General features: G+C 37.8%; 57 protein-coding genes (1 of these 57 running past the window's edge). 46 read left to right on the forward strand and 11 right to left on the reverse strand.

Annotated elements, in window-relative coordinates:
* From ABH968_RS16165 to ABH968_RS16175, 3 genes are all read right to left on the reverse strand, one after another.
* Positions 1-283, reverse strand: a 283-nt coding sequence (locus tag ABH968_RS16165; RefSeq protein ID WP_370045526.1) for a hypothetical protein, incomplete at its 3' end; no start/stop codon positions are given.
* A 434-nt stretch (positions 284-717) separates the two neighbouring features.
* Positions 718-921, reverse strand: a complete 204-nt coding sequence (locus ABH968_RS16170; RefSeq protein ID WP_370045528.1) for a YlaI family protein — start codon at positions 919-921, stop codon at positions 718-720.
* A gap of 11 nt (positions 922-932) precedes the next feature.
* Entirely contained in the window at positions 933-1433 is a 501-nt protein-coding gene (locus ABH968_RS16175; RefSeq protein WP_370045530.1) for a peptidyl-prolyl cis-trans isomerase, read from the reverse strand.
* Between the two features lie 182 nt (positions 1434-1615).
* Between ABH968_RS16175 and ABH968_RS16180 the strand changes: the two genes are divergently transcribed.
* The 3 genes from ABH968_RS16180 to pyc are packed head-to-tail and all read left to right on the forward strand — an operon-like array spanning position 1616 to position 6589.
* Positions 1616-1897, forward strand: coding sequence for an Fpa/YlaN family protein (locus ABH968_RS16180; RefSeq protein ID WP_053483432.1), 282 nt, complete (start codon positions 1616-1618; stop codon positions 1895-1897).
* Between the two features lie 60 nt (positions 1898-1957).
* The gene (locus tag ABH968_RS16185) at positions 1958-3142 is read left to right on the forward strand and encodes an FtsW/RodA/SpoVE family cell cycle protein (RefSeq protein WP_370045532.1); all 1185 of its coding nucleotides are present in this window, start codon (positions 1958-1960) and stop codon (positions 3140-3142) included.
* Positions 3143-3154: 12 nt separating this feature from the next.
* Positions 3155-6589, forward strand: a complete 3435-nt coding sequence (gene pyc, locus ABH968_RS16190; RefSeq protein WP_370045534.1) for a pyruvate carboxylase — start codon at positions 3155-3157, stop codon at positions 6587-6589.
* Between the two features lie 357 nt (positions 6590-6946).
* Here the strand turns inward: pyc and ABH968_RS16195 are convergent, their stop codons facing one another.
* Positions 6947-7870, reverse strand: coding sequence for a COX15/CtaA family protein (locus tag ABH968_RS16195; RefSeq protein WP_370045536.1), 924 nt, complete (start codon positions 7868-7870; stop codon positions 6947-6949).
* A 336-nt stretch (positions 7871-8206) separates the two neighbouring features.
* Here ABH968_RS16195 and cyoE point away from each other — a divergent pair, with 336 nt between their 5' ends.
* The 7 genes from cyoE (at position 8207) to ABH968_RS16230 (ending at position 15563) form a co-directional block, all read left to right on the forward strand.
* On the forward strand, positions 8207-9124 hold the full coding sequence (cyoE, locus tag ABH968_RS16200; RefSeq protein WP_370045538.1) for a heme o synthase: 918 nt from the start codon (positions 8207-8209) through the stop codon (positions 9122-9124).
* Between the two features lie 99 nt (positions 9125-9223).
* Positions 9224-10312 carry a cytochrome c oxidase subunit II gene (coxB, locus tag ABH968_RS16205; protein WP_370045539.1) on the forward strand — a complete coding sequence of 363 codons (1089 nt, stop codon included), beginning with the start codon at positions 9224-9226 and terminating at the stop codon, positions 10310-10312.
* 41 nt (positions 10313-10353) lie between these two features.
* Positions 10354-12237, forward strand: a complete 1884-nt coding sequence (gene ctaD, locus ABH968_RS16210) for a cytochrome c oxidase subunit I (protein ID WP_370045540.1) — start codon at positions 10354-10356, stop codon at positions 12235-12237.
* On the forward strand, positions 12237-12863 hold the full coding sequence (locus ABH968_RS16215; protein WP_370045542.1) for a cytochrome c oxidase subunit 3: 627 nt from the start codon (positions 12237-12239) through the stop codon (positions 12861-12863). Before ctaD ends, ABH968_RS16215 begins: the two co-directional genes overlap by 1 nt.
* 1 nt (position 12864) lies before the next feature.
* The gene (locus ABH968_RS16220) at positions 12865-13209 is read left to right on the forward strand and encodes a cytochrome C oxidase subunit IV family protein (protein ID WP_053594672.1); all 345 of its coding nucleotides are present in this window, start codon (positions 12865-12867) and stop codon (positions 13207-13209) included.
* Positions 13210-14137: 928 nt separating this feature from the next.
* The gene (gene ctaG / locus ABH968_RS16225; RefSeq protein WP_370045544.1) at positions 14138-15067 is read left to right on the forward strand and encodes a cytochrome c oxidase assembly factor CtaG; all 930 of its coding nucleotides are present in this window, start codon (positions 14138-14140) and stop codon (positions 15065-15067) included.
* Positions 15068-15101: 34 nt separating this feature from the next.
* Positions 15102-15563 carry a DUF420 domain-containing protein gene (locus tag ABH968_RS16230; protein WP_370045546.1) on the forward strand — a complete coding sequence of 154 codons (462 nt, stop codon included), beginning with the start codon at positions 15102-15104 and terminating at the stop codon, positions 15561-15563.
* Between the two features lie 307 nt (positions 15564-15870).
* Here ABH968_RS16230 and ytvI read toward each other — a convergent pair whose 3' ends face one another.
* Both ytvI and ABH968_RS16240 read right to left on the reverse strand, forming a co-directional pair.
* Positions 15871-16935 (reverse strand): sporulation integral membrane protein YtvI, encoded by a 1065-nt coding sequence (ytvI, locus tag ABH968_RS16235; RefSeq protein ID WP_370045548.1) that lies wholly within the window; start codon positions 16933-16935, stop codon positions 15871-15873.
* A 203-nt stretch (positions 16936-17138) separates the two neighbouring features.
* A complete protein-coding gene (locus tag ABH968_RS16240) occupies positions 17139-17504 on the reverse strand; it encodes a YugN family protein (protein WP_370045550.1) in 366 nt (121 codons plus the stop codon).
* A 147-nt stretch (positions 17505-17651) separates the two neighbouring features.
* On the opposite strand from ABH968_RS16240, the gene ABH968_RS16245 reads away from it, so the two are divergent.
* Together ABH968_RS16245 and ABH968_RS16250 are read left to right on the forward strand one after the other, a co-directional pair.
* The gene (locus ABH968_RS16245) at positions 17652-18773 is read left to right on the forward strand and encodes a CAP domain-containing protein (protein ID WP_370045552.1); all 1122 of its coding nucleotides are present in this window, start codon (positions 17652-17654) and stop codon (positions 18771-18773) included.
* A gap of 170 nt (positions 18774-18943) precedes the next feature.
* The gene (locus ABH968_RS16250) at positions 18944-20419 is read left to right on the forward strand and encodes a UDP-N-acetylmuramoyl-L-alanyl-D-glutamate--2,6-diaminopimelate ligase (protein ID WP_370045553.1); all 1476 of its coding nucleotides are present in this window, start codon (positions 18944-18946) and stop codon (positions 20417-20419) included.
* Here the strand turns inward: ABH968_RS16250 and ABH968_RS16255 are convergent.
* Complete coding sequence (locus ABH968_RS16255) at positions 20394-20900, reverse strand: PaaI family thioesterase (protein WP_370045555.1); 507 nt, start codon at positions 20898-20900, stop codon at positions 20394-20396. The genes ABH968_RS16250 and ABH968_RS16255 overlap by 26 nt on opposite strands.
* Before the next feature lie 87 nt (positions 20901-20987).
* On the opposite strand from ABH968_RS16255, the gene ABH968_RS16260 reads away from it, so the two are divergent.
* The 3 genes from ABH968_RS16260 (at position 20988) to ABH968_RS16270 (ending at position 22963) form a co-directional block, all read left to right on the forward strand.
* Entirely contained in the window at positions 20988-21434 is a 447-nt protein-coding gene (locus ABH968_RS16260; protein ID WP_370045556.1) for a YlbF/YmcA family competence regulator, read from the forward strand.
* Positions 21435-21604: 170 nt separating this feature from the next.
* Positions 21605-22657 (forward strand): tartrate dehydrogenase, encoded by a 1053-nt coding sequence (locus tag ABH968_RS16265; RefSeq protein ID WP_370045558.1) that lies wholly within the window; start codon positions 21605-21607, stop codon positions 22655-22657.
* A 240-nt stretch (positions 22658-22897) separates the two neighbouring features.
* The gene (locus ABH968_RS16270; protein WP_370045681.1) at positions 22898-22963 is read left to right on the forward strand and encodes a hypothetical protein; all 66 of its coding nucleotides are present in this window, start codon (positions 22898-22900) and stop codon (positions 22961-22963) included.
* 154 nt (positions 22964-23117) lie between these two features.
* Here ABH968_RS16270 and ABH968_RS16275 read toward each other — a convergent pair whose 3' ends face one another.
* Positions 23118-24017, reverse strand: coding sequence for a glycerophosphodiester phosphodiesterase family protein (locus ABH968_RS16275; protein ID WP_370045560.1), 900 nt, complete (start codon positions 24015-24017; stop codon positions 23118-23120).
* A gap of 251 nt (positions 24018-24268) precedes the next feature.
* On the opposite strand from ABH968_RS16275, the gene ABH968_RS16280 reads away from it, so the two are divergent.
* On the forward strand, positions 24269-24541 hold the full coding sequence (locus ABH968_RS16280; RefSeq protein ID WP_370045562.1) for a YlbG family protein: 273 nt from the start codon (positions 24269-24271) through the stop codon (positions 24539-24541).
* A gap of 2 nt (positions 24542-24543) precedes the next feature.
* Here ABH968_RS16280 and ABH968_RS16285 read toward each other — a convergent pair whose 3' ends face one another.
* Positions 24544-24933 carry a DUF7147 family protein gene (locus tag ABH968_RS16285; RefSeq protein WP_370045564.1) on the reverse strand — a complete coding sequence of 130 codons (390 nt, stop codon included), beginning with the start codon at positions 24931-24933 and terminating at the stop codon, positions 24544-24546.
* Positions 24934-24989: 56 nt separating this feature from the next.
* Here ABH968_RS16285 and ABH968_RS16290 point away from each other — a divergent pair, with 56 nt between their 5' ends.
* The 3 genes from ABH968_RS16290 to coaD all read left to right on the forward strand — a co-directional run bounded on the left by ABH968_RS16290 (position 24990) and on the right by coaD (position 27712).
* Positions 24990-26423 (forward strand): RNA polymerase II, encoded by a 1434-nt coding sequence (locus ABH968_RS16290; RefSeq protein WP_370045566.1) that lies wholly within the window; start codon positions 24990-24992, stop codon positions 26421-26423.
* 170 nt (positions 26424-26593) lie between these two features.
* Positions 26594-27154: a 16S rRNA (guanine(966)-N(2))-methyltransferase RsmD gene (rsmD, locus tag ABH968_RS16295; protein ID WP_370045567.1), complete on the forward strand. Its 561-nt coding sequence runs from the start codon at positions 26594-26596 to the stop codon at positions 27152-27154.
* A 66-nt stretch (positions 27155-27220) separates the two neighbouring features.
* Positions 27221-27712: a pantetheine-phosphate adenylyltransferase gene (gene coaD / locus ABH968_RS16300; RefSeq protein WP_370045569.1), complete on the forward strand. Its 492-nt coding sequence runs from the start codon at positions 27221-27223 to the stop codon at positions 27710-27712.
* 221 nt (positions 27713-27933) lie between these two features.
* Here the strand turns inward: coaD and ABH968_RS16305 are convergent, their stop codons facing one another.
* A complete protein-coding gene (locus ABH968_RS16305) occupies positions 27934-28833 on the reverse strand; it encodes a hypothetical protein (RefSeq protein ID WP_370045570.1) in 900 nt (299 codons plus the stop codon).
* Positions 28834-28952: 119 nt separating this feature from the next.
* Between ABH968_RS16305 and ABH968_RS16310 the strand changes: the two genes are divergently transcribed.
* Complete coding sequence (locus ABH968_RS16310; protein ID WP_370045572.1) at positions 28953-29999, forward strand: SepM family pheromone-processing serine protease; 1047 nt, start codon at positions 28953-28955, stop codon at positions 29997-29999.
* Positions 30000-30752: 753 nt separating this feature from the next.
* On the opposite strand, the gene ABH968_RS16315 is transcribed toward ABH968_RS16310, so the two are convergent.
* Positions 30753-31964: a nucleotidyltransferase gene (locus tag ABH968_RS16315; protein ID WP_370045573.1), complete on the reverse strand. Its 1212-nt coding sequence runs from the start codon at positions 31962-31964 to the stop codon at positions 30753-30755.
* Positions 31965-32168: 204 nt separating this feature from the next.
* Here ABH968_RS16315 and ABH968_RS16320 point away from each other — a divergent pair, with 204 nt between their 5' ends.
* From ABH968_RS16320 to ABH968_RS16445, 26 genes are all read left to right on the forward strand, one after another.
* Positions 32169-32702, forward strand: a complete 534-nt coding sequence (locus ABH968_RS16320; protein WP_370045575.1) for a YceD family protein — start codon at positions 32169-32171, stop codon at positions 32700-32702.
* A 24-nt stretch (positions 32703-32726) separates the two neighbouring features.
* Positions 32727-32900, forward strand: a complete 174-nt coding sequence (gene rpmF / locus ABH968_RS16325; protein WP_010858320.1) for a 50S ribosomal protein L32 — start codon at positions 32727-32729, stop codon at positions 32898-32900.
* A gap of 163 nt (positions 32901-33063) precedes the next feature.
* Positions 33064-33831 (forward strand): enoyl-CoA hydratase/isomerase family protein, encoded by a 768-nt coding sequence (locus tag ABH968_RS16330; RefSeq protein WP_370045577.1) that lies wholly within the window; start codon positions 33064-33066, stop codon positions 33829-33831.
* 110 nt (positions 33832-33941) lie between these two features.
* Positions 33942-34319 (forward strand): transcriptional regulator, encoded by a 378-nt coding sequence (locus ABH968_RS16335; protein WP_370045579.1) that lies wholly within the window; start codon positions 33942-33944, stop codon positions 34317-34319.
* A 621-nt stretch (positions 34320-34940) separates the two neighbouring features.
* Complete coding sequence (locus ABH968_RS16340) at positions 34941-35843, forward strand: ketopantoate reductase family protein (RefSeq protein WP_370045580.1); 903 nt, start codon at positions 34941-34943, stop codon at positions 35841-35843.
* On the forward strand, positions 35840-36235 hold the full coding sequence (locus ABH968_RS16345) for a DUF3397 domain-containing protein (RefSeq protein WP_370045581.1): 396 nt from the start codon (positions 35840-35842) through the stop codon (positions 36233-36235). The genes ABH968_RS16340 and ABH968_RS16345 overlap by 4 nt, the downstream gene beginning before the upstream one ends.
* Positions 36236-36510: 275 nt before the next feature.
* Positions 36511-38127, forward strand: coding sequence for a bacillithiol biosynthesis cysteine-adding enzyme BshC (gene bshC / locus ABH968_RS16350; RefSeq protein ID WP_370045583.1), 1617 nt, complete (start codon positions 36511-36513; stop codon positions 38125-38127).
* Between the two features lie 253 nt (positions 38128-38380).
* Positions 38381-38812 (forward strand): division/cell wall cluster transcriptional repressor MraZ, encoded by a 432-nt coding sequence (gene mraZ / locus ABH968_RS16355; protein WP_053483400.1) that lies wholly within the window; start codon positions 38381-38383, stop codon positions 38810-38812.
* Between the two features lie 34 nt (positions 38813-38846).
* Entirely contained in the window at positions 38847-39797 is a 951-nt protein-coding gene (gene rsmH, locus ABH968_RS16360; RefSeq protein ID WP_370045585.1) for a 16S rRNA (cytosine(1402)-N(4))-methyltransferase RsmH, read from the forward strand.
* Positions 39798-40166: a cell division protein FtsL gene (gene ftsL2 / locus ABH968_RS16365; protein WP_370045587.1), complete on the forward strand. Its 369-nt coding sequence runs from the start codon at positions 39798-39800 to the stop codon at positions 40164-40166. It begins immediately after the preceding gene.
* A complete protein-coding gene (locus tag ABH968_RS16370; RefSeq protein ID WP_370045589.1) occupies positions 40163-42367 on the forward strand; it encodes a penicillin-binding protein in 2205 nt (734 codons plus the stop codon). The genes ftsL2 and ABH968_RS16370 overlap by 4 nt, the downstream gene beginning before the upstream one ends.
* 57 nt (positions 42368-42424) lie before the next feature.
* Positions 42425-44341, forward strand: coding sequence for a stage V sporulation protein D (locus ABH968_RS16375; RefSeq protein WP_370045591.1), 1917 nt, complete (start codon positions 42425-42427; stop codon positions 44339-44341).
* Between the two features lie 125 nt (positions 44342-44466).
* Positions 44467-45441, forward strand: a complete 975-nt coding sequence (mraY, locus tag ABH968_RS16380; RefSeq protein WP_370045592.1) for a phospho-N-acetylmuramoyl-pentapeptide-transferase — start codon at positions 44467-44469, stop codon at positions 45439-45441.
* Positions 45438-46787 (forward strand): UDP-N-acetylmuramoyl-L-alanine--D-glutamate ligase, encoded by a 1350-nt coding sequence (gene murD, locus ABH968_RS16385; RefSeq protein WP_370045594.1) that lies wholly within the window; start codon positions 45438-45440, stop codon positions 46785-46787. Before mraY ends, murD begins: the two co-directional genes overlap by 4 nt.
* A gap of 40 nt (positions 46788-46827) precedes the next feature.
* On the forward strand, positions 46828-47907 hold the full coding sequence (locus ABH968_RS16390) for an FtsW/RodA/SpoVE family cell cycle protein (protein WP_370045596.1): 1080 nt from the start codon (positions 46828-46830) through the stop codon (positions 47905-47907).
* A 21-nt stretch (positions 47908-47928) separates the two neighbouring features.
* Positions 47929-48750, forward strand: coding sequence for a cell division protein FtsQ/DivIB (locus ABH968_RS16395; protein WP_370045598.1), 822 nt, complete (start codon positions 47929-47931; stop codon positions 48748-48750).
* Positions 48728-49459, forward strand: coding sequence for a DUF881 domain-containing protein (locus tag ABH968_RS16400; RefSeq protein WP_370045599.1), 732 nt, complete (start codon positions 48728-48730; stop codon positions 49457-49459). Before ABH968_RS16395 ends, ABH968_RS16400 begins: the two co-directional genes overlap by 23 nt.
* Before the next feature lie 119 nt (positions 49460-49578).
* Entirely contained in the window at positions 49579-50298 is a 720-nt protein-coding gene (locus tag ABH968_RS16405; RefSeq protein ID WP_370045601.1) for a DUF881 domain-containing protein, read from the forward strand.
* A 3-nt stretch (positions 50299-50301) separates the two neighbouring features.
* Positions 50302-50673 carry a small basic family protein gene (locus ABH968_RS16410; protein ID WP_323645284.1) on the forward strand — a complete coding sequence of 124 codons (372 nt, stop codon included), beginning with the start codon at positions 50302-50304 and terminating at the stop codon, positions 50671-50673.
* Positions 50674-50769: 96 nt separating this feature from the next.
* Positions 50770-52053, forward strand: a complete 1284-nt coding sequence (ftsA, locus tag ABH968_RS16415; RefSeq protein WP_370045603.1) for a cell division protein FtsA — start codon at positions 50770-50772, stop codon at positions 52051-52053.
* A 53-nt stretch (positions 52054-52106) separates the two neighbouring features.
* Complete coding sequence (gene ftsZ, locus ABH968_RS16420; RefSeq protein WP_370045605.1) at positions 52107-53261, forward strand: cell division protein FtsZ; 1155 nt, start codon at positions 52107-52109, stop codon at positions 53259-53261.
* A gap of 425 nt (positions 53262-53686) precedes the next feature.
* Positions 53687-54520: a sigma-E processing peptidase SpoIIGA gene (locus ABH968_RS16425; protein WP_370045607.1), complete on the forward strand. Its 834-nt coding sequence runs from the start codon at positions 53687-53689 to the stop codon at positions 54518-54520.
* A 13-nt stretch (positions 54521-54533) separates the two neighbouring features.
* The gene (sigE, locus tag ABH968_RS16430; protein ID WP_049668349.1) at positions 54534-55241 is read left to right on the forward strand and encodes an RNA polymerase sporulation sigma factor SigE; all 708 of its coding nucleotides are present in this window, start codon (positions 54534-54536) and stop codon (positions 55239-55241) included.
* A gap of 114 nt (positions 55242-55355) precedes the next feature.
* The gene (sigG, locus tag ABH968_RS16435; protein ID WP_049668350.1) at positions 55356-56129 is read left to right on the forward strand and encodes an RNA polymerase sporulation sigma factor SigG; all 774 of its coding nucleotides are present in this window, start codon (positions 55356-55358) and stop codon (positions 56127-56129) included.
* A 799-nt stretch (positions 56130-56928) separates the two neighbouring features.
* Positions 56929-57165, forward strand: a complete 237-nt coding sequence (locus tag ABH968_RS16440) for a PRC-barrel domain-containing protein (protein WP_370045609.1) — start codon at positions 56929-56931, stop codon at positions 57163-57165.
* A 144-nt stretch (positions 57166-57309) separates the two neighbouring features.
* Positions 57310-57671 carry the 5' portion of a YggS family pyridoxal phosphate-dependent enzyme gene (locus tag ABH968_RS16445; RefSeq protein ID WP_370045611.1) on the forward strand. The gene runs 343 nt beyond the window's last position, so 362 of the gene's 705 nt are visible here — the first part of the coding sequence; it begins with the start codon at positions 57310-57312; its stop codon lies off the right edge, out of view.

Below are 57671 nucleotides of genomic sequence, written 5' to 3' on the forward strand. Positions count from 1 at the left end.
TTCGTTTTCGCGCAGAAAACATTTGCCGCTGACACTTCGTTTTCGCGCAGAAAACATTTGCCGCTGACACTTCGTTTTCGCGCAGAAAACATTTGTTGCTGCCGCTACGCTTTCGCACAGAAGAAACCCTTTTGCTATTTGGAAGGTGGATGTCGATAAAAATTAAAAGATGGGTGATAAAATGTGAAAGTTGGGTGATAAAACGTGAAAGTTTATCGATAAAATTTAAAAGTTGGGCAATAATTCCTGAAAGTTCCGATAAAACTAAAAAGTTGGATGACATTTTGTTAAAACGTATGTCATGTGAAGAGGTTGATTGAAGTGAAGGCTGGGCGACTCCTTGGGGATCAGCGGTAGAGGAACGAAGGCTAAAACCATCACATCCTGTGATAACGCCTTCGTGACCAACATCATGCTGCTGCCGCTACGTTAGCACTACGCTTTCGCGCAAAAAACATCTGTTGGCCTAAGTGGCTCATCGGACGCCCCCAGGAAAGCGCCCAGCCGAAACGGAAATCACCCCCTCGTTTTGCCGAAGAGCATACTATATTTAACTTCTTTCAGCGGGTGTCCAAATACCCGCTGAAAGAAGTTAAAGCCTCCGGACGCAATTATGCCGAGGCATAATTGATTAGGACCCTTAATTTCATTGACACAATAGTTTTCAACAACATAAAGGAGGTGTCTCAAATAATGAGTCACCTCCTTCAGTTGCTGTTAAAATTCTTTATCCATTTGTGGTGAAGTACGATAAAAACGGAAATTTCCTGTTTCAATGCGTGCGACAGTATTATCTTCAATACGATCATGGCATGTACCACACATATACGTATTAATTGGTCGATTGCGTAATTTTTTTGCTAACGGTAAATTATCATCTAAATTGTTAATTGTATCGCAAATAACGCATTTTACGCGCATTGCAATCCCTCCTACTCAGCACGAATAGCAAATACATTTTTGATCGGGTTGTCTACATTTGAACCGTCTCTAAATAGCACATGAATAGGACCATCTTCAAGTAATGGCTTGCCATCTTGGCTATATTTTAAAATTAATGTATGAGCTTCTTCGATTGTAAATGGATATTCTTTGCCATCTTCACATTCAATGACGATTGTTGTTGCTTCAGGTTTAATTTCAGCATTTTTCAAGAAGGGACTTAATTCGATCCCGAAAGTACCTGTTTCCATCCCTTTGCGGTCAAATTTTCGTTCTGATTTCAATGTTGGTGGGAAAGTAGCCCCTTCCATAATCTCACGTGACCAGTGAGCACCTACCTCACGCATATATTTAATATCCGAATCTTCCTCAACTTCTTTTGCATCGAAGTACGTTTTTAAATCTAATTTACGATCATCGAAAATCCAAACAGTGGGATCTAATGTTAGTTGGAATGTAACTGCGCCCTTGATAGGAATTATTGTTTCCATAATAGAAATCCTCCTCAAATCTTGTATATCCATGAAATAGTATAACGCTAATGACTAGAGATAATAAAGAAATATAATTCGATTTCTCTATTTTCCAATGTAGACACTTGCATTTTTAACGACTAAAAGATAAACTTTATTAAGATAGAATCGAAGAAATATCAGATAATGGGGGCGTCCTCATGGATACTAAATCACAAACTTCTTTTCAAGAGAAGGCTTTGGAGCTTTTAGTTGCTGATGCAGATAAAATTGCTCGCCTCATTCGAGTACAAATGGATCATTTAACAATGCCACAATGCCCTCTATATGAAGAAGTATTAGATACACAAATGTTCGGCCTTTCACGTGAAATTGACTTTGCTGTGAAGCTTGGACTCATTGATCGCGAAAAAGGCAAAGAAATTCTCGATTCACTCGAGAAAGAACTTTCTGTACTACATGACGCGTATACAGACAAATAAAAAGAAAAAACTCAAACGCAATTTGCGATTTGAGTTTTTTTTCTAGAATGAGGTTTTCCGATGAAACAATACTTAAAACGTTATGCACAAAATTTTGATTACCCATTATTTTTTACTTTCCTATTATTAAGTATATTTGGGTTAGTGATGATTTATAGTTCAAGTATGATGGTAGCGATTGCAATAAAAGGAAAGGCACCAGATTATTATTACCACAAGCAAGTAATCAATTTAACTGTAGCTTTTCTTGGATTTTTAGCAGCGGCATTTTTTCCGTATAAGCATTATGCAAATAAAAAAGTTATGTTGATACTAACGGCTGTATTAGTTGTACTATTTACTTGGGTAAAAGTTGCTGGTAATGGTGATGAAGCAGGAATAGGGTCTAAAAGTTGGATTTCCGTCCCCGGTTTTGGGAACTTTCAGCCTTCTGAATATGCGAAGCTATTTATAATTTTATATTTTGCTGCTGCTTTTTATCGGAAAGGACAAAAATATACACTTGAAAAGCTACAACCAAATGAAATATTTTATCCAATATTCCTCTGGATTCTAGTTGTTGCTGGTGTTGCATTTGAAACCGATTTGGGAGCAAGTATTATTTTATGTGGAATCGCTGTTTGTGTTGTAGCAGCGAGTGGCATTCCGTTTAAAACATTTTGGAAGTTTTTCGGGGTATTGGGTGCGTTTGGAGGAGTCATCTTTGGTATACTATGGTTGTTTAAAGGGGATATGTTAACGGATAACCGTATGGGCCGTATTAAATCATACATAAACCCATTTAATTATGAAAGTGGTAGTGGTCACCAAGTTGTCAATAGTTATTATGCCATTGGCGGAGGCGGTCTAGAGGGAAGAGGTCTCGGTCAATCGATTCAAAAATTGGGGTATTTGCCTGAACCACAAACCGATTTTATTATGGCGATTATTATGGAGGAACTAGGAATTTGGGGCGTTCTTATCGTTTTAGGTGGTTTAGGATTTATTGTATATAAAGGATTTTCGATTGCGTTGCGCACGAAAGATCCACTAGCACGTATGATTGCGGCTGGTATTGCGAGCTGGATTGGCTGGCAAACGTTCATCAATCTTGGGGGTGTAACTGGGTTAATCCCGTTAACCGGTGTAACGCTACCTTTTATTAGCTATGGCGGGACATCTATAATTATTCTATCTTTAGCGATCGGAATATTAATTAATGTTTCTATGTTTGAAAAGATAGAAAGAAGAAAAACACAATCATAAAGGGGGATATCAATGGAGTCAATCAAAAAAATTCTCGTAGCCAATCGAGGAGAAATTGCAATTCGTATTTTCCGTGCATGTACGGAGTTGAATATCCAAACTGTAGCCATTTATTCGCGGGAGGACAGTGGGGCATTCCATCGCTTTAAAGCAGATGAGGCCTATTTAGTGGGAGCTGGCAAGAAACCAATTGATGCTTATTTAGATATTGAGGGCATTATCACGATTGCTAAAGATGCTAATGTTGATGCGATTCATCCGGGTTATGGTTTTTTATCGGAAAACGTAGAATTTGCACGTCGTTGTGAAGAAGAGGGGATTGTCTTCATTGGGCCGACTTCCCAGCATTTAGATATGTTTGGAGACAAGGTGAAGGCGCGTGAACAAGCAATTGCTGCAGGTATTCCTGTTATTCCTGGTACAGATGGTCCAGTAGCTGATTTAACAGAGGTAGAGGCCTTTGCTAACGCACATGACTATCCAATTATGATTAAGGCAGCACTAGGCGGTGGTGGTCGTGGAATGCGTCTTGTTCGTACAGAAGAGGAGCTAGCTTCCTCCTATGAACGTGCAAAATCAGAGGCGAAGGCAGCATTTGGCTCTGATGAGGTGTATGTAGAAAAGGCTATTATTAAGCCGAAGCATATAGAAGTCCAAATTATTGGCGATCAACAGGGCAATATCATTCATTTATATGAACGTGATTGTTCGATTCAACGTCGTCATCAAAAGGTTGTTGAAATCGCACCATCTAACTCAATTTCGGAAGATTTAAGAAACCGAATTTGCGATGCTGCAGTTCAATTAATGAAAAATGTCTCATACATAAATGCAGGGACAGTAGAATTTTTAGTTGCAGGCGAGGATTTTTATTTCATCGAGGTCAACCCTCGTATTCAAGTAGAGCATACGATTACTGAAATGATTACGGGTGTCGATATTGTGCACGCCCAAATTAAAGTGGCAGCAGGCTACGGTCTTCACAGTGAGGAAATACACATTCCACTACAGGCGGATATTCCAATGATCGGCTATGCGATTCAAGCACGTGTCACAACGGAAGACCCAGCGAATGACTTTATGCCAGATACAGGGAAGCTTATGGTGTACCGTTCAAGCGGAGGCTTTGGCGTTCGTTTAGATGCCGGTAATGGCTTCCAAGGGGCTGTAGTAACACCGTACTATGATTCATTACTGGTGAAAATTTCAACAACAGGAATGACGTTTAAAGAAGCCGCAGCAAAAATGGATCGAAATTTAAAAGAGTTCCGTATTCGTGGCGTGAAAACGAATATTCCATTCTTAAATAATGTCGTAACACACGAGAAATTTTTAACGGGTGCATTTGATACAAGCTTTATCGATACAACACCTGAACTATTTAATTTCCCTGTGCGCCAGGACCGTGGGACAAAGCTCTTAAGTTATATTGGCAATGTGACGCTAAATGGCTTCCCAGGAGTAGAGCAGAAGGCGAAACCAATTTTTGTACAGCCGAGCATCCCAAAAGTCGATAAATTAATCATTCCTCCAGCAGGGACAAAGCAAATTTTAGATGCCCAAGGAGCAGAAGGGCTTGTGAAATGGATTCAAGAGCAAGAGGATGTGCTATTAACGGATACAACTTTCCGAGATGCGCACCAATCACTTCTTGCGACGCGTGTACGTTCACAGGATATGTTCGAAATTGCAGACGCAACAGCGCACATGATGCATGATTTCTTCTCACTCGAAATGTGGGGAGGCGCGACATTTGATGTGGCGTATCGTTTCTTAAAAGAAGACCCATGGGAGCGCCTTGCCAAGCTGCGTGAACAAGTACCGAATGTGCTATTCCAAATGTTATTACGTGGTGCGAATGCAGTCGGCTACACAAACTACCCAGACAATTTAATTCGAGAGTTTATCGCTGAATCAGCGGCATCAGGCATTGATGTTTTCCGCATTTTTGATAGCTTGAACTGGATTAAAGGAATGGAAGTAGCCATAGATGCTGCACGTCAATCAGGTAAAATTGCTGAAGCTGCGATCTGTTACACAGGAGATATTTTTGATGAAACAAGAGCAAAATATTCAGTTCAATACTACAAGGAAATGGCAAAGGAGCTAGAAGCAGCAGGTGCCCATATTTTAGCGATAAAAGATATGGCTGGATTATTGAAACCAGAAGCAGCATATCGTTTAATTTCCGAGTTGAAAGAGACGACAAGTCTACCAATCCATCTGCATACGCATGATACAAGTGGCAATGGTATTTATTTATATGCCAAGGCGATCGAGGCAGGAGTGGATATCATTGATACGGCGCTCGGTTCGATGGCAGGCTTAACGTCACAGCCAAGTGCAAACTCCCTGTACTATGCAATGAAGGGCAGTAAGCGGGAGGTTCGTGCCGATATCGATGCGCTTGAAAAGTTATCATACTACTGGGAAGATGTACGTAAGTATTATAAGGATTTTGAAAGCGGCATGATTAGCCCACATTCTGAAATTTATGTCCACGAGATGCCAGGAGGCCAATATAGTAACTTGCAGCAGCAAGCCAAAGCAGTGGGGCTTGGGGACAGATGGGAAGAAGTGAAGCACATGTATTCCCGCGTAAACCTTCTATTTGGCGATATTGTCAAAGTAACACCATCTTCGAAAGTAGTCGGTGATATGGCGTTATTTATGGTACAAAACGATTTAGATGAAAATTCTGTACTGACAAGAGGGCAAACTATCGACTTCCCAGATTCTGTGATTGAGTTCTTCCAAGGCTATTTAGGACAACCGCATGGTGGCTTCCCAGAGGCACTCCAAAAGGTAGTGTTAAAGGATCGTGAAGCAATTACGGTACGTCCTGGCGAGCTACTGGAGCCTGTGAATTTTGAGCAACTAGAGGCGATACTAGAGGAAAAGTTAAATCGTCCCGTGACGAAGCAGGATGTGCTAGCGTTTGCTTTGTATCCGAAAGTGTTTGAAGAGTATGCAAAAACAGTGAACTCCTTCGGCAATATTTCGGTATTAGATACGCCAACATTCCTTTACGGGTTAAAACTAGGCGAAGAAATCGAAGTCGAGATTGAAAAAGGAAAAACACTGATTATTAAACTTGTTTCCATTGGCGAACCACAGCATGATGGTACACGTGTTATTTATTTTGAGCTAAACGGTCAATCCCGTGAACTAGTCATTCAAGATATGACTGTTGAAGTAGATGGCAGCCTTGCATTAAAAGCAGATCCAAGCAACCCAAATCAAATTGGAGCAACGATGCCAGGTACGGTTTTAAAGGTAGTCGTATCCAAAGGAAGCTCTGTAAAACGTGGGGATCACTTATTAATTACCGAAGCGATGAAAATGGAAACAACAGTGCAAGCACCGAAAGACGGCGTCGTGAAAGAAGTATACGCTAGTGCGGGTGACGCCATTTCAACAGGTGATTTGTTAATTGAAATCGAATAATCGATAAAAAAGAAGGTTATTAGATGGCTTTTATAGCATACTAATAACCTTTTTTATTTTGCTATAGTGGCTCTTCACTATAATGTAGGGTTGATTTCCATTCCGGCTGAGCGCTTTCCTGGGGCGTCCGATGAAAAAGGATGTTGATCATGAAGTATTCGCCCAGCCTCCACTCCAATCAACTTATATACAGGGTATACGTTTTAACAAATGTCATCCCCAACTTATGGTGATGAATCTATTAATTTACTATTTTGCAATAATAAACTTATCGATTTTTTAACACATTAAGATAGAAGCGTTTGAAAAAATAAAAAAGATTCGCCATCGAAAAATATGGCGAATCTTTTTCTACTATTATTTGTTTTTTTCATTATAATTGCTACGTGCAACTAGCATTACCATATAGCAAAGTAGACCAAATAGAATTGAAATAAATAATGAATGAAGTAATGCGACTGTTAAATTCAATTTAGTTAGGACTACTAGCATACCAGCAATCACTTGTAAAATTACTATTGTAAAGGCAATAATCCAGCCATAGTAAATAACACGTTGATGTTTATATTCTTTTACAGCGTGCCAAGTTATGTATGCAATCCAAATGAAAAAGATAAGAACAGCTAGGCGATGTCCCATTTGCACCCATTCATACATATTATTAAAAGCTGCGAATGGTGTATCGTTATAGCAAAATGGCCAGTCAGGACATATTAAGCTAGCGTCTGTATGGCGAACAAGCGCCCCTGTATAAACGACTAAATAAGAATAAATTGTGACAGCAATCGTATGCCAACGTAATTTTTTTCCAATAAAAACGTTATCGGCATCAAATTTCCGATCGACTTCAAATACAATCATAGAAAGAAGGAGAACAGCAGCAAAGGAAATAAGAGAAATCCCAAAGTGGAGTGCTAGTATGAAATCACCTTGTCCCCACAACACTTGAGCTGCTCCAATAAGAGCTTGTGCGATTAAGAAAAACATCGCTAAGAAACCTAATAATTTTACTTCACGAATATGACCGAGTTTACGCCATGTCCAAACTGTTAACGCAAGAATTGAAAGAGATACGATCCCAGTTACAAGACGATGTGAAAATTCAATTAAGACTGCTGGTGTAATTTCTTTTGGAATAAGAGAACCATTGCAATCAGGCCAGTTTCGACCACAGCCTAAGCCACTATCTGTTTTGGTAACAAGTGCTCCACCTAGTAAAATAAGGAGCATTCCAACTGTAGCGGCAACAGCAAACCATTTCATATACCTGTTGTGTTGCATAAAATGAGTCACCTACTTTGTCTATGAACATTACATGAAAGTAATGTTTCTGCTACTAGATGATATCGAAAATACAGGTAAAAAACAACTTGTAAAGAGTAGGGAGTATTAGATGTCGATTCCATTTCACAAATTGTTCATAATTTCGTACTCTAACCTTCACAATTCATTTTAGAAAATGTTTTACTATAGATATGTTGTTTTTAATTATTTTTCTAGACAAAGCTAATTTTTACAACTTCATCTAAATTTCACTTAATGTCTAGAAATCAATCGCAAATTTCGCTATAGTAATTGGTAGCGGAATATGCTTACAAAAATGAAAGGAGAGGTATTATGTCAAACGGTCGTGCACTGACGGCTACTAGAAATGGCGGACCGGCATCAACATCTGTCGTAAAAGATTTCTTAGCACTAATAAAAATTGGCATCGTTAACTCGAATCTTGTCACAACGTTTACAGGGATGTGGCTGGCATTTCAATTTACTAGTAGACACTTTTTGCAAGAGCTAGATGTAATATTGTTCACCATGCTGGGTGCGGCATTAATTATAGGTGGCTCGGGCGCAATGAATAACTTTATTGATCAGGATATTGATCCAATCATGAAAAGAACGAAGGGTAGACCGACAGTAACGGGGAGATTTAAGCCGAATTTTGTATTGACTATTGCCCTCTCATTTTTAATTGTAGGTGAAATTTTGTTATTTGCGGCTTCGTTTGCGGCCGGCATGTGGGGACTAGTAGGAATATTTGCTTATGTCGTTCTGTACTCAATGTGGTCAAAGAGGAAGCATGTTAGTAACACGGTTGTAGGAAGTATTTCAGGGGCGATTCCACCAGTTATTGGGTTTGCAGCTGTTGAACCTGCATTAGGTCCTGGAGCACTTGCCTTATTCCTAATCATGTTTGCATGGCAACCACCGCATTTTTATGCACTTGCTATGAAACGTACTGAGGAATATCGTGCAGCTAATATACCAATGCTACCTGTAGTAAAAGGATTTAAACGTACAAAGTACTCGATGTTATTCTGGATTCTTTTATTATTACCATTACCATTCCTTTTACCAGAGCTTGGAGTAGGCTTCTTAATTCTTGCCACTGCATTGAACTTGGGCTGGTTGATTCTAGCTTTTAAAGGCTTTACTACAAAAGATGATATGAAATGGGCAAATAAAATGTTTATCTATTCGTTGAATCATATGACCATACTATTTGTATCCATCATAATTTTTGCGTTGTTTAGCTAAATTTAGGAATTCTTTCTTTTCCTAAAGAATTCATATAGACAGAACTTATTTCCTAGGTACACATGAAAATACAACAAAGAAAGAGGGGTTTAATTAAGCATGATGAAAGGGCTTAAAAAATGGCGTCTTTTTTCACTACTAGCAGTGATGATGGTTTTCCTTTCTGGTTGTGGTGAAGATTATATTTCTGCACTGAAACCATCTGGTCAAGTAGGTAAAGAACAATTCAATCTATTAATGCTAGCTACTGGGATTATGACGTTAGTTGTAGTAATAGTATCCGTTATCTATTTACTTGCATTCTTAAAATTCCGCCGTTCAAAAGTTGGCGAAAACGTTATTCCTAAGCAAGTAGAAGGAAGTCACACTCTTGAAATAATTTGGACAGTTATTCCAATTATTTTATTATTAATCTTAGCTGTACCAGTTGTTACGGCTACTTACAAATTTGCAGATGTTGCTGCGATGGACGAAGTAGATGAAAACGGTGACAAAACAGCACTTACAGTAAATGTAACTGCTAAATTATATTGGTGGGAGTTTGAATACCCTAACCAAGGTATTGTAACTGCACAAGAATTAGTTGTACCAACAGGTCAAAAAGTTTACTTTAACTTAAAAGCTGCCGATGTTAAGCACTCATTCTGGATTCCTGCTATAGGCGGTAAAATGGATACGAACGTAGAGAACTTAAACAAGTTCTATCTAGAATTCGATAAAGAATCAAAAGACCTTAAAGACGGCGTATTCTATGGTAAATGTGCTGAGTTATGTGGTCCTTCACATGCTCTAATGGACTTCAAAGTTAAAGCATTAAGCCCAGATGCATTCGATGCATGGGTAGCTTCAATGAAAGCAACAGATGGGAAAAAAGCTGACAAAACTTCAACAGATCTTGGGGAAGCAACATTTGCTAAGAGCTGTATGGGTTGTCATGCTGTATCTGGTACAAGTGGTGCAGGTACACCAGGTCCTAACTTAACTGCTTTTGGTGACCGTAACCGTGTTGCTGGTTTCTTAGAACATAATGAAGATAACTTAAAAGCTTGGATTAAGGATCCTGGGCAATTCAAACCAGGTAACTTAATGATGAATGCAGATGGTACTGCGCCAATTTATGGCGACTTAACTGACGAAGAAATTCAAGCTCTAGCAACTTATATCATGGGCTTATCTGTTGAGAAATAATTTTAAGTTTTATGTAACAAACTTTGAGGGAGGTAGAAGTTGTGAGCTCATACACACAGAAAAAGGGCTTTGGAGCAACTGTCTGGGACTACATTACAACTGTTGACCATAAAAAGTTAGCAGTAATGTATTTATTAGCCGGTACATTGTTCTTTGCTATCGCTGGTTTTGAAGCGTTATTAATGCGTATTCAATTAATGAAACCAAATAACGATTTCATCTCAGCTGGTTTTTTCAATGAATTATTAACAATGCACGGAACGACAATGTTATTCCTAGCTGCGACTCCATTACTATTCGCATTTATGAACATGCTTGTACCATTACAAATTGGTGCGCGTGACGTAGCATTCCCGTTCCTTAACTCTTTAGGGTTTTGGTTATTCTTCCTAGGTGCATTATTCCTTCACCTGTCATTCTTTATGGGTGGCGCTCCTGATGCGGGCTGGACATCTTATGCATCATTATCTTTATATTCTCCTGGACATGGTATTGACTTCTATGTTCTCGGTTTACAAATATCAGGGGCAGGTACATTAATATCAGGTCTTAACTTTATCGTTACGATTATTACAATGCGTGCTCCAGGTATGACATTCATGCGTATGCCATTATTCACTTGGACTGCACTTGTTTCAAGTGCATTAATTTTATTCGCATTCCCTCCATTAACAATTGGTTTATTAATGATGTTATTTGACCGTATGTTCGGTGGTAACTTCTTTGACCATACTATGGGTGGTAACACAATTATTTGGGAACACTTATTCTGGATCTTCGGACACCCAGAGGTTTATATCTTAGTATTACCGGCGTTTGGTTTATTCTCTGAGATTATTCCAGCGTTCTCTCGTAAACGATTATTTGGATACTCTTCAATGGTATTCGCAACAATTTTAATCGGTTTCTTAGGGTTCATGGTTTGGGCTCACCACATGTTTACAGTTGGTCTTGGGCCAACAGCCAACGCAATCTTTGCTGTTGCAACAATGGCAATTGCCGTTCCAACAGGTATGAAAGTATTCAACTGGATCTTAACTATTTGGGGCGGATCTATTAAAGTTACAACACCAATGCTTTATGCACTTGGTTTCATCCCGTCATTCGTTGCGGGTGGTGTTACAGGGGTAATGCAAGCATCTGCACCTCTTGACTACCAATTACACGATTCTTACTTTATCGTTGCTCACTTCCACTACGTAATCGTTGGTGGTATCGTAACAGCGTTATTTGGTTCAGCGCACTTCTACTGGCCAATTTTCTTCAACCGTATGTTAAACGAAACACTTGGTAAAATTACTTTCTGGGTATTCTTTATTGGATTCCATTTAACGTTCTTCGTTCAACACTTCTTAGGTTTAATGGGTATGCCACGTCGCGTATTCACTTACATGGAAGGTCAAGGATGGGATCAGTTCAACTATATCTCTACAATCGGTGCATTAATGATGGGTGTAGGGGTTATCTTAATGGTAATCAACTGCTTAATGTCAATCAAAGGCAAACCAGCAGGTCGCGATCCATGGGGCGATGGACGTACATTAGAATGGTCAATTCCACAACCAATCCCATTCTATAACTTCCGTCAAACACCACTTGTTCGTGGTTTAGATCCTTGGTGGATTGAAAAACAAGAAGGAAATAAAGAAGTTACATTTGCTGAGCCAATCGGTGATATTCATATGCCAAATAACTCAGCTATCCCATTTGTTATTTCTATGGGCTTGTTTATCGCAGCATTCGGTGCTCTTTATAATCCAGATGCAGATAAACCGTGGTCAATTTATATTTTAATTGCAGGTCTTGCAATTACATTTGGTGCTATGATTTTCCGTTCTGTTAAGGACGATCACGGCTTCCACTTACACAAAGAAGAAATTCTTGAAATTGAAGAACATCTTTATGGCAAAGGAGGAAATAAATAATGGATTTCAATACTAAATTTACTCCTCATACTTGGCCAGATCATCCTGAACAAGCTACGATGGAAGGGAAAAATAAAGTTGTTGGTTTCTGGATTTTCCTTGCCTGTGAAGTTGTACTTTTCGCAAGTTTATTCGCTACTTACCTAGCGCTTAAGAACAAAGGGCCTGCTGGCATGGAGTTCACAACACAAGATTTGTTTGAATTACCTTTAGCTTTCGCTATGACGATGTTATTATTAACATCTTCACTAACGTCTGTTTATGCAATTTACCATATGCGTAACTTTAACTTTAAAGCTATGCAAACTTGGCTTGGTATTACATTACTTTTAGGTCTTGGATTCTTAGGTCTGGAAATCTATGAATTCAACCATTATGTAGGTCTTGGTTTTACATTTAACCAATCTGCATTCTCAACTGCGTTTTATTCATTAGTTGGTACACATGGTTTCCACGTAACATTAGGTCTTGTGTGGATTTCTACGTTAATGCTTCGTAATGCTAAGCGTGGTCTTAATTTATACAATGCACCTAAATTCTTCGTGGCTGCATTATACTGGCACTTTATCGACGTAGTTTGGGTATTCATCTTTACAGTAGTATACTTGATGGGAGTGATCGGATAATATGTCTTCACACGATACACCTATAGTTGCTAAGTCTCAGGCACAATACGAGTATGATCGTCATCATAATGCCGTTCATATGCGTAAACAAGTAATTAACTTTGCGATTATGATTTTCTTTACGTTTATCGCATTCGCAGTAGTTGCAGCTGATTTTTCTAAATACTTAATATTACCGCTCATCTTATTGCTTGCTGGTGTTCAAGTTGTTCTTCAACTTTACGCTTTCATGCACTTAGAAGACAAAAAAACACACTTCGGTGGTGTAATTGGTTTCTTCATGTGGATGGGTATACTAATCGCATTTACTTTCTTCTTAGCTTTTTTAACAATTATTTGGTGGTAATCACCAAAGAAGCACGTTCCCTACTTTCAGTAGGAACGTGCTTTTCTTTTTTCTATTGTGTCAATGAAATTAAGGTGTTATCAAGTATGGTTTGGGCAAAACGAGGAGTTGATTTCCGTTCCGACTGGGCGCTTTCCTGGGGGCGTCCGATGAGCCGCTTCGCTTCGCTGCAGGGTCTCGGGCCAACAGGATGTTGGTCACGAATGCGTTATCACAGGACGTGATGCTTTTAGCCTTCGTTCCTCTATATCGCTGATTCCCAAGGAGTCGCCCAGTCTCCACTCCAATCAACTAATTAGCATAACACACGTTTTAACAAAATGCTCTCCAGCTTTTGAGTTTTATTGGAACACTTTCAGGAATTATCGCCCAACTTTTGAATTTTATCGACATCCACCGTCCAAAGAGCAAAAAAGATACATACACAAAACTGTGCGTGAGTCCTTTTTCTTTATCATGTCGCCGGTCTCCACCTCAATCAACTAATTCGCATGAATTCTCTAAATATGTCGGTTTAATTTATGTGATAAAAAGTTACTTCACTGTTAAAAAGTATATTCTGTTCAATTATGGTTCAGGGTCCTAGTGTCCGTTTTGAAATGTATTTAAATTAATAAAAATTCTACGCTATTGTTGATTGGAGTGGAAGGCTACTCGACTCCCGTGGGAAAGCGAGACAGGCGAGCCCCTGCACGGAGCGCAGCGGAGGAAGCGGCTCGACGCTCGCCCACAGGAAAGCGAGTAGCCTGGAACGGAAATCACCCTCATTAAAGTGCTACAACATTCACAGATTTCCTTGAACATTATGTTTTTTACACTTCGAATAACAGTAAATTGTGGATAGTAATTTGTTCACCTTTCGTTCATTGCAGAATAAGTGTAAGCGTTCTATAATAGGAGTACTGAAGTTTAAAGGAGTGCGTTCTGTATGCCACTTAGTATATTTGGTTTCCAAGCTTTATGGAGCCCATATTTAATAGGGGTTCTTGTTTTCATAACAGTCATCTATTTTTTAGTCACAACAAAGTGGCGCAAGGATTTTAAAGTAAGTGAGCCTTTGAAAAAGGAAGAGGCTATTTATTTTGTACTGGCAATGGTAACGATTTATATTATTAAAGGATCTCCAATAGATTTAATGGCGCACATTATGTTTACGATGCATATGGTGCAAATGGCTATTTTATTGTTACTTGTACCGATTTTCTTAATTAAGGGGATTCCTTGGTGGGTATGGAAAGTTGCGATTGAAGCACCGGTAGTTAGATCTTTATTTAAAACATTTACAATCCCTGTCGTTGCGGTATTTGTGTTTATTGGTTTATTTTCTTTTTACCACTTACCTGCAGTATTAGACTACATTAAATTAAATGAAACTTTACATAGTACATATACGTTTGTATTATTTGTTTCTGCAGTTTTAATGTACTGGCCTTTGATTCAAAAGATGCCTAATAGTCCACAAATGAAACCTTTGTATAAATTAGGCTATATCATTGCTAATGCGGTATTAATTACACCTGCTTGTGCGTTAATTATTTTTGCATCAGACGCTATGTATGAAACATATACAAATGGTGAGGCGTGGTTAAAAGCAATGGAACTTTGTGTACCAGCTTCCACATTATCTAGTTTATCTCTTTCCGGACCAGAGCTCTTTACAAATATGTCAGCTGTTGCCGATCAGCAACTAGGCGGTGTTTTAATGAAGATTTTACAAGAGCTTATTTTTGGGGTATTACTCGGATCAATCTTTATTAAATGGTATCGTTCAGAACAAAAGGATCCTGATAAAATTACTGCTGATGCGTTAAAAGAACATCAAAAGAAATGGGAAAGCCAACATCAACATCAGTTATAAAAAGAAACTTTAATTTGTATAAGGGGTTTTGTAAATGGAATTGCACATTTTGCCTACTATAAGTACATCATTCATCGTTATTAGTGCAGTACTTGTAGCTATTGGTTGGGGCTTAATTATAAAAGGAAAAGTAGAGGCACATAAAAAAGTAATGCTTGCAGCAGGAGTTGCAGCACTTATCTTCTTTATTATTTATGCTTCACGAACAATCTTTATTGGTAACACAGCGTTTGGTGGCGGAGAAGATTTAAAACCATATTATACTTTCTTCTTAATTTTCCATATTACTCTGGCAACAACTGGAGCAGTATTTGGCATTGTTAGTATCATTTCTGGTTTAAAAACTAATCTCAAGCTTCACCGCCGTATTGGACCGATTACAAGTATTATTTGGTTCTTCGTAGCTATTACCGGAGTTTTAGTATACATTTTACTATATGTTATGTTTGAACCAGGTGAAACAACATCTGTCATTAAAGCTATATTAGGCTTTTAACTTCTTTCAGCGGGCGTCCAAACATCCGCTGAAAAGAGGAACTCAGGCTAAGAACTGCACGTCTTGTGAAAACGCTTGAGTGACCAACATCGTGTTGTTGCCGCTGCCGCTTCGCTTTCGCGCAGATAAAACCCTTTTGCTGTCGCTTCGCTTTCGCACAGACAAAACACCTTGTTGCTGTCGCTTCGCTTTCGCGCAATAAACATTTGTTGGCCTAAAGTCTCCGGCGGACATGCAGGCCCAAGCACAAACCGATTCCGGACGCAATTATGCCAAGGCATAATTGATAAAAAAAAAATCTCCCTCCTTATTTTTGAGAAGGAGGGAGATTTTTTATGGATGTTTGATTAAATAGGGAAAGGACAACAACAACGAGTAAAGGACCGATTAAAATACCAAAAAATCCAAACATTTTAAAACCGATAAACATTGCAATAAAAGTTGTTAGTGAGGAGAGCCCAACCTTATTTCCAATAACTCTAGGCTCAATCATACGTCGAACTAAAAATTGTAAGATCGTTAGTACGACTAACATAACAGCATAGATATATTCACCTGTAAAGGCTTTGTATATTGCCCAAGGAAGAAGCAAAATAAATGAGTCTAAAAAGGGAATGAAATCTAAAATGACTAGTAAGAGTGATAAAATAAGTGGGAATGGTGTTTTAAGAAAATAAAAGGTTCCAAAAGCTATAGCAAAAATGCAAATACCAACTAAAAATTGTGCTTTCATAAAACCAAATAAAGCAAGTTTTACGCGCTGTCCAATAAATAGTATTTTTTGATGATAATGAAACGAAATAGGCGCTAACATTTTACGGTTAATATTTGGTAATTCTAAAAGAAACATATATAAGACAATCCAATAAACAAAAATATCAAACAAACGAGAAGTTATATACGTAAGTGAAGATGACCAAACATTCATATTTGTTAAAGAAAGAGCATAATTCTCGATTGAAGATAGAGCTCGTGCTATCATAAGTTGAATTTGTATAACAAGATCTAAGGGCAAATGATAAGTATAGTTGGAAAGCTTGGATTGTATTTCAATCCATAGTGCTGATAGCTGATTGAGGTACTCTGGAATATGAATGATAAATGTTGAAAATTGTTTCCAGCTTATAAATATAATGAGAATACATAATAGTAATGTCATACTTGAAAAGAATATAAAAAAAATGGATGCGACTATTTTGCGTTTTTTTCGGAACCGTTTACTAATTCGTATGATGACCGGTTCCAATAATAATGCAGTTACGTAGGCAAGCAGTATGGGTAATGACAGGGATATAAACCAGAGAATTGCAATTCCGACAGCTATAACGATGATCGGATGGCGAAAAAAGGGGTGTTTGAAAAATTGTAACATTTATCTCACCTACATCATGTAAAAGATATAGTTAGTATGAGAAGAAATAAAATTTTTACTCAAAATAAAAAAGACTGGACCACCAGTCTTTTCAGATTTAGCTATTGCACTGCATGCTGTTGCCAATTTGCTGTTGCCTGATAAATTTAAAATGATTTCGATGTTTAATCGACATGTATGCACCGTGAAATAACTATCTAAAATTATGCATGAATTTCAAAAGCTTGTAGGTCTAATTTAACCTTTTTTAAGATTTCTTCACATTTTTTTACAAGATGAGCTGGGAAAACTTCATCATCACCATACTCAACGCCGTGTGGATAGTAGTACTTACCAAGTGCTGGTTTCATTAATGTTAGGATTGCATCGTGTGCACCAACATCACCAGATTTTGCATATGCGAATACACGTAGGTAATAACGTCCCTCACGAGTATCGAAACGCTTATCAAATGTCATACGCTCGTAATCCCAGCCGCCATCACATTCTAAACCATTGTTTTTCATGACACTTACAATAAGTTCTTGATCAGCTGTTAAATTTTCAAGGTTAGTATTTTCAAAATACATCTATAATCCTCCTTTAGGTTCTCGTACCAAAGTATACGCTCATTTTTATAATAGAGCATATTCGACATTGTTGCAATGACAACATTGTGTCAACCCAATTACAATTGATATAATAACTTAGAATAATGTGATAAGAAGGAGTCATGTATGAAAGCTTTATTTCGCATTTTTATGGCATGTGCTGCAATTGCGTTGATTGGCTTTATGTTTTTTAATACACCACGTGAAAACGAGCCACTAAAAGGCCCGAATGCCAATTCAAATATTATTCCCAAAACCGAATTAAAGCAGCCTGAAATGGGGGCAACAACACGTCCTAAAAGCGGGATGTCGACATTAATCGGTCAAGGAGCAAAGGTAGTTTTGGAGAAATACGGTAAACCAGTACGAAAGGAACCATCATCCTTTGGTTACGATTGGTGGATCTATAATACAAATGCTTCTACATTTTTCATGGTAGGCGTTGAAAATAATGTTGTGACACAAGTTTACATTGCAGGTAAAGATTTAGATGCTTACCCTTTTAAGGTTGGTCAGAAGCGCGATGATATATACCGAATGACAATCATTGATTATGAAGTAACTGCGAATGTCGGAAAAAATATTTTCGTTTTCTCAATGAGTGAAGAAGATATGCAGACACGATTGCTTGTAAAATTCGATGGGCTTTTTGCACAACTTTATATAGATAGAGAAACGGGTGAGCTACAAGGAATACGCTTTACTAATAGTAAAACGCTTGTTCTTCATCAACCTTATGAAATGACTTATCAAGGCGAGTTAGTTATACCAACACCACCATCTTCCTTTTTACAGCAGGAAATTAATGAAGCGAGTGCTACAGAGCTTGACGATTTAATAAATGTAACAAGAGTTCAACATGATTTAGCTCCATTAAATATTGATGAATCATTAGAAGAAGTTGCAAAAATGCATAGTGAAGATATGAAGGTTCAAAATTTCCTTGCTCATGAATCACCAACAAATGGAGATTTAAAAAAGAGATTGGAAACTCATGGAAACGAATATAGTGAGGCGAATGAAAATCTTGCGACTGATTATTTTGATGCGATCGAAGTAATGCATGGCTGGCTTAATTCACCTGAGCATCGAAAAGTCATTTTAAATGATAAATATACGACAGTGGGATCTGGAGTATTTTTAAACTATTATACGCAAATATTTTTAGAATCTTCTTCTCAGGAGCTGGATAGTGAGAATAAAGACTCTGAGGAACCAGTAGAAAATATTGATGAATCATCACCATAAATAGAAATTTAAGACTGAAGATAAACTTGGCGAAATCAAGTTTATCTTCAGTCTTTTTATTTTTAGGCGAAATAGATAAGCAAATAAATAAGCACAATGAGCGCCTACATTTTTCGTCACACCGGTACATACGCCGTCATATGATAGAGAACCGAAAGGGGGAATGAAGCTTGCAATTAGCTGAGCTATTAAAAGACTGGCCATGTAGCGTAACCGGAGGATCTATTCGCACAAATATTACAGGCGTTGAGGATTATGCTCAGGCAATAAAACCTGGGGATATTTTTATTGTACGTAAGGGTAAAAAAACATCGGGAAGTCGTTTTGTCAAAGAAGCATTAGCTCGGGGTGCAGCCGCTATAGTATCAGAGGAAAGTATTTCACTACCTATTACCGATCAAAATATTCCTTTTGTTTGGGTTCCGAATACATCCCTATTTTTATCGTATGCGAGTGCAAAGCTTTCAGCCTTTCCAGCAGAAGCATTAACCGTCATTGCGATTACAGGTACAAATGGTAAAACAACTGTGAGTCATTTTGTGAGCCAATTGCTAAGAGCGCTACATAAAAACGTTGCAGTTATTGGAACTGTAGGATTTTTCATCAATGAACAGAAACAACAAACAGTGTATGAGCAATTAACTACATTACAGGCAAAAGAGTTGCATCCGATTTTAAAGCAATGTGTACGAAATGGTGTTACACATGTTGTTTTAGAAGCTTCATCAATGGGATTACAGCAACATAGACTTGATCATTGTGATATCGATTGTGGCGTTTTTTTAAATTTATCGGAGGATCATTTAGAAGATCACGGAGGACTTGAGGCATATAAACGTGCGAAAAAAAGGTTGGCAGATTTATCGAAAAAGCTAGTGCTAAATGGAGATGATAATTTTTGCCGTTCCGTCGGTATATATGATAAGAAAAAATCCTGCTCATTTGGCTTTGATAATCATAATGATTTACATATCCAAATTGTCAGTGAATCAATTGGAAAAACGGTACTTTGTTTACAAACGTCATCGAGTGAACATATTGTAGAAATCCCTTTTATCGGTAAATACCATGTGCAAAATGCTGTAGCTGCGTTAATGACTTTATGGCGTCTAGGTTTCTCAATTGAAGAGATAGCAGAGCATATGTGGTTGTTAAGGCTACCAGAAGGAAGACTTGAGAAAATAGGCAATCCATTTGGGATTGATGTGTTCGTAGATTACGCACATACTGCAGAGGCATTACAGGCTGTTTTGCAAACTTTTGATCGCTCGAAAACCCTTTATCTTGTATTTAGCTGTGGGGGAAATCGAGATAAGGCGAAACGTTTTGCGATGGGAGCAGTCGCTAGTAAGTATGCGGATGTCATTTTTTTAACAACTGATAATCCACGTGATGAAGACCCTATTTTAATTAATGAAAGTATTGTTGCTGGTTTTACTGAGCAGCAATATTATGAAATCTATCTAGATCGAAATGTTGCTATTCATCAAGCATTAGCAAAGGCAGAAAAAGGTGATATTGTACTTGTTGCCGGAAAAGGGCATGAACAGACCCAACAAATAAAAAATCAAAAATTCCCTTTTTCCGATCAACAATGTATTCGAGATTACTTTTTAAATCTTATGTCTGAGGACGGCGTTGAATGACAAAGAAAGAACCAGTCGCAATAGCAAGTTTTCGTCCAGTCTCATCCTCGATATCACATTCCATCACAAGTGTCTGACGCCCTTTATGTACGAAACGTCCACGAGCGATTAGTTCCTTGTTAGTCGTTGTAGCAATATAAGAAATATTCATATTTGTTGTGACAACATTGTAGCCTTCTGGTACCGAACGCGAAGCAAGTCCTCCCATTGCTGCATCTGCAATTGTTGCAATAATCCCACCGTGTGGTACTTTAATGGTATTATGGATTACGGGTGTAATGGGAATACGAACTTCACTAACTTCAGTCTCAAATTTGCCAACCATGTGTAAGGCAGCATTAATATAACGTCGATGAATCCCTTCCTGTTTATCGCGAAGACCAGACAATAAATGTAGTAAAACTTCCTCATCTTCAGCTGTACTATGTTGTAAAATCTCTGCTAGTAATTGTTCTATTTGTCCTTTAGATGATGGTACCAATTAAAAAACTCCTTCATTAAAAATTATCAATAATGTAAAATTACCATAAAATCTGTTATGATGGGAAATAGATTGGGGGAATTAAAAATGATGATGACCTCTGACTGGGCAATCATTTTGGATGAGGCCGATGCGCTTTGTGGGATGATTCTTTCCTCTGAGCCTGCGAAAATGCTACAGCAAGCATATAATGCTGTATATAGCGATGTCCAAATAGTCGAAGCTATTTATGCATTTAATCGCATGAAAGAGCAGTATGAAGATGTACAACGTTTCGGAAAATATCATCCGGACTATCGTACAATTATGAAATCGATTCGTCAGCAAAAGCGCACGCTCGATTTAAATGAAAAGGTTTCGGCTTTGAAAATTGCTGAGAATGATTTTCAAGATTTGCTTGATCAAATAAGCTTACTTATAGGGAAAACTGTTTCAGAAGCGGTAAAAGTTCCTGTAAGTAATCCGTTCTTTGCAGCAGGTTCTTCATGTGGTGGAGGATGTGGCTCAGGCGGTTCTTGCTCTTGCTCTGCATAAACAAGGTAATACTTTTTTAGACTGTATGCAAACTCGGTTGAGTTTCTATACAGTCTTTTTTATTACTATGCTATGTTGTAACGACAGCCATAAACATCAGAATGTAATTATGGCGGAAAAATTGTATAGTAATTGAATAGGCGATATAGAAATTAAAGGAGGATTAACAGATGGAGACTTATCGAATTGCCGTTATACCAGGAGATGGGATTGGTAAAGAGGTTGTACCAGCGGCGATAGAAGTTCTTAATAAAGCGGCTCAATTAGATGGCAGCTTTCAATTTGAATGGACAACATTCCCATGGGGGTGTGATTATTATTTAGAGACAGGTAAAATGATGCCTGATAATGGTATTGAAATTTTGAAAGGTTACGATCAAATCTTTTTAGGTGCTGTAGGCATGCCGGATTTAGTACCAGATCACATTTCATTATGGGGGCTACTTATTAAAATCCGCCGCGAGATGAAGCAATCTATTAATGTGCGGCCAGCAAAACTACTTCAAGGTTTGCCTTCACCTTTACGTAACCCAAATGGCTTTGATTTTGTTGTTGTACGTGAAAACTCAGAGGGAGAGTATGCTGAAAGTGGTGGCAGAATACATAGTGGACAGGATGAGGTTGCTATCCAAAATGCTATTTTTACAAGGAAGGGAACAGAGCGAGCAATGCGATATGCATTTGAAATGGCGAAAACTCGACGCCAGCATGTTACAAGTGCGACAAAATCTAATGGAATTACATACAGTATGCCTTTTTGGGATGAAGTATTCGCACAAGTAGGTAAAGATTACGAGAACATAGGACAAGTATCTAATCATATTGATGCGTTAGCTGCCTTTTTAGTGATGAAACCAGAAAGCTTTGATGTCATTGTTGCATCAAATTTATTTGGGGATATTTTAACCGACTTAGGTGGTGCAATTATGGGAAGTATCGGAATTGCTCCAGCTGCAAATTTAAATATAGAGCGACAATATCCATCCATGTTTGAACCAGTCCATGGCTCTGCCCCTGACATTGCAGGACAAGGGATAGCAAATCCGCTTGGACAAATTTGGACAGGTAAAATGATGCTTGATTTTTTAGGCTATCATGAGCTTGGTACAAAAGTGCTGAATGCGATGGAAGCAACATTAGCAGAAGGTATTAAAACAGGTGATTTGGGAGGAAAAGCGACATTACGCGATGTAACAGATGCGGTATTACGTCATTTACAATAAAGTGACATCTTAAACAGTGGGGTTTTCTTCAGCCCTACTGTTTATTGGTATTTACTAGAATAAAATCTGCTGAAAAAATGAAGAGGTGAAGGCCACATGATCAAATTTTTTTGAGTATAACTGGCAAGTAAGAGACGAAAGGTAAAAAATCTCTCAATTGAATTACGAGGAGAAATCATTGAATTTTTGAAGTAATAAGAGAATTTTAGCGATGAGATTGTAAAGGTCTCTGGGGATACAATTACTTATACAAAAAATGAAATTTTACACCATGTTATTGCACATGAATTTCATCATATTGGGTAGCTATCTGTGTGGCAAGAGAATTAGATTTATCCCCGATACCTGCTAATTATATAGGTAGAGAAATTAATAAAAGGTAAGGGCTGTTAGAAGAAGGCCCTCACCAATCAATGTGTTAACCATTATAAAATGGAGAGAAGGCTCCATTCCTATGTTCTTATTTTTGTAGTAATTCTACAGCAATATCAGGTCGATCTGTAATAATACCTTTTGCGCCGTTGTGAATTAATTTATTCATTGTTGTTACGTCATTGATAGTCCAATAATGAACAGGGATGTTTAAATTGCTTAAAAACTGGATAAACTTCGGAGATTCTAATGTAATGACTCCTGATTTAGGCGGTATTTGGAATACATCTACCTTAGGGTGATATAAATGTCCGAACTGGCTTGAGAAAGAAGCGAATGCTTTACGAACATCTGATTCACCTGCACCGAGTGCTACTTGATTTTGCGCATATAAATTAAAACGATCTACCTGTTCACCATGAAAGCTTGTGACAACTACTCGATTCTCAGCACCAAGCTCTTCAATTAAACGCCATAGTTTAGAAGGCATTAAACTTCCTTCATACGTATCTGGTGCATCTTTAATATCAATATTTACCAACATGTTTGGGTAAGCTTCTAATAGTTCACGTAATGTTACAACATCTGTTTTTTCATCTCGATAAGGAAATTCCCCATCCAAATCTTCAAATTGATAACCGTGGTTTAATGCATTTATTTCTGCTAAAGTCATATCTGCAACAAGTCCATAGCCATCTGTCGTACGATCAACAGTATCATCATGGAAAACGATAATTTCCTCATCTTTGGTTAAGCGAATATCTATTTCAAAACCGTCAACACCTAATTGTGCGGCTTTTTCAAAAGCAGGCATTGTATGCTCAGGTGCTAAATGAGCACCGCCACGATGTGCGAGAATAATTGGGTGATTAAATTGTAATGCCTGTTTACCTTCTCGTTGTTGAGGTTTGGAAATAGCTTTACTACCTGCCCAAGCAGCTGCACTTGCCGCTGCGATTGCAAGCGCAATCTTTGTTTTCTTACCCATATTCGTCCTCCTTAACAATTAAATTAATATAAATAGTACCGGCAATTTCACTTTTAAATTTCAGCGAGCAAACAAAAAGATCTAACTTTAACTAGTACTCTATAACTTGCATAAGTGAATGTAAAACTCTTAGTCAACGTTGCATGCTTTTCCATTATAACGGAAAATTGAGCGTTCTGTCAGCTAAACTCTGTTGCTATCATTTTCCGGTCTATGGTATTCTTTTATGTAAGAAATGAGGGGAATACTATATGAACGAACGACAAGGACTAATTGTTTACGTCCATCAATTAAAACATGCGAAGTCTCTTCGAAAATATGGTCATGTTCTTTATATTTCTCGGAGGCAAAAATATGTATTGCTTTATTGCGAGCGAGAGGAAATTGAATCAATGACAACAAAACTTCAACGCCTTCCATTCGTGAAAGACGTTGTAAAGTCTTATCGTCCATTTGTTAAAACTGAGTTTGAAAATGCTAAACCAGATAAAGCGAAAGAATATGACTATAAAGTAGGTCTATAATATTATGTTAATGCTGGAATATAGTGATGAAGTCTCATTATTCCAATTAAGTATTGATAAAATAGTTTTGCTTCCGAAAATATAGAAGAGTGCTTTATTTCTACAACAACCGCTTTTCTATCTAGTCGTTTAATACTTTCTTCAAATATTTTTTGTCGCTGTGAAGGCTGCTCTTCATTATAAGGGATGCCTTCTCGACAAATATAAATCGGCATGAATTTACTTTCACCGACTGGTTTTAAGGCGACTGCTAAAGAGGCAACCTTTTTTTCTTCTTTAGTGGATGTTAGTATAAAGGCTTGGTGGAAGCGATCTTGATTGGTTTTCACTATTTCAAGTAGCTCATAAACATCACCATAGCCCTCACCTAATTCTATAAATTGTTGTGGCATAATAATTGCACATCCTTTCCAATACACATAGTATCATGCTGCGGGAGGTCAAGCACATGAAATTTGCAATGAGTTTTTTTTCTATTCTAGCACTAATCATTACCGGAACGATATTTTTCCAGTACCATGCTTATTCTTCTGACTTAGAAACAGGCGATGGTGAATTCCATTATTCTCAAGAGATAGAAATTGTCTATCGAGAAAATAGCTTGGATATTCGTCAACATTTTAAAAATTTACCCAACCAAAAAGTGAAAATAAAGTGGCCAGAAAATGCGGTAAATCCAAGTTGCTTTATTGATAACGAAAAAAGCTGTGATCGCTTATCAAAAGAAGTCTCACATTTTAAAAAAGGAGAGACTAAATCACAATCTGTTTCATACATAATTCCAATTGAGGGTGGCTTAAAAGATAAAATGCTCATCCAAAATGTTTTCGCCACATTAACGAATGGTGATGCATCTTATTCCGTTGTACATATTTCAACTGATAGTAAAATTGTTGGTCAGTGGATAACGGGCTTGCCTTTAGTAGGTCAGCAAAAACTATCACTTGTTAACTATACAATGTTTAGTGGATATGGTACAGTTCGTGATATTTATTGGCAAACGGGTAATTTAAAAGTACAAGAGCAAACCCCTGTGTTATCTATTTATGCCCCGGGAGCTATTTCGAAGGATTTCTTAAAATCATTGGAAAATTTAAAGTTTTTGAATGATCAACACATTGCTATTATTCAAGAAAAGAATCCAGTGAAAGAACATGATGATCGACTTTTATTTTTGCCAGAGCTAACTGAACAAGCTATTGAACAAGAAGTTATACTATCACAAATAAAGTCCCAATATAAGTTTGAAGATTCACCAACATGGTTGTCGGAAGTTGTGGCATCCTATTTAGTGAAGGATACGATTGGTTCAGATAAAGCAAAAAAAATTGTGAAGACGTTAAAAGAATATATGACAGCTAATCAAGAGTCAGCATGGCTAGAAGCTTTGAATAAACTTGGGGAAGAGCCGATTTCCCCTGCATCAATGGACGATATTTTATCCGGAGTGTTAGATGCAAAAACGTCTTATTTTAAGTTGAATGCGGCTCAAGAAAATGGCACATATCCACTATTATTTGAGGATGATCGAAGTGTTTACGTTAATGACGTTTTGAGAGAAGATGTTCATGTAATTCTTTATGAAGGACAAGTATTATATACTGCTGATACATTGTTGCCTTATCTAGGCTATACTGCTGGTGAAGGTGAAAATGGATATTATATCAATGGTGATAATCGTACTTTCCGATTCCCGAAAGAACCAGGATTTTATGTATTTAATCAACGTAGATATTCTACTATTTCAGAACCGATTATTAAAATTGCCAATAATTATTATGTTGAAGAAGCTTGGCTACAACGATTATTTTTAGTAGAATTACAAAAAAGTGATGGTCGTATTAATATCAAGATGTTAACTCAAGAACAAGAACAAAAATAATTTTTTTTGCAGCGGAGGTTCGTCTTTCGCTGCAAAAATGCTTTTATCTTCATTTAGCATGTTTTTTGTAGCGAAAGCGAAGCGACAGCAACAACAACAACAACAACAACAACAACAATTACGCCAAGGCGAAATTGATATATGGAATAAGAAAGTACGGTGATTTGCCTATGAGAGTTGTAGCAGGAGAACGTAAAGGGATGCCATTAAAGGCGATTGCGGGGAATACAACGAGACCAACAACTGATAAAGTAAAGGAATCCATATTTAATATTATTGGTCCATTCTTTGATGGCGGTATAGCGCTCGATTTATTTGCAGGGAGCGGTGGCTTAGGTATCGAATCTTTAAGTAGAGGGGCTGAGCACGGTGTTTTTATCGAAAAGGATGCAAAGGCGTTCCAAGTGCTACAGGAAAACATAAAAAAATGTCGTTACGAGGATTGTTCTGAGCTATTTCGTATAGATGCGAAACGTGCTGTGAAAGCGTTATTAAAACGTGATATAACGTTTAAATTAGTATTTTTAGATCCACCATATCATCACAAAGAATATTATGACTTAGTGCAGATTCTTGTCGACAATGATAAAATTCAACAGGATGGCATTATTTTATGTGAGCATGCAAAAGAAGTAGAATTACCACAAAAATTTGGGGACTTTGTATTAAAAAGACAAGAAACATATGGTGGAACGATTATTTCGGTTTATATGTGCGAAAGCGGAGTATAAACGAAGCGACAGCTACAATTACGCCAAGGCGAAATTGATCGTTGCACAGAGAAGAGGGAGAATAAGTTGTCAGAGAAGATTGCTGTAGTTCCTGGAAGTTTTGATCCGGTGACATTTGGTCACTTAGATATTATTAAACGGGCGGCAGATGTATTTGACACAGTTTATGTTGCTGTTTTAAATAATTCATCCAAGCACCCATTATTTTCAGTAGAAGAGCGCATGGCTTTAATGGCTGAAGTTACTAAAACATTGCCTAATGTACGTATTGAAAGTTCGTCTGGGCTATTAATAGACTATGCTAAGGAAAAAAAAGCAAAAGCGATTGTCCGTGGTTTACGTGCTGTTTCGGATTTTGAATACGAAATGCAAATTACTTCGATGAACCGTTTTCTTGATGAAACCATTGAAACGTTTTTCATCATGACAAAAAATCAATATTCATTCTTAAGCTCAAGCATTGTCAAAGAGGTTGCGAAATACGGTAGTGATGTCAGCGAGCTTGTTCCTGCTTGTGTTGTAGAAGCTTTGAAAGAAAAGTATAGTTTTAATAAATAAACCAAAAAAAGGGGATGTCTTATTTTTAAGACATCCCCTTTTTTTTGAGGAATTATCATAATATTTTCCGCTGTTATTTACTGTTACAATTTATAAAGTTTGTTATAGTAGGAAAATAATTGAATTCCTCTGTTGTGCTTGCTCCTAAGTCCAGTCTTGACTACAATCTAAAAAAAGCATCACCTCACCTTTACTCTAAAGATGAGGAGGTAGATGATTATTTATTTTAAGAAAAAAAGAGCATAAATAGTGGGTACAATGATTATGCTAAGTAGGCGGAATTTTATATATGGTCGAACGGAAAGTTTGGCTGATTTCGCAATAACAAAAATTTGTAAGTGAATGCTTATACTTTGCATGGTTAACAACATTACAACTAGTAATGGTAAATAGGAAAGATTCGGAAAAGCTGAGACAGTCATTTTAAGACCATTTGTAACTTCAAGAATTGCAGCTATGGAAAGCTCAGCTGTATAGGGAAGTTTAGGTAGCAGCGAATCTAAGCCTTGCTGGACAATCGTCTGGATGGTAGTGAAAAAAATTATTGTAGTTCCAACTAATAGTATTGTCGGTGCTGTTTCTTTAATGCTTTCAGAAAATGGTGCTGTATGCAAAGGTGTATTGTGGATGGAGATGCTAGGAGGATCCGTTTTACGAAATAAGAAGTAACCAGTTATTAAACAACAAATATTAAAACTATGTAGTAAACATAAAAACATCCATCCGAACGTATTACTGTGTAATAAATCAAGGCTTACAAAGCCTAGCACGAAAAGAGGACTTGGTGCGTGACATACGGCTAATAAAAAATTTGCTTCTTTAGGATGTAGTTGCCCACTGTTTTTTAAGTAAACAATGGTTGTTGCTCCAGATGGATATCCCCCAAGTGCGCTAATAATGTAGGCTTGTACGTATAAAGAAGCTCTTTTTGTTTTCGCTCGCATAGGAGCCGTTAAACGGAGAAGCCATTGCGTTAAAATAAGGTAAGGTAATAAATACGGGAAAAGGGCCTCCATAAAAAGATTTAAACCTAAATCAGTACCGTTATGAGCAGTTTGTGGGAATAACAAGAGTAATAGAATAAGAACTATGCAAATCGCTATTTGAATTATCGCATACATGTTATCATCTCGTTTCAACTTTTTGTCATTCACATAGGCAAATGCTAAAATCAATATATGTAAAAAAGGCAAAAACATGAACGTATGGTTTTGCGAGCGTCCTAGGAGGTGTTTTTCTAATGAAGAAAAAAATTAGTATTTATGCAGTGTTAATAGTCGTGATTTGTTTTTTAATGTTATACCGACTAGACGCTTATATCATGAAGCCAGGAAGTGCTTATGATGTCAGTAAATTTGTTAACGTGGACAATAGACACACTGATGATAAAGGTTCCATGAGTTTAATGACGGTGGCTATGCAGCAAGCTACGCCTTTTTCATATCTGTGGGCGAAAACACAAAAATATCAAAAATTAATGGATATTGCCCAAGTTCGCAATCCATTGGAGGATGAAGAGGAATATAATGTTCGGCAGCTTAAATTAATGTCTGATTCTCAATTTAATGCAAAGTATGTAGCTTTTCAGAGAGCCGACATTCCAACAAAAATTCTTTTTAACGGTGTTTTTGTATTAAATGTCCTTGATGGCGGTGCTTCGGATAATTTATTAAAAGCTGGTGATGAAATTATTGAAGTTGACGGACAAAAAATTACAAACCAACAAATGCTTGTAGATCTTTTAAAGCCAAAGCAGCTTGGAGATAACGTGACAATTAAATTTATACGTAATAAAAAAGAACAAGAGGTAACGATTACATTAAAGGAAATCCCTGGATCAGAAGAGAAAAGGGCTGGTTTAGGTATTACTTATACTGAAAGTAAATCTATTGAAACAAATCCAAATGTGTCTATGAAAACCGAGGATATTGGAGGTCCGTCTGCTGGACTAATGTTTACTTTAGAAATTTTGGATCAACTTCTCGATGAAGATTTAACGAAAGGCTATGCTATTGCGGGGACAGGGGAAATGCTGGTTGATGGCTCTGTTGGAAGAATCGGAGGAATAGACTATAAAGTCATTGCTGCTGATCGTGATAGTATGGAAATCTTTTTTGCACCAGATGATGAAATTTCTCCAGAAATGAAAGCTAAATATCCTGAACTGGAGTCCAATTATGCTACAGCAGTAAAGACTGCTAAAGATATTGGAACAAAAATGAAAATAGTTCCGGTTAAAACGGTTGATGATGCAATCGAATATTTAAAACAGTTACAGCCGAAATAAGAAAATAAAAAAGATGCTAGAAGAATTTCTGGCATCTTTTTTATAGTGTTGAAAAATAATGTGAATGTTGTTGCACTTTAAATGAAAGTGATTTCCGTTCCGGCTGGGCGCTTTCCTGGGGGCGTCCGATGAGCCGCTTCGCTTCGCTGCAGGGTCTCATCTGTGACGCTGATCCCCGAGGAGTCGCCCAGCCTCCACTCCAATCAACCACTTTCTCAGCATGTATCTTCTGGTCACTCTAATTGTGATAAAAAGAAACTTCGGCAACAGGGTTTTATCTGTGTGAAAGCGTAGTTCTAACGTAGCAGCAGCAACAAGGTGTCTCTATGCGAAAGTGCAACGATGGCAACAAATGTTTAATACATATGGCAGTAATAGCAGATGTACAATTGCGTCACTGTAATAAGTCGAATTTGTTTGATTATGATGAGTAGTCATAGTGTTTACTTTTGAAATGCACAAAATTTATATAAGTTCTACACTATTGTTGATTGGAATGGAAGGCTACTCGACTCCCGTGGGAAAGCGAGACAGGTGAGACCCTGCACGGAGCGAGTGTTTTCCGTGCGAAAGCAAAGCGGCAGCAACGTAAGCGGAGGAAGCGGCTCAACGCTCGCCCACAGGAAAGCGAGTAGCCTGGAATGGAAATCACCCTCATTTAAAGTGCCACGACATTCCTTGACCATTTTTTTCAACAACATAAAAGGATGCTAGAAGAATTTCTGGCATCCTTTTATTGTGGTCTTCTATTGCTTAAAACCGAATCGGTGGTGTTTGATAATCTTTAGGAAGACTTTGCTCTTTTGTTCCATGTTCTATACTTAAATTGTAAACTTCTGCTGCATGAATATCTACAGCAAGCATAGCGTCATCCATAGCTGCAACACGACTGATTAAAGGTAAAGGTATGTCTTTTTTATGCATCCCTAAGTAGGCTTGTCCCTTCTTACTCATACCAAGTAAGCGTATACTAGATGGGGCTTCAAAGCTTTGTAACTGTTCCTTTGTAAACCCGGTATAAATGTGTGTGAGCATACGTTGAAGTCTTGTCCAAGTATAGCGCTTGGATTTAATTTTCTCCATAAAACTACTGAATGAATGACTTGTTTTCGCCGCTTTAATAAGAGCGTTCTCAATGCCTTCTGTTACTTCAGCATAGCGCGTAAGTTCATTAGGTGTGTGACGAATAAGTGTAAACTGTAAAAATGGCCAAAAAGTTTCCCAACTTGCAAATTTACCATATTTTTTGTGCCAATCAGCTAAATAATCAAACGATGCTTTAGGGAGAAAATCTTCCACACTTTGTAGAGCGTTGGTTGTTGCTAGAGCCTTGCGTATTCCTGTGGCACTAGCAATTGATGCACCTTCTTGTAAAGCGTCATGGTAACCTGCAACAATGCGAGGGATCGTTAAAGGCTTAATGTTGCTACCTAGCGCCTTGGCAGCCTCAATATAATGAAAACCAAGTATATTGTTTGGCTGTCCCAAATCAATGTATGTAGCAGGGAATTTTTGAGAAAGCTGTTTATAGGCGTAATGTAGACTTTTAGGATAGCTTGCACCCGTTTTAAGGCTTTCTTTAATAAGAACGTTATATTCAGTGCGATGACTATTAATGAGCTGAAACGTATTCATAAAGGGTTGAATGGAACCATCTTCGCTTCCAAAGGCAAAAGAATCGCAACCAATTGCAGATAGTAAGGAAATTGCTCCTTTTGCGAAATCAGTTGCAGGTGCGGTACTATAAACGTGGGGTAGCTCAATGACTATATCAACACCACCTGCTAGAGCCATTTTTGTGCGTGTCCATTTATCGACCATGGCTGGTTCACCACGCTGCAAAAAATCGCCACTCATGATAGCGATGACAATATCCGCTTGTGCTACTTTTTTTGCCTGTTCCAAATGATAGGCATGTCCGTTGTGAAAAGGATTGTATTCAACAACTATTCCGACTGCTTGCAAATTTAAGCCCCCTTTAATCAATATTATTTGCTTCTCGTTCATGTGAATTTGGAGCCTTTTGCTTATTATAGAATGATTTGGAGCAAATTCACTTATTATAATATATAATTATAGGCGGGTTTTATTGTGGTGACAAGAAATTATCTTGACATCTATTTTTACACATTATATAATCAACATTGTTGTCTCGAGGTGATTAAACGAATGAAATGGTCAATTCATCAATTATCTAAATACCGCCAAAACGGGATGCCAATCGATGCCTATGTCCAGTTGGACGAGGTGATGGAGCGAAACCAGGATATTCGAGCAATTTCGCCCGTTCATGTAAAAGGGCTTTGTACTTTCGGTGCATCGCAAATGACATGTCAGCTAACTGTGACAGCAACGTTAACACTACCATGTGCACGCACGTGGGAAGATGTTGAGTTTCCTATCGAAGTTGAGACAGTTGAAGTTTTCAGCTGGATTGACGAGGAAAAACGAGGGGAAGATGATGGAGAACTTCACTATATTGATGGTGAAGTAATCGACATGAAGCCGGTTATCGAGGAGTTAGTGCTTCTTGAAATACCTTTGCAAGTGTTCAAGGAGAATACCGAAGGACAAGTGCAAGGTGGTAAAAACTGGTCTTACGCAACAGATGAAGACGTTGAACTACACAAAAAAGCTGACGCACAAAAAGTGGATCCAAGACTAGCTAATTTAGCTAAGTATTTTGATCAAACAGACGAATAGACGATCTGTAAGGAGGTGCCATCAATGGCTGTACCATTTAGAAGAACTTCTAAAACTGCAAAAAGAAAGCGTCGTACGCATTTCAAACTATCTGTACCTGGTATGGTAGCTTGCCCAAACTGTGGGGAAGCAAAATTATCACACCGTGTTTGCAAAGCTTGCGGACAATACAAAGGTAAAGAAGTAGTAAGCAAATAATACAGTGTTTGCTCACTTAAAAGGCTAGTAGAGAGACCATGGCTCTTTACTAGCCTTTTTGTTGCCTTGAAAAGACGGAATCTTTCGGTAATAACGAAAAGATATATAGTACTATAATAATTGTATGATACAATTTATCCATCGGGACAAAGGGGGAAATAGTGTGGCTTACATAATTGATAACAAAGAAGGTATTATGACGTTTACGATTAATCGAGAAGAAAAACGGAATGCGGTTAATGATGAGGTTATGGATGGACTCCAAGAAGTCATTACATATATTCGAAATCATGATGATGTACGTTTTTTAGTCGTGACGGGTGCGGGGGATAAATCATTTTGCTCAGGAGGCGATTTATCTGAATTTCATTCGCTCGAAACAGAGGATGAGGCGTTCGGGATGTTAGGTAAGATGGGTAAAATATTATATGACCTTGCAACATTGCCTGTACCAACGATTGCGTTGATTAACGGAACAGCGGTTGGTGGAGGCTGTGAAATTGCAACAGCTTGTGATTTTCGTCTAGTGGCAAGTCATGCGAAGTGTGGTTTTATACAGGGGACATTAGCAATTACGAGCGGCTGGGGAGGAGGTACATACTTATTCGAACGAGGACTTCGCCATGATCGTGCGATGAAGATGCTAGTCGATGCGAAGCCTTATCCGGCAGAATTACTATATGAAATTGGCTGGGCGATGCGTGTTTTTGAAGGTTCAAAAGAAGCGGCGTTGAATGATTTTATCGAACAAATGCGTAAAATTCACCCTTCTGTTCATAAGGCTTATAAAGAAATTGAGCTTCGTAAGTGGCGTGAGCGTAATATGTATGAACGTGTTATGGAGGAAGTTCGTACATGTGCGAAATTGTGGGAAAGTGAAGCTCACCACGAGGCAGTTGCTAATTTCCTAACAAAGAAAAACAATAAATAATGTATAACGGCAGTGATTATAGCAAAACATAATCACTGTCTTTTTGAATTCCATGATTCTATTTTGCCCGCTCATGCATATAGTAGTAAAAAATGCGAGGGTGATAGATTATGGAATTGAAAAAAAGAAAAGATCAATGGACGAAGGAAGACGATGAAAGGTTAGCAGAAATTGTGTTGCATAATGTGCAAAATGGCAAAACACAGTTAGAAGCTTTTGAAATGGCTGCTACTGAACTAGGTCGTACAAAACAAGCATGTGGTTTCCGTTGGAATAAAACATTACGTAGTCAATATAGTCAGTCACTACTAGCTGTGCGGAATCAGCCGCAACAATCTATGCGAAGCCATTTGAAATTGGCGTTAACGAGTTTTGATGAATTAACAGAGGCCTATCAAAGTCTCGAAGTAAGGCACCGTGATTTACAAAATGAACACGATAAACTAGTGAAATGGTTGCAGCAAGGATATTCTTTAATGAAAGATTAGAATAAGGAAGGCGACGAAAGGTAAAAGTATTGTAGAGTAAGGTACTTAGAAAAAATGTAAACTTGAACGAAAACATAATGCTGCGCTAAGTGTTTCAACAATTATTTATCCTGCATTAATTGATTTGTACCGAAAGTAAAGCGTCAGATACAAAGCTCCTACCTTGAAATTTAGTAAAAACAAAGAAGTTAGGTTACGGTCCGTAAAATCCCGATTGGTGAAGATTGATAATCAATGGGAAAAAAACCACTGATTAAATTTTCAATTTTTATATTATCGTAAACACTTAGTCAATCCTGTATAATAAAAGAACCTGCATAGGAGGTGCCTTAGAGATTATTCTAAGGCACCTCCTTCTGTAGAAAGGGACAAAAAGGACCATTTAACTTCTTTTGGTGGGTGTCCAAACATCCGCAGAAATAGAGGAACTCAGTCTAAAAACGCCACGTCCTGTGGCAATTTATCTGTGCGAAAGCGAAGCGGCAGCAATAAACATCTGTTGGCCTAAAGCCTCCGGAGGATGTCACGGTAGCGGCTAAGATGTAATTGCGGTAGAACTGTTTAGGAGGGCGTTCTCTTATGTTAGATCGTCCATTATAAATGTGGGAGGTGTGATGTATTGTGGATGTAGCGATTATTGGTGCAGGGGCTGTAGGTCAGTTAACGGCAAGTTTTTTAGCTGAGTCTGGTATGTCTGTAACGTTGGTTACAAGAAGGCAGGGACAAGCAGATGAACTTAATGAGAAATATTTAACACGAGTGAATGTTGATGGAACGAAAACTATACAAAAAATTGCTTCAACTACGAAATTAGTGGAGCTACCACAGCAAGATTTAATTGTAATTGCTGTTAAATACGGTCAATTACAAGAACTTTACGAACAATTATCTGCGTTACCTAGTACAGTATCGTTGTTGTTTATGCAAAATGGTTTAGCGCATTTTGACGAAGCACTACGTTTGCCACAAAAAAATATTGCCTTTTGTTCTGTGTCATCCGGTGCTCAAATGATAAATCAGTCAACTGTGCAACATAGAGGCGTAGGAGTTTGCAAAATTGCGATAGAGCGAGGGAATAGTGATGCGTTTAACGATTTGTTACAAGTAAGAAATTCCTTATATCCAGTTGAATTGGTTGCTAATGCTGAACAAATGTTATTTGAGAAAGCTGTATTCAACTGCTTGATTAATCCATTAACGGCTATATTGCAAGTGAAGAATGGAGAATTAGTAACGAATAAACAAGCGTTTTTGTTAATGCAAACTATCTACCGAGAATTAACGGATGCTTATGAAGGTATAGAACAAGCTATACCTTTATTCAAGGTGATAGACTTATGTGAAAAAACAGCAAATAATACATCATCTATGCTAGCGGATCGGATACAGGGGAGAAAAAGTGAAATTGACACGATTGTAGGAGTAATACTAGAAAAAGCTTTAGCGAATGGTCATAATTTGCCTACTTTACGTACTTTATATTACCAAGTACTTGCGATAGAGGAGAGCGGTGAAAGACGTTGAAAGATTTTTTACATATTGTTATAAGTATCATTATTTTTTGTCCAATCCTCCTTTTTGTGATTGTCTATTTAATTAGTCGAAAGGTTAAAATTCGAGGCACTCATGCTTTTGGAATGGCATCGGACGTGACAACCTTGTGTTTGTTTTTTTCGGTACCACTAGCAATTGGTGTACTATGGAATGTCAATGTTAGTGCACTATTAGTAACATTGGCGATAATGATGGCAATGATTTTTACATATATTGATTGGCAAACAAAAAAAGAAATTGAAGTGAAATCGCTACTTAGGAAAATTTGGCGCTTTCAATTTTTAGTACTAAGTACGGCGTATATTGTTATTTGTATAGTAGGTGTTATTAGATCTGTTATAGAATATTTACAGGCAGTCTAAGCATTTTCTTTTCATGTTGAAGCCATAAGCGTTAAAATAATAGCATTAAATATTGTTTTTAGTAATAACTCTATATGTGCAAAAAATTAAATAAAATTCCAATGTACGACAACGTTTGAGTATCTAACAAAAATCGTATTATTGTTTTTCCGAAACTTGTTAGGGAATGTCATTTTGAATAAACATTCTAAGGTAACAGTAAGGGATTTATTTTATTTCAAGTTTGCTTATGAAGAGTAAGAAGATGATTTAGTGAGTAGAGGAGTTTGTGTTAAATGAAACTGGAGTCAATCCGAGTACCCATAAAAAATCGTTTGCTAGCAGATTATTGGTCGCCGAATACTGCCATCCATGAGTTTTTTGAATACGAATATAACGATAAATCTTTTGAAAAACGAGCGCAATATTTAGATCAGCATGTGTATGATCAAAAAGAATTAACAGCCATCATACGTCAATTTATGGAGCCGCTTGGTATATCAAAGAAAGCGAATGAACATTTGCAACAACTAGAGCAAGGAGCTGTTGCAGTTGTCGGTGGACAACAAGCGGGTATCTTAACAGGCCCTCTTTACTCGGTGCATAAGGCGATTTCGGTCATTGCATTAGCGAAAGAGCAAAGTGTAAAACTTCAGCGACCGGTTGTTCCTGTTTTTTGGATAGCTGGTGAAGATCATGATTTAGAGGAAATTAACCATACGTATACAGTACATGGTGATGATATTAAAAAACGAGCTTACGGTGAACGTTCAAGACGTAAAACAATGGCTTCTGAAACAAGTATAAATAAAGAATCAATGACACAATTAATAAATACTATTGCGAAAGATATGGGTGAAACAGAATTCACTGAAACGCTTATTAAACAATTATCGGATACTCTTAATAAGTGTGACACATTTACGGACTTCTTTGCGCAACTTATGAACCAATTGTTTAAAGATGAAGGTTTATTGATGATTGATGCAGCGGACTTTAAATTCCGTCAATATGAACGTGAGAATTTTACCCGTATCATTCATAAAAATGAAGAAATTGCTAAAGTGGTAACAGAAAAAGAAGTGGAGCTTGAACGTGCAGGCTATGGCAATCCTATTTTGGCAACAAACGAAGCGGCCAATTTATTCTATGTAGAAGATGGGGAGCGACATCTTTTAGAAAGAAAAAATCAGCAATTTGTCAATCTAGCTGCAAATATCAAGCTATCTCGTGAAGAAGTTTTAAGAATTGCTGAAAAACATCCTGAGCAGTTAAGTAATAACGTTGTGACGCGTCCGTTAATGCAGGAAATGACATTGCCTGTGCTAGCATTTGTTGGTGGACCAGGGGAGCTTGCGTACTGGGCGACATTGAAGGATGCATTTGCGGTATTAGGCTTACAAATGCCGATTTTTGCTCCGCGTCTTCATATCACGATTGTCACACGTCACGTAGAACAACTTTTACGTGAATATCGTTTAAATGTTGCTGAAGTTTGGGATGGGAAAGCGTTGCAGCTTAAAGAACGGTTTATTGCTGAAGTACAAGATACTGAGGTGACACGTCAAATTCAGACGATGCAACGAGAACTTTTAGAAAAATATGATGCACTTCAACTTTATTTAGAAGAGCAGCATTTATTGCTAGATAAAATTCTTGTAAAAAATAAAGAGAATCATCTAAAGCAATTTGAGTATTTACAGCAAAAGGTTGAACAAACTGTTCTTAACAAGCATGAAACAACAATTCGAAAATTTATGACGCTACAAAATGAGTTATATCCAAATGAAGGATTCCAGGAAAGAACTTATAATCCTTATCAATATTTCAATGAGTTTGGACCTATGTTAATTACTGAAATGCTGAAACAAAATTATAGCATTGGCAATCACCACTATTTAATTTATTTATAATTCCAATGTTTGTAACTTTATACCCAATTAACAATTTAATACAATGTTGATTTGATGAACAATGTCGACATAAATAGTAAATAGAGAGCTAACCTACTAAGGGTAGCTCTTTTTTTATGTCATTTAGCATGGATTCAATAATTTGTTAAAGGTCTATTCACACATTGAGTGTTAAAATGTCAAGTTTTTTTTAAAAAAAGTGGAGGAAAGTGGGGGGATGTGGTACATTATTTAATAAAGTGGGGTGAATAGCATGTTCATGGGAGAATATCAACACTCTGTTGATGCGAAAGGACGATTAATCGTGCCCGCAAAATTTCGTGACGCCTTAGGTGAAACATTTGTTGTGACACGCGGACTTGATAATTGTTTATTTGGCTATCCTATGGATGAATGGCGAAAACTCGAAGAAAAATTAAAGGGCTTACCGATGACCAAAAAGGATACACGTGCTTTTGCAAGGTTTTTCTTTTCTGGAGCAACGGAAGTAGAAATAGACAAGCAGGGGCGTATTAATATTCCTTCAACTCTTATGCAATATGCACATCTTGTGAAAGAATGTATCGTGTTAGGAGTTTCGAATCGAATTGAAATATGGGCGAAAGATGCTTGGGAGGCTTACTTTAGTGAGTCGGAACAATCCTTTAATGAAATTGCAGAAAATATGATTGGCTTTGATTTTTAATTTTTTTAGTTAAGGCCTGGAGGGAGCGAGTGGTATGTTCGATCATACAACCGTGCTATTAAAAGAAACAGTTGATGGGTTGAACATCGATCCTGATGGTGTGTATGTGGACTGTACGTTAGGTGGAGCAGGACACAGTGAATATTTAGTACAACAATTATCTGAAAAAGGGCGTTTAATTTGCTTTGATCAAGATATGACAGCTATTAACAATGCAAAAATTCGATTGGCGCCATATATTGAGCGTGTGACATTTGTTCATTCGAATTTCCGCTATTTAAAAGAAGAGCTATTAGCGCTTGGTATTGAGCAAGTTGATGGTGTTTTATATGATTTAGGCGTATCTTCACCACAGCTAGATACACCAGAACGAGGTTTTAGTTATCACCATGATGCACCGCTAGATATGCGCATGGATCAAACGGCAACACTGACAGCTTTTCATGTCGTGAATGAATGGGCATACGAAGATTTAGTACGTATATTTTTCCGTTATGGAGAAGAGAAATTTTCAAAGCAAGTTGCTCGTAAAATCGAAGAGGCACGTAAGATGGCGCCGATCGAAACAACCGGCCAACTTGTAGAACTTATTAAAGAGGGTATTCCAGCAGCGGCTCGCCGTAAAGGTGGACATCCAGCGAAGCGCATATTCCAAGCAATACGAATTGCTGTTAACGATGAGCTAGGCGCGGCAGAGGATTCATTAGTCGATGCGATTGAAATGATAAACGTAGGTGGACGCATTAGTGTCATTACGTTCCATTCTTTGGAGGACCGCCTATGCAAGACTATTTTTAAGGAAGCGTCATCATTACCGGAATTACCACCGAATTTACCAGTGATTCCCGATGACATGAAGCCGACTTTAAAGCTTATCACGAGAAAGCCGACTGTTCCTTCTGATGAAGAATTAGCAGTAAACAATCGTTCTCGTTCAGCAAAGCTTAGAGTGGTTGAGAAAATTAACGACAAAGGGCGTGAGTAAATGGCAGCAGTTCGTGTAAGGCAGCACCATCAACAACAAGTGCAACAACCGATAACACCCCCTAGCCCACAACCCACTACCATACGTCGCAAAAAAACGAACCAGAAGATTGAAAAGACAATGCTAATAGTTTTAGTTAGCATTATTGCTGTATTATCAGTACTAGCTTTAAATAAGCAAGCAGCAATTCAAACAACAAGCATGGACATTCAAAAAATCGAAGCTGAAGCAGAAGAGATTGCTAAAAAGAATGTTGACTTGACAGTTCGTGTAAGTGAACTTTCTACATACGAAAACATATGGAAAAAAGCTAAAGAACTCGGTTTAACTCAAAATGAGAAAAATGTAAAGGTAGTGCCGGGAGAATGAAAAAAAAGAGATTTCGATTCCAATGGGGAGCCTTTCTATTATTAATTTTTTATGGAGGGCTCTTTTTTCTATTGTTCTCAAGAATGTTTATGTTACAGGCGACAGGTGAAGTGGAAGGACAAGAGCTTGCGGCAAGGGCAGCTGCGAAATATAGCAAAGAAAGTGCAATATCAGCAAGCCGTGGGAAAATTTACGATACAAATGGTCAAGTCATCGCTGAGGATACACTTAGTTATCGACTAATCGCAATCGTCAATGAGAAGGCCACGACGGATGAAAAAAACCCTCAACATGTAGTTGATCCAGAAAAAACTGCGAAAATATTACATGAATATATTCCTGCTATGGACGAAGAAAAAATCTATAAACAACTTACTAGAGTAAATGATAAAGGCGAAAAGCCTTATCAAGTTGAATTTGGAAGTGCGGGCCGTGGAATAAGTCATGACACTATGAGTAAAATCAAAGCGGAGAAATTACCGGGGATTTTATTTATAAACGATTTAAAACGTTATTATCCAAATGGTATCTTTGCCTCGCACTTAATTGGTTTCGCGCTAAAAGAGGAAAATAAAGATGGGACGTTCACGACAAAAGGAAAAATGGGTCTTGAGCTTACTTATAACAAAGAACTAACCGGAAAAGACGGTAAGGTTGAGTATGAGACAGATGCTTTCCATTATTTATTGCCGAATAGTGAAAAAATGGTGACACCTGCGAAAAATGGTGATGACATTTACTTAACACTTGATAAAACAATTCAAAGCTTTTTAGAGGAAGCGATGACATCGGTTGAAAAGGAATATAACCCTGAAGCGATGACAGCTATTGTGGCAGATCCGAAAACAGGTAAAATTTTAGCGATGACTCAGCGACCTACGTTTAATCCTGATACACGCGAAGGCGATAATATGAAATGGTTGAACGAGGCTATTGAAGAGACCATTGAACCAGGTTCGACGATGAAAACGTTCACGCTCGCTTCGGCTATTGATACAGGGGCGTGGCAACCAAATGCAAAATATATGTCAGGTCAATACAGAGTCCTTGATCGTGTAATTAAAGATTACAATAAAGTTGGTTGGGGTCCGATTACTTATTTACAAGGCTTCCAACGTTCATCCAATACTGCAATGGCAAACTTATTAAAGCTTATTGGTGAGGATGTATTTTTTGACTATTTAGATCGATTTGGGTTTGGTAAAAAAACAGGCATTGATTTACCAAATGAAGCATCAGGAAAGCTTTTATCGAAATATCCAGTAGAACGAGTGACAACAACGTTCGGTCAAGGTTCTACGGTAACGCCGATTCAGTTAATTCAAGCATTAACAGCGATTGCGAATGACGGGAAAATGATGCAACCGTATGTCATAGATCGTATAGTTGATCCTTCGACAGGAAAAATTATTAAAAAGCATGAGCCGATTGTCAAGGGGAAACCAGTTTCGGCCGACACGGCGAAGCAAGTAAAAGAAATCCTTGCATCTACGTTAACAGCTGAGAAAGGTACAGCGAGTGACTTTATCCTTGATGAATATGAAGTAGCTGGGAAAACAGGTACTGCTCAAATTCCTAAGCCAGATGGCAAATATTATGCAAACGAGTATCTGTATTCATTCCTAGGAATGGCTCCTGCAGATAACCCTCAACTCATCATGTATGTCTCGGTAAAAAGACCAAAGTTAAAGCAGGGTGAACAAGGTTCTATACCAGTTTCAAAAATATTTAACCCAGTTATGTTAAATAGTTTAAAGTATTTAAACGTTAATCCAGAAGATGTAAAACATGTTGACGATACAACAATACAAGATTACACAGGTCAAAGTGCTGAGGCTATACAAGTAGAGCTTGCGAACGATGGTCTACAGCCCGTTATTGTAGGTGGTGGCGGTAAAATTATTGACCAATATCCAAAAGGTCCTCAAAAACTTGTTAAAGGCAATTTTGTGTTTTTAAAAACAGCAGGTGATGTAACACTGCCAGACTTCACCAATTGGTCGTTACGCAATGTACTTGCTTTTAAGACGATGGCAAATTTAGAAATTGAAGTTGTTGGAGAGGGCTTTGTAGCTAGTCAGAGCGTCTCGGCAGGTACCGTAATTTCAGATAGTTCACCGATTGTCGTGAAGCTGAAAACGCCAGCTGAAAGCTTTAAGCAAGATGTAGAGACCCCACCCGAGGGTGAAACAACTGAATAAACCTGAATAGAAGCCCACTTTATTTCATACGTTGTAAAAAACAAGGTGTGATGTCGAATGAAGTGGATTTCTATCCATTCCAAAAAGCGATTGCGTATTTTATACGTATTGTTTATGTTTGTAGCCGCTGCGATTATTATTAGGCTGTTATTCTTGCAAGTATTAGATCAAAAAGATCTGACAAAGAAAGCCGAAGAGAATTGGGATCGAGAAATTCCTTTTGCCAATGAGCGAGGGCATATTACGGACCGTAAGGGGAAAAATATTGTCACAAATAAGCTTGCGCCAACTTTATATTTCATGCCTTCGCAAAGTAAGGATATTGAAGGGGCAGCAGCGAAAATTGCACAAGTTTTGGGAGTAGATGAACAAAAGCTTTTGGAAAAAATGAAGAAAAAAGCATACTTAGTAAAGCTGGCACCTGAGGGGAAAAACATTCCTTATGAAAAAGCAGTGGAGTTACAAGGTATGCAGATTGAGGGATTATATAGTGGTGTCGATTATTCAAGGGATTATCCATACGGTACACTATTATCCCGTTTTTTAGGTTTCACAGGTTATGATGCACAAGGTTTAGCGGGAATTGAATATGAATACGATAAGCTGTTACAGGCCAATTCTTCGGCAATACGGATCTTTACAGATGCGAAAGGGAATAATTTACCGAACGTAAAGAGCGCCTGGAAGGCTGGTGAAGATGGCGCAACAATCGAGCTATCGATAGATGTAGATGTACAACAGGTCGTCGAGCGTGAATTGTCACAGGCAATGGAGCGTTATGATGCTGACCAAGCAATGGCGATTGCCATGAATCCAAACACTGGCGAGATCTTATCGTTAGCATCATATCCAACCTTCAATCCAGCAGAATTTCAAACGGTAGAGCCTGCTATCTACAATCGGAATTTACCAGTTTGGATGACATATGAGCCCGGGTCAACGTTCAAAATTATAACTCTTAGTGCTGCTTTAGAAGAAAATGTAGTGGATTTAGAGAAGGATACTTTTTATGATCCAGGGTATTCAATGGTTGCTGGAGCAAGATTACGTTGTTGGAAGCGTGAGGGTCATGGCTCTGAAACCTTCCTCGAAGTTGTAGAAAATTCTTGTAACCCAGGCTTTATTGAATTAGGTCAGCGAATAGGTAATGAAAAACTACTACAGTATATTAAAGATTTTGGTTTTGGTGAAAAAACAGGGTCTAATATCGCTGGCGAATCTTCAGGGATTTTATTTTCCAAGGATTCTTTTGGACCTGTTGAGCAGGCCACAACTTCATTTGGCCAAGGTGTTGCCGTTACACCAATTCAGCAAGTGCAAGCAGTAGCCGCAGCAATAAATGGGGGCAAGCTTTATACGCCATATGTTGTGAAGAAAATTCTTAATCCTAATACTGGAGAAGTTATAGAAGAGACTAAACCGGAAGTTAAAAAACAGGTTATTCGTGAGGAGACGTCTGCAAAGGTTCGAGGTGCATTAGAATCTGTTGTAGCGAAGGGCTCAGGACGTCAAGCTTACCGAGATGGATTACGGATTGGCGGCAAAACAGGTACAGCACAAAAGGTAGAGAATGGCCGTTATAAAGACGGCGAATATATCGTATCGTTTATTGGTTTCGCACCTGCGGATAATCCGCAAATTGTCGTTTATGTAGCAGTAGATAACCCGAAAAAGGGAACACAGTTTGGCGGTGTGATAGCAGCTCCAATCGTTGGTCAAATTATTGAAGATGTTGCGCCTTTTGTTGGCATTGAAAAATCGAAGGAACAGCTTGAAAAGGATTATCGTTGGGGTGACCCAATCACTGTGAAGGTACCAAGTTTTATTGGTCAAACGAAGGACGATATTGCCAAGCAACAATATCCATTCCGTATTGTATGGCATGGAGAAGGGACTAAAATTGGCAATCAACTGCCTGAAGTGGATAGTGTTATCAAACAAGATGGCACCATTCATCTTTATTTAGAAAACTAATTTAACTTTACCTTTAAAAAATGGGAAAGAACCACTATTATTATGAAGGGTAGTAATAAATACATGAAAGTTTGTGCTTTTTTCTTTAAGAAGAAAGTGAAACAAGATTTAAAGGAGATTTTTCAATGAAACTCGCAACAACGCTTACCATTTTAGCTCTTGCTTTTATAGTAACAGTTATCCTGGCACCAATTAGTATTCCACTTCTTCGCCGATTAAAGTTCGGTCAAAGTATTCGTGAAGAGGGACCAAAATCCCATATGAAAAAAGCTGGTACACCAACAATGGGCGGCATTATTTTCTTACTTGCCATTATCCTCACTACTGTTGGTGTAGGTAGCTTTTTAGATTTATTTACAACACAAACTGTCGTACTGTTATTAGTATTAGTAGGGTTTGGGTTAATCGGTTTGTTAGATGATAGCTTAAAAGTTGTTTTTAAACGTAATTTAGGACTAACATCACTTCAAAAGCTTATCGGTCAAATTGTTATTGCGGTCTTGGCTTATTTCTTACTACATGTAGGATCTTTTGATACAACACTTGCTATACCATTGACAGATTGGACGATCGATCTTGGTAATTTCTATATAGCCTTTTTAATTTTCTGGTTAGTTGGCTTCTCGAATGCGGTGAATTTAACAGATGGATTAGATGGACTTGTGGCAGGTACTGCATCCATTGCCTTTGCAGCATTTGGTGTTATTGCTCTATTCCAAGATCAAGCTGATATTGCCTTATTTGCATTTGCGGTGACAGGTGCATTATTAGGATTTTTACTTTTCAATGCGAATCCTGCAAAGGTATTTATGGGAGATACGGGTTCGTTAGCATTAGGTGGAGCTTTAGCCATGGTCTCTGTTTTAGAAAAAGTAGAATTCTTACTGTTATTAATTGGATTGGTGTTTGTTATTGAAACATTATCCGTTATTTTACAGGTAGGTAGCTTTAAACTTCGTAAAAAACGTATTTTTAAAATGAGTCCTATTCATCATCATTTTGAATTATCAGGTTGGTCAGAATGGAAGGTAGTACTTGTCTTTTGGTCAACTGCTTTAGCAGTAGCATTGATTGCAGTTTTATCGGAGGCGTTCTTATGAGAAACTTTACAGATTTACAACATAAAAAAGTCCTTGTTTTAGGTCTTGCTAAAAGTGGTGTGGCTGCAGCTGAGATTTTACATGAGCTTGGCGCCTTTGTGACGGTCAATGATTCAAAACCATTTGATGAAAGCCCAGATGCGCAAGGTCTATTGCAAAAAGGAATTACGGTTATTTGTGGGCGTCACCCAGAGGATTTACTCGATGAAGGCTTTGAATTAGTGGTGAAAAATCCGGGGATTCCTTATAGCAACAAAATAGTAGCAGATGCAATAAGCCGTGGAATCCCCGTTTGGACAGAAATTGAGCTTGCCTATTTAATTAGTGAAGCGCCGTTTATCGGTATTACAGGGTCTAACGGTAAAACAACTACGACAACATTAATTTTCGACATGCTGAATAACGGTGGTTTAGAACCGTTAATTGCAGGGAATATAGGGACAGTTGCATGTGGTGTTGCAAGAGAAGCACACAAGGATAATGTAATTGTTACAGAGTTATCATCTTTCCAATTAATGGGGATTAAAACATTTAAGCCAAAAATTTCTATATTAACAAATCTTTATGATGCGCATCTTGATTATCATGGGACATTTGACAACTATGCAGAGGCAAAATTTGGTGTTACACGTAATCAAGATGAAAGCGATTATTTTATCTATAATGCTGATCAGCCAATTGTTGTTGGCTATGCAACAAAATCAAATGCTAAAAAGGTACCATTTAGTTCTAACGGACGTACGAATGAAGGAATTAGTGCGGATGACACAACAATTTACTGGCAAGGTGAGCCGTATCTAGATCGAGCAAATATCGCTTTGCCTGGTAAGCATAACTTAGAAAATATTTTAGCAGCTGTCGCAGCTTGTATTTTAGTCGGCTGTGACAAAGCTAAAATGGAAGAAGTTTTAGCGAAATTTGGAGGAGTTCGTCACCGTACTCAGTTCGTGCGTGAATGGAACGGACGCAAGATTTACAATGACTCAAAAGCAACAAACTGCTTAGCTACAAAAAGTGCTTTAGATGCATTCCAAGCACCTGTTATTTTACTTGCAGGTGGCTTAGATCGAGGACATTCGTTTGAAGAATTACGTCCATGCATGAGCCATGTAAAGGGTGTTGTTGCCTTTGGAGAAACAGGATTACGCTTTGTAGAATTTGCGAAGTCATGTGGTGTACAACAAACTGTCATTGCCCAAAATGTTGAGGATGCAGTACATTATGCGGCGCCGATGTCAGCAGAAGGCGATGTTATTCTATTATCTCCAGCATGTGCAAGCTGGGATCAATATGACAGCTTTGAAATACGAGGCGATGTTTTTATTGATGCTGTAATGAAGCTGTAATGAGCCTGTAATTATTTTAGAATATACTTGACTTGGAAGGATGGCATTACTGAGAGGGAAAGAAAGCTATTTATTGCTCGTCACAACATTGATGCTTTCTATAATCGGCATTATTTTTGTCTATTCTGCAGGTACCTATTGGAGTGCCGTTCATTATAGTGGGAAAATGCCGTTTTATATGAAGCAAAGTCTATACTTTGCCGTAGCCATTGTAGTGTTTTTAATCACGATTCGATTAAATATTTTGAAAGAGCAGTCCTTTTGGAAAATGGCCTATATATTTTCGTTAATTTTACTAGTCCTTGTACTTATACCAGGAATTGGACTTGTACGAAATGGTTCTCAAAGCTGGATTGGTGTAGGTCCTTTAACAATTCAGCCAGCAGAGCTAACGAAAATTACAGTCATTGTATACATGAGCCATATTTTAGCGCAGCATAAAACGGGTACTTCGATTATTAATTGGCGGCATGGATTGATCTTATTATTGCCAGTTGTACTTATTATGCTACAGCCTGATTTTGGTTCAGTTTTTATTCTCGTTGTTTCTGTGTTTTTATTGTTTTTTGTGGCAGGGTATCCTTTAAAGCTTTATGCGATATTTATGGTTGCTGGGATTGCTGGGTTAGTAGGCTTGATTGTCACAGCGCCATATCGACTAAAGCGGATTCAGGCATTTGTTGATCCGTGGGTCGATCCTTTAGGAAGTGGGTTTCAGGCTGTACAATCGTTAATGGCTATAGGCCCTGCTGGGATTTTCGGGCATGGTTTTGGACAAAGTAGGCAAAAGTTTTTATATTTACCTGAACCACAAAATGACTTTATTTACGCAATAATTCTTGAAGAGGTTGGCATGTTTGGTGGACTTGTTATTTTAGCACTTTTCGTACTGGCGATTTATGCAGGCTATAAATTTGCAGTGCGGGCTAAAACAAGAACATCCTATTACGCGATCATTGGGCTTGTAACAATGCTGGCCGTACAAGCATTTCTAAATATAGCAGTAGTAATTGGCTTAGTTCCTGTAACAGGAGTCACATTGCCTTTTATCAGCTATGGAGGAACATCTTTAGTAACAATGTGGCTAATAATAGGTATTATTTATCAATTAGCGAAATAAATATAAAGGAGGAGTACTTTTTTGGAGAAAGTAATTGACATAGAAGATCGCATACCTACGCTAAAAAAGCGACGAAAAAAGCGAACAAATCGGAAATTTATAGTGCTAATATTACTTTTCTTTATCGTGTTAGCAGTACTCCTTTATTTTCAATCTCCTTACAGTAAAATCAACAAAATAACAGTCAGCGGTGCTCGATTAGTAGAAGAACAATATTATTTGAAGGCAAGTACTCTTGCAACTGGGAAGTCAATGTGGGGATTTAAAGTAGAAGACGTAGAGAAATTATTGCTAGAGGATAAATGGGTGAAAGAAGCACATGTTAAACGTAATTGGCTTCAAGGCGTGACAATAGAAATTAAAGAATGGAAAAAGGTTGCGTACTTAGCTGGTGACGGTACTTATTATCCATTGCTTGAAAATGGCAAGCGCTTTGAACAAGCTGGGGATGACATCCCGATAGATGCACCTGTATTTATCGGCATAACTGGCGAAAAGACAATTAAGAAGCTTGTAAAGCAATTAGCACAACTAAATCCAGAAGTATTAGCATTAATTTCTCAAGTCAATACAAACAGTAATGAAACAAATCCTAATGCAATCAGGCTCTACATGAACGATGGCTACGAAGTTCGTGCTGTTATTCAAACTTTAGCAGAAAAGCTAAATCATTACCCTTCACTTGTAGCACAAATTCCAAATTTGGAAAAGGGGGTTATCGATTTAGAGGTCGGCTCGTATTATCGCCCTTTCAATAATGAGTATAACCAAGCAAACCTTGATATGGATAAAGATGCGGCCAACCAGGAAGTGAAAAAAGATGAACAACAAGAAAAAGAATAGCAAAGAAAATTTCTTTTCAAGAAAACAATTTCAGTTGCTTATTGTTTGTATAACTATGGGGTTTATCATTGGCTATTCCTACAACCAGGCAAAAGATAATCGAGATGCAGGTTCTTCGACTAATTCAAAGCTTTTCGAGCAAGAGGATTCATATCGTGAGGAGTTAATTGCACAGCAAGAGCGCAATAAAGAATTGACAGATGAGGCGAATGCTTTACAAGAAAAAATTCGCAAGTATGAAAAGTCATTTGTCGCTAGCAAAAAGGATTATTCAAAGCTTGTTGAAGAAGCGGAGGATTTACGCTTGTTGTTAGGCGATTTAAATTCAGAAGGAAAAGGGATACGTATAACTCTTCAAGATGGTGATTACGATCCGAAATCTGCTAATCCTAATGATTATATCGTGCATGAAAGCCATATTTTTAAATTGCTCAATGAGCTTAAAATTTCCGGTGCTCAAGCAATTGCTATTAATGGTCAACGTGTTTTGGCGAATTCTTATATACGCTGCAATGGACCAGTCATTACGATTGATGGCAAGCAGCATCCAGCTCCATTCGTCATCGAGGCTGTCGGAGATTCCGCAACATTAATAGCTTCCTTAAACTTAAATGGTGGCGTTGTGGATCAATTATTAAATGACAATATTGTTGTATCATTAGAAGCAGATCAAAAGCTTACAATGCCAAAAGCAAAAGTAGAAAGTTAAACGATTTCTAGTCAATATTTACAAATGAAATTTAGTTATTTTTTAGCATGTATTTTGCATAATTCAAGATCTAAGGCGTAAATCTATGAGGGGTTACGATACGTCTAGGAGGGGCTATTTTGAAAAAAAATATGTATACCCGAATAACGATCGTGCTATTTATTATCGGTTTGATGATAGCGGTACAATACAATACCATAAAGCAACCAGCTGAGCGAGATACACGAGATATTTGGGCCATACGAGAGGAATTAGCAGAAGAAAAGCAAAGGCATTCCACGTTATTAGCAGAAATTCGCTCACTTAATGAAGTAGTGGGTCGCTATGAGCAATCTGAGAAAGCAAATTTACAGTCAGCATTATATGAAACGCTGCATCATTTAAAGCTACAGGCAGGGCTAACGGAAGTCACAGGGCCAGGAGTTATACTTCGTGTTGAACCAGCGCCAGAATTAGTAGAAATGGGGTATGAAATCAAAGAAATTTCACCTGATTTACTAACCCAGTTACTAAATGCTCTATTTAAAAACAATGCAGCGAGTGTCTCGATAGATGGAAATCGCGTTGTCCAGACGACAGCCATTCGAGACATAAATGGAAAGACTACAGTGAACAGTGTACCACTGTCCTCACCACCCTTTGAAATTTATGTTGGGACAAGCTCATTTAAGGAAGCTCAAAAAATGTACAATTCGTTACAAGCCTCAACATTTATCGATTCCTTTTATTTGGATAACTTTAATTTAATAATTGAGGAACCAACTGAGCATTTAACAATCCCAGCATTTGATCAGCCATTGACAAATGATTATTTAACAGAGGTGGAAAAAGGAGAATAATATATGTGGCTACCATTTTTAGGTTTGATATTTGGACTTGCCCTTGGCTTATTAACAAATATACAAATACCCTCTATATATGAAAATTATCTGTCAATAGCTGTTTTAGCAGCCTTAGATACATTATTTGGCGGTATTCGTGCTCAATTACAGCAAGTATATGACGATAAAGTATTTGTATCAGGATTCTTTTTTAATATAATTCTGGCAGCGGGATTAGCCTTTTTAGGTGTGTATTTAGGGATAGATTTGTATTTAGCGGCTATTTTCGCTTTTGGAGTACGGTTATTCCAGAATATAGCAATAATTAGGCGTATTTTACTAACCCGGTTAGATGAGAAACGTCACAAAAGGAACAAAAATTCCATAGAATGAGAGAAAAATTGAGCAAAATACTCGATTTGCTTAGACATTATGCTGAATTTACAATAGAATGAGAATAAGAGCATTTTTTCAAGGAGGTGCAGTGAATTGAATCAGCAAGATTTATATATTTCTCTTGATATAGGATCATCCTCTATCAAGGTATTAATAGGTGAAATGAGCGACGGACAATTACATGTAATTGGAGTCGGAAATGTAAAATCGAATGGGGTTCGAAAAGGTGCAATTGTTGATATTGACGCAACAGTTCAATCGATTCGAAAAGCAATAGATCAAGCTGAACGAATGACAGGATATCAAATAAGTGAAGTCGTTTTAGGGGTTCCGGCTAACCAGACGATGTTACAGCTAGTTAAAGGTGTTGTCGCTGTAAATAGTGAAAATAGAGAAATTACAGATGATGATTTAGATAGAGTAGTAGAATCTGCACAAGTCATGTCAATACCTCCTGAACGTGAATTAGTGAATATTATTCCTAGACAATTTATTGTGGATAATTTAGATGAGATTAAAGATCCACGAGGTATGATTGGTATTCGTTTAGAAATGGATGCCACAATGATCACAACTTCCAAAACACTTTTACACAATGTTTTACGCTGTGTAGAACGTGCAGGTCTAAGTATTCGAGAAATATATTTGCAACCATTAGCAGCAGGTTTTTTTGCATTAACGGAGGATGAAAAAAACCAAGGTACCGCTTTCGTTGATTTAGGAGGCGGTTCAACTACTATCACAGTATTCGAAGAGGGACTGTTAACGCATACGGGTGTCATTCCTGTTGGTGGCGATCATATCACGAAAGATATTTCGATCGTCTTAAAAACACCAACAGAACAGGCAGAACAAATTAAACATCAATTTGGACATGCCTATTATGATGACGCATCAGATGATGAACTCTTCGAAGTACCGGTTGTAGGGACAGATTCAACAGATCAGTACAGCCAGCGCTTTATATCAGAAATTATTGGCGCTCGTTTGGAAGAATTATTTGAGTTAGTCATCGACGAGTTAGCCCGTCTAGGTGTTAGGGATTTACCAGGCGGTGTTGTTTTGACAGGTGGCGTTGCAAAGCTTGATGGTATTGCTCAACTGGCACGCCAGATTCTGCAAACGCGTGTTAGAATATATACACCTGACTATATTGGCGTTAGAGAGCCTTCATTTACGACGGCAGTTGGACTTATTCGTTACGCCTATTTAGAAGATGATTTTTATGGAAAAAGTATCAATACGCAGCCTATTGAATATGCAGCTGTAGGATCTCCTACAGCCACACCTAAAAAGCAAGAATATGCTGCACCTTCAGAATCAAAAGGAAGCGTAATCGGAAGAGCAAAAAAATTATTTGATAAGTTTTTTGATTAACTTGAATGCGTAATGAATGATACAGAGTCGAGTTACCGTGGGAGGAAAAAGAAATGTTAGAATTTGATACAAGTGTTGATCAACTTGCAGTAATAAAAGTCATTGGTGTTGGTGGCGGCGGTAACAACGCTGTCAATCGAATGATAGAACATGGTGTACAAGGTGTTGACTTTATTGCAGTAAACACAGATGCACAGGCGCTAAATTTATCGAAAGCAGAAATAAAGCTACAAATTGGTACAAAACTTACACGTGGATTAGGTGCAGGTGCAAATCCTGAAGTAGGGAAAAAAGCTGCAGAAGAGAGCCGCGAACAATTAGAAGAAGTTCTACGTGGTGCAGATATGGTATTCGTTACAGCTGGAATGGGCGGAGGAACTGGTACTGGTGCCGCGCCAGTAATCGCACAAATTTCTCGCGATTTAGGAGCTCTTACAGTCGGTGTTGTAACGCGTCCATTTACGTTTGAAGGTCGTAAACGACAAACACAAGCTATCGGTGGTATTGGTGGCATGAAGGAGTCTGTAGATACTTTAATCGTCATTCCGAACGACAAGCTATTACAAATTGTCGATAAATCTACGCCAATGCTAGAGGCATTCCGTGAAGCAGACAATGTTTTACGTCAAGGTGTACAAGGTATTTCAGATTTAATTGCAACGCCAGGTCTTATTAACTTAGACTTTGCAGACGTAAAAACAATTATGTCTAACAAAGGTTCAGCGTTAATGGGTATTGGTATTGCTACAGGTGAAAACCGTGCTGCAGAAGCAGCTAAGAAAGCTATTTCAAGTCCTTTACTTGAATCATCTATTGATGGCGCTAAAGGTGTCCTTATGAATATTACAGGTGGCTCGAATCTTAGCTTATTTGAAGTACAAGAAGCCGCAGATATCGTAGCTTCAGCTTCAGATGAAGAAGTAAATATGATTTTCGGTTCTGTTATTAATGAAAATCTAAAGGATGAAATAATTGTGACAGTGATTGCGACTGGTTTCTCAGAGGAAGCTCTACAGCAACAGCGTAATACTACACGACCGACGTTAAATACAAATAGACAAGCTGCACAGCAACAGCAAGCTCCGATTCGGGAGCAACGTCAAGATATGCACGTACAGCAAGAGCAACCACGTCAAAATCAACAAAATTATGCACAGGATGACATGCTTGAGGTACCAGCATTTTTACGTAACCGTAAAAATCGTTGATAAATCAGCATCCAACCTTCTAAAAAGCTTGTATTTTACATTATGTGAAATACGAGCTTTTTATATCTACAAAAAATACTAAAGAATTGGTATAAAACATATGAAGCGGAGCGAGGTAATGCCCGCGGAAAGCGTCCTTTCATAGTGGAATATACAGCCAAGTACATATTTTGAATATCCTTTTACAGTTGTTCCTCTAACGCATAAATCCCCTATTGCAGCGTTCAAAAACTCCAATGACTTATCGGTGACCCTAAGAATCCAGTTGAAACGGAAATTATCCGCTAAAGAGTCTAAAAAATTAATTATGTTCGAATGTGTAAGGAAAAGATGTATTTTGTCAAAACATTTTAATGAATTGATGCGATTGTTTGACAATATTTGTGGGTGTAACATGCTAACTTTGTAAGTAGGAGGCGGCTGTTATGTATGGAGAATGGCTGGTGCTCATTAATACGCTTTTTAATCTAGCGATACTCAAGTTTACGGCAAAAGTAACAGGGGTTTTTGTAAAGAACACGAGATTATTAATGAGTTCTATTTGTAGTAGTTTTGTAGCTGTAATAGGTGGTCAAATGCTGTTGACGACGGTACTGAGCTTTATCTTACTAATCGGGATAGCTTTTCGCTTCAAGATTCGAAGCTTTCAAAAACAAGGACCAATCGTTTTAACAGCAACAATCATTATTGGTGGATTATTAACAGCATTACAACCGTATTTAAAGAATCTTTCTGTTGTCCATTTTATAATCATTTGCCTACTATTAGCTGTTGGTAATCTTGTTGCTTTTTATAAACAATGGGGGTTTGTAAAGCTTGAGCGGTTAAGTGGTCAGTTTGTGTTTGCTACGACGTTAAAAATCTTTGATGTAAAGATACCACTCTCTGCATTTGTAGATACGGGGAATCAAGCGATTGAGCCACTATCAGGAAAACCTGTTCACTTTGTCTCTTATGCAGCATTACGCCCACATCTACCTGTAGCATTTTGCAAATCATTGTTAGAATGGCAAGAAACTGATCCGTATAATGTATCCATGTTTTCAGAAGATTATCAGCGTTATATTCGATTTATTCATGTCAATACAGTGCAACAGCAATCGGTTGTACTAGGTTTCCGCTTTGATGAGTGGCATATAAAGGGGGAGCACTCACAAGTGAAAACGAATGAATATATCGTTTTAACAAAAAAGGCTAAAAATTTTCCACATAGCACAGCAGCAATTTTACATTTTTCAGCGCTTTCAAATAACTCATAGAGGGGGAGAACTATTGCTTCTTAGGCTACTTGCTAGCTTGAAAAAATTTTGGAGTAAGTTTCGGAGTCGTGAAACGTACTATATAGGGGGAAATGATTCATTGCCAGTGCCATTAAGTCGAGAAGAAGAAGTTACAGTCATTGCATCCTTTATGAATGGTGATTTACGAGCTAGAGATACACTAATTGAACGTAATTTACGTCTTGTTGTTTATATTGCTAGACGTTTTGATAATACGGGAACGCCGATTGAGGATTTAATAAGTATTGGCTCTATCGGTTTAATTAAGGCGATTGAAACGTTCAATACTGATAAAAATATTAAACTTGCCACATACGCATCACGGTGTATTGAAAATGAGATTTTGATGCATTTACGTAAAACAAGTCGCATGAAGGGTGAAGTTTCACTAGATGAACCATTAAACTCCGATGCTGATGGAAACGAGTTGTTATTGTCTGATATTTTAGGAACTGAAGAGCATATTATTTTAGACAATGTAGAGAAGAAAATTGAGCGTCAACATATGTTTCATGCCATTAATTTACTAGGTGCGCGTGAACGATATATTATGGAATGTCGTTTTGGTCTCAATGGAAAAATTGAAATGACTCAAAAAGAAGTTGCTGATCATTTAGGTATTTCGCAATCATATATTTCCCGATTAGAAAAGAAAATTATTCAAGATTTACGTGAAAATCTGAATCAGCCAATATCTTAGAGAGGGAAATTTACCCTACCTAAAATTGGTCGTAGCTTTTGTGCATATTCTCGTTTCTCTCGGACAAACTGATGTAACGGTTTAGTCAGAGAATAACATCCGGAGGAATCGAATATGCGAACTAAAGTAGATCTTTGCGGCTTAGATACATCGACTTTGCCAATTTTAAAGCACGAGGAAATGAAGGAACTATTCATTCGTTTACAAGCTGGAGAAACTGAGATTAGGGAAGAGCTTGTAATGTGCAATTTAAGGTTAGTGCTTAGTATTGTCGGTAGATTTGCCTACAGGGGTGAGCAGGCAGATGATTTATTTCAGGTAGGCTGTATTGGCCTCATGAAAGCCATTGATCATTTTGATTTGAAGCATAATGTACGATTTTCAACATACGCTGTACCGATGATCATTGGTGAAATTCGTCGCCATCTGCGTGATCATCATGCATTACGTGTTTCTCGTTCTCTAAGAGATATTGCGTATAAGGCGATGCAGGCAAAAGAGCAATGGATAACCGATAATTTACGAGAACCAACGATTGAAGAAATTGCTGAAATGATTGACATGAAAAAGGAAGATGTTTTATTTGCTTTAGATGCCATTCAAGACCCTGTTTCCTTACAGGAGCCCATTTATTCAGACGGTGGAGACGCTGTTTATATGATGGACCAATTACGTGATGATGATGTATCTGAAGATCAATGGGTTGCCTACGTGTCGGTAAAGGAAAGTTTGCAAAAGTTAGATGATCGTCAACAAATGATTGTTGCAAAGCGTTTTTATTACGGTGAGACACAAACAGAAATTGCAAAAGAATTGGGGATTTCTCAAGCGCAAATTTCTCGTCTAGAAAAAAATGCAATTGAAACAATGCAGAAAGATTATAAGTAAAAAAACAATGCGCATCCGAATTCTCGGTGCGCATTTTATTTATATCAATTTTTGTGTATGAACCTTTTTTGCTCTTTGGAAGGTGGATGTCGATAAAAATTAAAAGTTGGGTGATAAAACGTGAATGATTATCGATAAAATTTAAAAGTTGGGCGATAATTCCTGAAAGTGTTCCGATAAAACTAAAAAGTTGGATGTCATTTTGTTAAAACGTATGTCATGTGAATTAGTTGATCTACGTTCCGACTGGGTAACATAATAAAGTAAAAGGATTCACACAGTTTTGTGTATGATTCCTTTTTGTGCTCTTTGGAAGGTAGATGTCGATAAAATTCAGAAGTTGGGTGATAAAACGTGAAAGTTGATCGATAAAATCTAAAAGTTGGTCAATAAAAATTAAAGGTTGGTCGATAATTCCTGAAAGTGTTTCGATAAAACTAAAAAGTTGGGATGTCATTTAGTTAAAACGTATGTCATGTGAATTGGTTGATCTACGTTCCGACTGGGCGACTCCTTTGGGATCAGCGTCACAGATAGACTCTGCAGGAACGAAGGCTAAGAGCATCACGTCCTGTGATATCGCCTTCGTGACCAACATCCTTTTGGCCGAAGCGGCTCATCGGACGCCCCCAGGAAAGCGAGTAGCCTGGAACGGAAATCACCCCTTCGTTTTTCTAAAGAGAGATTCCTTGATCATTTCATTTTCATTTAAACAACAATAAACACATAAATATATAGAGAAAACATAGTTTGTTGAGATAAAACGATGTTGAGAGTAATTGATTTAGGGAGGGATAAAATGCGTTTCTCAATATTACAGCAAAAAGAAGTTATTGAAGCAGGCAATGGACGCTTTTTAGGATTTGTGGTAGATGCAGAGGTATCCAAAGAAACAGGCTATGTAACGGCTTTTATGATTGCAGAGCCCCGTAAATATCTAGGCTTTTTCCGCGGGGAAGAATCTGTTAGGAAAGTGTATATGAAAGATGTACTTGTAGTAGGAAAGGATGTCATTTTAGTAAAAGCTTTATCCTAAAGAGCAAAATTTCTATGTATATTAAGCAATTTTAAAGCGTTGGTGGGGTAAAATGTACTTTCACATAGGTCAGGCTATTCATTGATAATTCAAGCATTGCTTGTTACAATAAAAGAAACTATTGTTGTAAAGTTGGGAAAAACAGTGACGAAAATTTTAACAAATTTGAAGAAAATTAATGATCTTATACAAGCAGCAAAAAAACGTGCAAATCGTGAAGCTGAGAATGTCCAAATTATTGCAGTGACAAAAGAAGTTTCTGTAGAAAGAACACAAGAAGCAATTGATGCGGGGCTTATTCATTTAGGAGAAAACCGTCCCGAAGGCTTAAATCGTAAAATTGAGGCGATTCAAGCTGATGTACATTGGCATTATATCGGATCTTTACAAACACGTAAGGTCAAACAAGTTATTAACAGTATTGATTATTTACATGCATTAGATCGTTTGAGTTTAGCGCAAGAAATTGAAAAAAGAGCAGACAAACCTATCAAATGTTTTGTACA

Origin of the sequence: Lysinibacillus sp. RC79 (genome assembly GCF_041262405.1) — a bacterium.
In the GTDB taxonomy this organism is placed as follows: Bacteria; Bacillota; Bacilli; order Bacillales_A; family Planococcaceae; genus Lysinibacillus.

What these genes read in the sequence shown, in the direction of transcription:
- ABH968_RS16170 (WP_370045528.1), bottom strand. Translation starts at nt 921, where the DNA reads ATGCGCGTAAAATGCGTTATTTGCGATACAATTAACAATTTAGATGAT.
- ABH968_RS16175 (WP_370045530.1), bottom strand. Translation starts at nt 1,433, where the DNA reads ATGGAAACAATAATTCCTATCAAGGGCGCAGTTACATTCCAACTAACA.
- ABH968_RS16180 (WP_053483432.1), top strand. Translation starts at nt 1,616, where the DNA reads ATGGATACTAAATCACAAACTTCTTTTCAAGAGAAGGCTTTGGAGCTT.
- ABH968_RS16185 (WP_370045532.1), top strand. Translation starts at nt 1,958, where the DNA reads ATGAAACAATACTTAAAACGTTATGCACAAAATTTTGATTACCCATTA.
- pyc (WP_370045534.1), top strand. Translation starts at nt 3,155, where the DNA reads ATGGAGTCAATCAAAAAAATTCTCGTAGCCAATCGAGGAGAAATTGCA.
- ABH968_RS16195 (WP_370045536.1), bottom strand. Translation starts at nt 7,870, where the DNA reads ATGCAACACAACAGGTATATGAAATGGTTTGCTGTTGCCGCTACAGTT.
- cyoE (WP_370045538.1), top strand. Translation starts at nt 8,207, where the DNA reads ATGTCAAACGGTCGTGCACTGACGGCTACTAGAAATGGCGGACCGGCA.
- coxB (WP_370045539.1), top strand. Translation starts at nt 9,224, where the DNA reads ATGATGAAAGGGCTTAAAAAATGGCGTCTTTTTTCACTACTAGCAGTG.
- ABH968_RS16215 (WP_370045542.1), top strand. Translation starts at nt 12,237, where the DNA reads ATGGATTTCAATACTAAATTTACTCCTCATACTTGGCCAGATCATCCT.
- ABH968_RS16220 (WP_053594672.1), top strand. Translation starts at nt 12,865, where the DNA reads ATGTCTTCACACGATACACCTATAGTTGCTAAGTCTCAGGCACAATAC.
- ctaG (WP_370045544.1), top strand. Translation starts at nt 14,138, where the DNA reads ATGCCACTTAGTATATTTGGTTTCCAAGCTTTATGGAGCCCATATTTA.
- ABH968_RS16230 (WP_370045546.1), top strand. Translation starts at nt 15,102, where the DNA reads ATGGAATTGCACATTTTGCCTACTATAAGTACATCATTCATCGTTATT.
- ytvI (WP_370045548.1), bottom strand. Translation starts at nt 16,935, where the DNA reads ATGTTACAATTTTTCAAACACCCCTTTTTTCGCCATCCGATCATCGTT.
- ABH968_RS16240 (WP_370045550.1), bottom strand. Translation starts at nt 17,504, where the DNA reads ATGTATTTTGAAAATACTAACCTTGAAAATTTAACAGCTGATCAAGAA.
- ABH968_RS16245 (WP_370045552.1), top strand. Translation starts at nt 17,652, where the DNA reads ATGAAAGCTTTATTTCGCATTTTTATGGCATGTGCTGCAATTGCGTTG.
- ABH968_RS16260 (WP_370045556.1), top strand. Translation starts at nt 20,988, where the DNA reads ATGATGATGACCTCTGACTGGGCAATCATTTTGGATGAGGCCGATGCG.
- ABH968_RS16265 (WP_370045558.1), top strand. Translation starts at nt 21,605, where the DNA reads ATGGAGACTTATCGAATTGCCGTTATACCAGGAGATGGGATTGGTAAA.
- ABH968_RS16275 (WP_370045560.1), bottom strand. Translation starts at nt 24,017, where the DNA reads ATGGGTAAGAAAACAAAGATTGCGCTTGCAATCGCAGCGGCAAGTGCA.
- ABH968_RS16280 (WP_370045562.1), top strand. Translation starts at nt 24,269, where the DNA reads ATGAACGAACGACAAGGACTAATTGTTTACGTCCATCAATTAAAACAT.
- ABH968_RS16285 (WP_370045564.1), bottom strand. Translation starts at nt 24,933, where the DNA reads ATGCCACAACAATTTATAGAATTAGGTGAGGGCTATGGTGATGTTTAT.
- ABH968_RS16290 (WP_370045566.1), top strand. Translation starts at nt 24,990, where the DNA reads ATGAAATTTGCAATGAGTTTTTTTTCTATTCTAGCACTAATCATTACC.
- rsmD (WP_370045567.1), top strand. Translation starts at nt 26,594, where the DNA reads ATGAGAGTTGTAGCAGGAGAACGTAAAGGGATGCCATTAAAGGCGATT.
- ABH968_RS16305 (WP_370045570.1), bottom strand. Translation starts at nt 28,833, where the DNA reads ATGTATGCGATAATTCAAATAGCGATTTGCATAGTTCTTATTCTATTA.
- ABH968_RS16310 (WP_370045572.1), top strand. Translation starts at nt 28,953, where the DNA reads ATGAAGAAAAAAATTAGTATTTATGCAGTGTTAATAGTCGTGATTTGT.
- ABH968_RS16320 (WP_370045575.1), top strand. Translation starts at nt 32,169, where the DNA reads ATGAAATGGTCAATTCATCAATTATCTAAATACCGCCAAAACGGGATG.
- rpmF (WP_010858320.1), top strand. Translation starts at nt 32,727, where the DNA reads ATGGCTGTACCATTTAGAAGAACTTCTAAAACTGCAAAAAGAAAGCGT.
- ABH968_RS16335 (WP_370045579.1), top strand. Translation starts at nt 33,942, where the DNA reads ATGGAATTGAAAAAAAGAAAAGATCAATGGACGAAGGAAGACGATGAA.
- bshC (WP_370045583.1), top strand. Translation starts at nt 36,511, where the DNA reads ATGAAACTGGAGTCAATCCGAGTACCCATAAAAAATCGTTTGCTAGCA.
- mraZ (WP_053483400.1), top strand. Translation starts at nt 38,381, where the DNA reads ATGTTCATGGGAGAATATCAACACTCTGTTGATGCGAAAGGACGATTA.
- rsmH (WP_370045585.1), top strand. Translation starts at nt 38,847, where the DNA reads ATGTTCGATCATACAACCGTGCTATTAAAAGAAACAGTTGATGGGTTG.
- ftsL2 (WP_370045587.1), top strand. Translation starts at nt 39,798, where the DNA reads ATGGCAGCAGTTCGTGTAAGGCAGCACCATCAACAACAAGTGCAACAA.
- ABH968_RS16370 (WP_370045589.1), top strand. Translation starts at nt 40,163, where the DNA reads ATGAAAAAAAAGAGATTTCGATTCCAATGGGGAGCCTTTCTATTATTA.
- ABH968_RS16375 (WP_370045591.1), top strand. Translation starts at nt 42,425, where the DNA reads ATGAAGTGGATTTCTATCCATTCCAAAAAGCGATTGCGTATTTTATAC.
- mraY (WP_370045592.1), top strand. Translation starts at nt 44,467, where the DNA reads ATGAAACTCGCAACAACGCTTACCATTTTAGCTCTTGCTTTTATAGTA.
- murD (WP_370045594.1), top strand. Translation starts at nt 45,438, where the DNA reads ATGAGAAACTTTACAGATTTACAACATAAAAAAGTCCTTGTTTTAGGT.
- ABH968_RS16390 (WP_370045596.1), top strand. Translation starts at nt 46,828, where the DNA reads ATGGCATTACTGAGAGGGAAAGAAAGCTATTTATTGCTCGTCACAACA.
- ABH968_RS16400 (WP_370045599.1), top strand. Translation starts at nt 48,728, where the DNA reads ATGAACAACAAGAAAAAGAATAGCAAAGAAAATTTCTTTTCAAGAAAA.
- ABH968_RS16410 (WP_323645284.1), top strand. Translation starts at nt 50,302, where the DNA reads ATGTGGCTACCATTTTTAGGTTTGATATTTGGACTTGCCCTTGGCTTA.
- ftsZ (WP_370045605.1), top strand. Translation starts at nt 52,107, where the DNA reads ATGTTAGAATTTGATACAAGTGTTGATCAACTTGCAGTAATAAAAGTC.
- ABH968_RS16425 (WP_370045607.1), top strand. Translation starts at nt 53,687, where the DNA reads ATGTATGGAGAATGGCTGGTGCTCATTAATACGCTTTTTAATCTAGCG.
- sigG (WP_049668350.1), top strand. Translation starts at nt 55,356, where the DNA reads ATGCGAACTAAAGTAGATCTTTGCGGCTTAGATACATCGACTTTGCCA.
- ABH968_RS16440 (WP_370045609.1), top strand. Translation starts at nt 56,929, where the DNA reads ATGCGTTTCTCAATATTACAGCAAAAAGAAGTTATTGAAGCAGGCAAT.